General features: G+C 40.0%; 40 protein-coding genes (1 of these 40 only partly in view). 17 read left to right on the top strand and 23 right to left on the bottom strand.

The features are described 5' to 3' along the window. Positions 1-395: 395 nt before the first annotated feature. The 14 genes from ACXIUD_RS10825 to ACXIUD_RS10760 form a co-directional block, all read right to left on the bottom strand. A complete protein-coding gene (locus ACXIUD_RS10825) occupies positions 396-2,195 on the bottom strand; it encodes an acyl-CoA dehydrogenase family protein (RefSeq protein WP_458052654.1) in 1,800 nt (599 codons plus the stop codon). Between the two features lie 196 nt (positions 2,196-2,391). Then, on the bottom strand, positions 2,392-3,567 hold the full coding sequence (locus ACXIUD_RS10820) for a thiolase family protein (protein WP_458052653.1): 1,176 nt from the start codon (positions 3,565-3,567) through the stop codon (positions 2,392-2,394). A gap of 94 nt (positions 3,568-3,661) precedes the next feature. Continuing rightward, positions 3,662-4,033 (bottom strand): four helix bundle protein, encoded by a 372-nt coding sequence (locus ACXIUD_RS10815; RefSeq protein ID WP_458052652.1) that lies wholly within the window; start codon positions 4,031-4,033, stop codon positions 3,662-3,664. Between the two features lie 87 nt (positions 4,034-4,120). Then, complete coding sequence (locus ACXIUD_RS10810; RefSeq protein WP_458052651.1) at positions 4,121-6,526, bottom strand: 3-hydroxyacyl-CoA dehydrogenase NAD-binding domain-containing protein; 2,406 nt, start codon at positions 6,524-6,526, stop codon at positions 4,121-4,123. A 16-nt stretch (positions 6,527-6,542) separates the two neighbouring features. Then, entirely contained in the window at positions 6,543-7,019 is a 477-nt protein-coding gene (locus ACXIUD_RS10805; protein ID WP_458052650.1) for a MarR family winged helix-turn-helix transcriptional regulator, read from the bottom strand. 591 nt (positions 7,020-7,610) lie between these two features. Continuing rightward, complete coding sequence (locus tag ACXIUD_RS10800) at positions 7,611-9,368, bottom strand: AMP-dependent synthetase/ligase (protein ID WP_458052649.1); 1,758 nt, start codon at positions 9,366-9,368, stop codon at positions 7,611-7,613. 681 nt (positions 9,369-10,049) lie between these two features. Then, positions 10,050-11,717 (bottom strand): Ig-like domain-containing domain, encoded by a 1,668-nt coding sequence (locus ACXIUD_RS10795; protein WP_458052648.1) that lies wholly within the window; start codon positions 11,715-11,717, stop codon positions 10,050-10,052. A gap of 71 nt (positions 11,718-11,788) precedes the next feature. Further along, entirely contained in the window at positions 11,789-12,679 is an 891-nt protein-coding gene (locus ACXIUD_RS10790; RefSeq protein WP_458052647.1) for a class I SAM-dependent methyltransferase, read from the bottom strand. Further along, a complete protein-coding gene (gene mnmG, locus ACXIUD_RS10785) occupies positions 12,679-14,544 on the bottom strand; it encodes a tRNA uridine-5-carboxymethylaminomethyl(34) synthesis enzyme MnmG (protein ID WP_458052646.1) in 1,866 nt (621 codons plus the stop codon). The genes ACXIUD_RS10790 and mnmG overlap by 1 nt, the downstream gene beginning before the upstream one ends. Before the next feature lie 68 nt (positions 14,545-14,612). Beyond that, entirely contained in the window at positions 14,613-15,044 is a 432-nt protein-coding gene (ybeY, locus tag ACXIUD_RS10780; protein ID WP_458052645.1) for an rRNA maturation RNase YbeY, read from the bottom strand. Positions 15,045-15,048: 4 nt separating this feature from the next. Beyond that, complete coding sequence (locus tag ACXIUD_RS10775) at positions 15,049-15,447, bottom strand: ATP-binding protein (RefSeq protein ID WP_458052644.1); 399 nt, start codon at positions 15,445-15,447, stop codon at positions 15,049-15,051. 35 nt (positions 15,448-15,482) lie between these two features. Then, positions 15,483-16,244, bottom strand: a complete 762-nt coding sequence (locus ACXIUD_RS10770; RefSeq protein WP_458052643.1) for an exodeoxyribonuclease III — start codon at positions 16,242-16,244, stop codon at positions 15,483-15,485. 28 nt (positions 16,245-16,272) lie between these two features. Then, entirely contained in the window at positions 16,273-16,635 is a 363-nt protein-coding gene (locus ACXIUD_RS10765; RefSeq protein WP_458052642.1) for a hypothetical protein, read from the bottom strand. A 2-nt stretch (positions 16,636-16,637) separates the two neighbouring features. Beyond that, the gene (locus ACXIUD_RS10760; protein ID WP_458052641.1) at positions 16,638-16,988 is read right to left on the bottom strand and encodes a carboxymuconolactone decarboxylase family protein; all 351 of its coding nucleotides are present in this window, start codon (positions 16,986-16,988) and stop codon (positions 16,638-16,640) included. 79 nt (positions 16,989-17,067) lie between these two features. On the opposite strand from ACXIUD_RS10760, the gene ACXIUD_RS10755 reads away from it, so the two are divergent. Continuing rightward, positions 17,068-17,760 (top strand): ComF family protein, encoded by a 693-nt coding sequence (locus ACXIUD_RS10755; RefSeq protein ID WP_458052640.1) that lies wholly within the window; start codon positions 17,068-17,070, stop codon positions 17,758-17,760. Here ACXIUD_RS10755 and ACXIUD_RS10750 read toward each other — a convergent pair whose 3' ends face one another. The 5 genes from ACXIUD_RS10750 to ACXIUD_RS10730 all read right to left on the bottom strand — a co-directional run bounded on the left by ACXIUD_RS10750 (position 17,761) and on the right by ACXIUD_RS10730 (position 24,295). Continuing rightward, a complete protein-coding gene (locus tag ACXIUD_RS10750) occupies positions 17,761-18,561 on the bottom strand; it encodes a TPM domain-containing protein (RefSeq protein WP_458052639.1) in 801 nt (266 codons plus the stop codon). 7 nt (positions 18,562-18,568) lie between these two features. Beyond that, positions 18,569-19,003: a TPM domain-containing protein gene (locus ACXIUD_RS10745; RefSeq protein WP_458052638.1), complete on the bottom strand. Its 435-nt coding sequence runs from the start codon at positions 19,001-19,003 to the stop codon at positions 18,569-18,571. Between the two features lie 9 nt (positions 19,004-19,012). Then, positions 19,013-19,603, bottom strand: coding sequence for a LemA family protein (locus ACXIUD_RS10740; RefSeq protein WP_458052637.1), 591 nt, complete (start codon positions 19,601-19,603; stop codon positions 19,013-19,015). A gap of 63 nt (positions 19,604-19,666) precedes the next feature. Further along, positions 19,667-22,948 (bottom strand): ATP-binding protein, encoded by a 3,282-nt coding sequence (locus tag ACXIUD_RS10735; RefSeq protein ID WP_458052636.1) that lies wholly within the window; start codon positions 22,946-22,948, stop codon positions 19,667-19,669. A 99-nt stretch (positions 22,949-23,047) separates the two neighbouring features. Next, positions 23,048-24,295 carry an aspartyl protease family protein gene (locus ACXIUD_RS10730; RefSeq protein WP_458052635.1) on the bottom strand — a complete coding sequence of 416 codons (1,248 nt, stop codon included), beginning with the start codon at positions 24,293-24,295 and terminating at the stop codon, positions 23,048-23,050. Positions 24,296-24,494: 199 nt separating this feature from the next. On the opposite strand from ACXIUD_RS10730, the gene ACXIUD_RS10725 reads away from it, so the two are divergent. Next, positions 24,495-24,965, top strand: a complete 471-nt coding sequence (locus ACXIUD_RS10725; RefSeq protein WP_458052634.1) for a Fur family transcriptional regulator — start codon at positions 24,495-24,497, stop codon at positions 24,963-24,965. A 13-nt stretch (positions 24,966-24,978) separates the two neighbouring features. Here the strand turns inward: ACXIUD_RS10725 and ACXIUD_RS10720 are convergent, their stop codons facing one another. Continuing rightward, on the bottom strand, positions 24,979-25,422 hold the full coding sequence (locus tag ACXIUD_RS10720) for an SRPBCC family protein (protein ID WP_458052633.1): 444 nt from the start codon (positions 25,420-25,422) through the stop codon (positions 24,979-24,981). A gap of 9 nt (positions 25,423-25,431) precedes the next feature. Further along, positions 25,432-26,040, bottom strand: a complete 609-nt coding sequence (locus ACXIUD_RS10715; RefSeq protein ID WP_458052632.1) for a cytochrome c oxidase subunit 3 — start codon at positions 26,038-26,040, stop codon at positions 25,432-25,434. Positions 26,041-26,171: 131 nt separating this feature from the next. On the opposite strand from ACXIUD_RS10715, the gene mfd reads away from it, so the two are divergent. Beyond that, positions 26,172-29,522 carry a transcription-repair coupling factor gene (gene mfd / locus ACXIUD_RS10710; RefSeq protein ID WP_458052631.1) on the top strand — a complete coding sequence of 1,117 codons (3,351 nt, stop codon included), beginning with the start codon at positions 26,172-26,174 and terminating at the stop codon, positions 29,520-29,522. A gap of 172 nt (positions 29,523-29,694) precedes the next feature. Further along, positions 29,695-30,918 (top strand): gliding motility lipoprotein GldJ, encoded by a 1,224-nt coding sequence (gene gldJ / locus ACXIUD_RS10705; protein WP_458052630.1) that lies wholly within the window; start codon positions 29,695-29,697, stop codon positions 30,916-30,918. Positions 30,919-30,977: 59 nt separating this feature from the next. Here gldJ and recQ read toward each other — a convergent pair whose 3' ends face one another. Next, on the bottom strand, positions 30,978-33,110 hold the full coding sequence (gene recQ / locus ACXIUD_RS10700) for a DNA helicase RecQ (RefSeq protein WP_458052629.1): 2,133 nt from the start codon (positions 33,108-33,110) through the stop codon (positions 30,978-30,980). A 226-nt stretch (positions 33,111-33,336) separates the two neighbouring features. Between recQ and ACXIUD_RS10695 the strand changes: the two genes are divergently transcribed. The 11 genes from ACXIUD_RS10695 (at position 33,337) to ACXIUD_RS10645 (ending at position 50,724) form a co-directional block, all read left to right on the top strand. Beyond that, entirely contained in the window at positions 33,337-35,004 is a 1,668-nt protein-coding gene (locus tag ACXIUD_RS10695; protein ID WP_458052628.1) for a hypothetical protein, read from the top strand. Then, a complete protein-coding gene (locus ACXIUD_RS10690; RefSeq protein WP_458052627.1) occupies positions 35,001-35,624 on the top strand; it encodes a hypothetical protein in 624 nt (207 codons plus the stop codon). Before ACXIUD_RS10695 ends, ACXIUD_RS10690 begins: the two co-directional genes overlap by 4 nt. A gap of 423 nt (positions 35,625-36,047) precedes the next feature. Then, entirely contained in the window at positions 36,048-36,623 is a 576-nt protein-coding gene (locus tag ACXIUD_RS10685; RefSeq protein ID WP_458052626.1) for an RNA polymerase sigma factor, read from the top strand. Beyond that, the gene (locus ACXIUD_RS10680) at positions 36,616-37,356 is read left to right on the top strand and encodes a tetratricopeptide repeat protein (RefSeq protein ID WP_458052625.1); all 741 of its coding nucleotides are present in this window, start codon (positions 36,616-36,618) and stop codon (positions 37,354-37,356) included. Before ACXIUD_RS10685 ends, ACXIUD_RS10680 begins: the two co-directional genes overlap by 8 nt. Further along, entirely contained in the window at positions 37,353-40,562 is a 3,210-nt protein-coding gene (locus tag ACXIUD_RS10675; RefSeq protein WP_458052624.1) for a CHAT domain-containing protein, read from the top strand. The genes ACXIUD_RS10680 and ACXIUD_RS10675 overlap by 4 nt, the downstream gene beginning before the upstream one ends. A 76-nt stretch (positions 40,563-40,638) precedes the next feature. Next, positions 40,639-41,091 carry a hypothetical protein gene (locus ACXIUD_RS10670; protein ID WP_458052623.1) on the top strand — a complete coding sequence of 151 codons (453 nt, stop codon included), beginning with the start codon at positions 40,639-40,641 and terminating at the stop codon, positions 41,089-41,091. A gap of 166 nt (positions 41,092-41,257) precedes the next feature. Then, on the top strand, positions 41,258-43,804 hold the full coding sequence (locus tag ACXIUD_RS10665; RefSeq protein ID WP_458052622.1) for a hypothetical protein: 2,547 nt from the start codon (positions 41,258-41,260) through the stop codon (positions 43,802-43,804). A 109-nt stretch (positions 43,805-43,913) separates the two neighbouring features. Further along, positions 43,914-46,508 (top strand): hypothetical protein, encoded by a 2,595-nt coding sequence (locus tag ACXIUD_RS10660; RefSeq protein WP_458052621.1) that lies wholly within the window; start codon positions 43,914-43,916, stop codon positions 46,506-46,508. Positions 46,509-46,682: 174 nt separating this feature from the next. Beyond that, the gene (locus tag ACXIUD_RS10655; RefSeq protein WP_458052620.1) at positions 46,683-46,880 is read left to right on the top strand and encodes a CsbD family protein; all 198 of its coding nucleotides are present in this window, start codon (positions 46,683-46,685) and stop codon (positions 46,878-46,880) included. Between the two features lie 151 nt (positions 46,881-47,031). Beyond that, entirely contained in the window at positions 47,032-49,455 is a 2,424-nt protein-coding gene (locus ACXIUD_RS10650) for a prolyl oligopeptidase family serine peptidase (protein WP_458052619.1), read from the top strand. 354 nt (positions 49,456-49,809) lie between these two features. Next, on the top strand, positions 49,810-50,724 hold the full coding sequence (locus ACXIUD_RS10645) for a hypothetical protein (RefSeq protein ID WP_458052618.1): 915 nt from the start codon (positions 49,810-49,812) through the stop codon (positions 50,722-50,724). A 36-nt stretch (positions 50,725-50,760) separates the two neighbouring features. Here ACXIUD_RS10645 and ACXIUD_RS10640 read toward each other — a convergent pair whose 3' ends face one another. Continuing rightward, positions 50,761-51,768 carry an SMP-30/gluconolactonase/LRE family protein gene (locus tag ACXIUD_RS10640; RefSeq protein ID WP_458052617.1) on the bottom strand — a complete coding sequence of 336 codons (1,008 nt, stop codon included), beginning with the start codon at positions 51,766-51,768 and terminating at the stop codon, positions 50,761-50,763. Between the two features lie 100 nt (positions 51,769-51,868). On the opposite strand from ACXIUD_RS10640, the gene ACXIUD_RS10635 reads away from it, so the two are divergent. Further along, on the top strand, positions 51,869-56,668 hold the full coding sequence (locus ACXIUD_RS10635) for a RecQ family ATP-dependent DNA helicase (RefSeq protein WP_458052616.1): 4,800 nt from the start codon (positions 51,869-51,871) through the stop codon (positions 56,666-56,668). Between the two features lie 143 nt (positions 56,669-56,811). Next, positions 56,812-57,671, top strand: the beginning of a protein-coding gene (locus tag ACXIUD_RS10630) for an acyl-CoA dehydrogenase family protein (RefSeq protein ID WP_458052615.1). 1,465 nt of this gene lie beyond the right edge of the window; the window shows 860 of its 2,325 coding nt (coding positions 1-860); its start codon is at positions 56,812-56,814; the stop codon falls past the right edge of the window.

Genomic DNA, 57,671 nt, shown 5'->3' with positions numbered 1-57,671 from the left:
ATTAAAGCAAAAAAATTAAGACCAGGAAGTGATTAAGTTAAAATTATGCCATTGAAAACAACTAACGAAATAAATTCGATGCTTCCTTTGAATTGCTAAAAATAAACCAAAGCCCTAAAATTTCCAATCCAAATCCTACACTCCCTAAACAAAAAAGCCCCCGATCCCTCGGAGGCTTCCTTCATATCTGAAAGAAATCAGTTGCTTAGCTCATTGGTAAAAACCTTCGAGATCTGAAAGACCTCAAAGGATATTTTCTCTTTCTTTCCGCGCATTCAGCGCTTTCCGCGAGCCCTTCTTTGCGTCAGCAAACACATCTGTGTCAATCTGTGCAAATCACGTATTCAATCTGTGTTTACTAATCTTAGTGCCTTCGTGTCTTTGTGGCATTACCCTTAAGAAAACGGATACTTACCTTTTTCAATCATATAATCGGCAATCTGTCTTCTTAATTCTTTGACATTGACCAATTCAGCTTTGGTGAAGCGCTTTAAGCCCATCAACATCACCTTCTGCTCATCACCTTTGGTAAAGGCTGCAATCGCTTCTTTGGCAGCTGTCTGAATTTTTTCCACAGCTTCAAACAAGTACACCTGCGTCATGGCAATCTGCTGGGCACAAGCTTCCTCTCCTCTCATGGATACCAATTTCTCAGTTCTCAAGATAGCAGACTCAGCGGCATAGATTTCGATCATCACATCAGCCAAATTCATCATCACCTCTTGCTCAGATTCAATCTTGTCTGCCAAAGCCATAGCAGCCTTACCACCGACCATCAAGAATACTTTTTTCAATTTCTTGATCACCTCTTTCTCCGCTGCAAACAACTCAGATGTATCAACTGTATCAAAGCTAGGCACAGATGTCAATTCATTCGCTACAGCCATAGCCGGCTCAAACAGGGCTATTTCACCCTTCATAGCACGCTTCAACAACATACCCACCATCAACATACGGTTGATCTCGTTGGTACCTTCGTAAATTCTGGAAATACGCGCATCTCTGTACGCTCGCTCCATAGGCGCATCGGCAGAATAACCCATACCACCATAGACCTGCACACCCTGATCGACCACATAATCCAAGACTTCGGAACCATGAATTTTGGCAATTGCAGCTTCAATCGCAAATTGCTCCAATGCTTTCAATTTAGCCTCAGTATCGTCCATCCCTTCAGCTGCCAAAGCATTCATTCTATCTTCAATATCCTGACCTGCTCGGTAACACAGCGCTTCACATGCATATACACGTACAGCCATTTCAGCCAACTTCTGCTTAATCGCCCCAAAGGTATTGATCGCAACACCAAACTGCTTACGCTCAGAGGAATACTTAATTGCATAGGAAGCAACTGTTCTACAGCCACCCAATACACCTGCACCTAGCTTAATACGTCCGATATTCAGGATATTCACTGCAATCTTGAAACCGTTTTGACGGTCTGAAAGCATGTTTTCCACAGGAACTTTGCAATCGTTGAAGAATACTTGACGGGTAGAAGATCCTTTGATACCCATCTTTTTTTCTTCTTCATTCATGGTGATGCCACCAAAGCCTTTTTCCACAATAAATGCAGTCAGGTTTTTATCATCCTCAATCTTGGCGAAAACAATGAAGATATCCGCAAATCCTGCATTGGAGATCCACATCTTCTGTCCATTGATGATGTAATGCTTGCCATCTTCCGTCAAGACAGCCTTGGTCTTACCGCTATTCGCATCCGAACCTGCATCCGGCTCAGTCAAACAGTAACAAGCGGCCCATTCACCGGTAGCTAACTTTGGAAGGTACTTGGCTTTTTGCTCTTCATTACCATAATACAAGATTGGCAAGGTACCGATACCCGTATGCGCACCATAAGTTGTAGAGAAGGAACCTGCACCACCGATGATATCGGCAATCAGCATGGAAGTATTGAAACTCATACCCATACCACCAAATTCCTCTGGTACAGAAATTCCCAGTAATCCCAGTTCACCCGCTTTCTTAAAAATAGACGGTACCAATTCAGGATGCTTCATGCTATCGATCTCTTCCACCCGTGGGTGAATTTCCGTATCGATAAAATCCTGACAAGCCTGAGCCATCATTTTCTGCTCTTCATTGAATTCTTCAAAGATGAAGATATCCTGGGCTTCCGTTTCCTTCACCAGAAACTCACCCCCGTTGATTGATTGTTTTGTGATTGTTGACATATTGTTTTTAATTTTTAGATACTTTGTTTGTGAGAGGCGAGAAGCGAGAGACGAGATTTTAGACTCGATTCGAGTAAAGAAAATACGCTTTGTTTTTAAAGAAAACCTTCGAGGTCCGGAAGACCTCAAAGGATATATTCCTAAATTAATTATAAACGCGTCCCAACTCTCGCTTCTCGCTTCTAATCTCTCGCTTCTACTTTAACAGCTCAAATACTCCCGCTACGCCTTGTCCTCCTCCGACGCAGGCAGTCACCATGCCGTACTTCTTGTTTTGTCTGCGGAGTTCGTTGAAGAGTTGCACGGATAACTTGGCACCAGTACATCCCAGTGGGTGACCTAATGCCACGGCACCACCATTGACATTGACGATATCTGGATTCATATCCAAGGATTTCATCACCGCCAAACCCTGAGCCGCAAAGGCCTCATTCAATTCAATCAAATCGATTTTATCCAAGGTCAAACCTGCTTGCTTCAATGCCTTTGGCACTGCTTCCTTCGGACCAATACCCATGATGCGTGGCTCTACACCAGCTACTGAGTAGGACATCATACGTGCAATTGGCTCCAGATTCAATTCTTTCACCAAACGCTCAGACATGACTACCACAAAAGCAGCACCATCGGATGTTTGGGAAGAGTTACCCGCAGTCACCTGACCACCCATTTTAAAGGCTGGCTTCAAATTGGACAAAGCTTCAAATGAGGTACCCGCTCTTGGTCCTTCATCGGTATCCACCGTATATTTCCTCGTTTTTCTTTTTCCTTTTTCGTCCAAGTAGGTTTCTTCAACTTCTACCGGTACGATTTCATCCTTGAATTTACCAGCAGCGATTGCAGCCAAGGCTTTTTCATGACTTCGCACGGAAAACTGATCCGCCTGCTCACGGGTGATATCGTACTCCTTGGCCAATTCCTCTGCTGTCAAACCCATGCTCAAGTAATAATCCGGAGTTTGAGAGGCAATTTTCCAGTTAAGCACGGTCTTGTAGCCCATCATCGGCAACATGGACATGGACTCTGTACCACCGGCGATGATACAATCTGCCATGCCGGCCTTGATTTTTCCTACAGCCAAAGCGATCGCTTCCAAACCCGAACCACAATATCTATTGATGATAAAGCCAGGGTTGTCGATGCCTAAAGCCAAAAGGGAAATCATTCGTCCCATCTGCATGCCTTGTTCCGCTTCCGGAATGGCATTTCCGACGATCAAGTCGTCTACCATTTTCGCCTCTAATCCAGGGATGCTTGCTACTAAGTGTTTGATGACATCTGCTGCCAAGTCATCCGGGCGATAGAATCGAAAGCCTCCTTTTTTGGCCTTTCCCACCGCTGATCTATATCCGTTTATGATGTATGCTTCCATTTTTTGAGTTTCTGTTTTGATTTACTGATTTTTTGAGTTACTCGCTTTTTAAGAGAAGAAGCGAGATGCGAGAGACTAGAGGTTAGACTCGATCCTAGTAGGGATTTGATTCCACGTTAGATTTGAGACCGATAAGCATTTTTTGAATTTCATCTAGATCATGATTGATTGAATTAAATGAATCTTGATCCAAAAGACCTACTCTCCTTGCGATTATAGATTGGGTTTCTAATTCGAAACTTTCACCCAAACTAATATCGAGACAATTAGAAAATGCTTTGGAAGTATTTCGTGCAGTTCCTTCAGCTATGTTAGAGGGAATTGAAACACTCGATCTCCTCATTTGAGATGTCATTCCAAACTTTTCTTCAGAAGGAAACAAAGCAGTAGTTTCATAAACCTTGACAGCCAAATCAACAGCCTTATTCCAAACGTTCAGATTTTTAAAATTATGTCTCAATTTCATAACTGGTCAATTTTTTATAGTTCAACAGTCTTCAATCTCTCGTTTCTAATCTCTCGCTTCTCGCTTCTAAATTCTCGTCTCTCGCTTCTAGTTCCTCAACGGTTTTCCTTTAAACAAAATACTATGTATTCTCTCCAAAGTCTTTTTCTCACCGGTGAGGCTCAAGAAGGCTTCGCGTTCGAGATCGAGCAAGTATTGCTCGCTGACTTCGGTAGCGGAAGAAAGGTCACCACCAGACATTACCCAAGCCAACTTGCGGGCAATCTTGGCATCGTGCTGGGAAATGTAATTGCCGTACAACATGCCTGTAATACCTGCTTCGAACAAGGCTAAAGATGTTTTACCTAAGACTTTGATATTGGTCTGCTGGACAGGCTGCGTATAACCTGCCTCGTATAGGGCCAATACCTTGGCTTTGGCATCTGCCAACACACGTTTTCTATTCAAAGAGATGGAGTCCTTAGCCTGTAAATAGCCTAATCCTTTTGCCTCAGCAGCAGACATAGAAACTTTTGCAGTAGCAATGTTCATGAAGTACTCCTGCAAGCGGTTCAATTCAACATCACCACTTTTCACTTCATTGGAGAATCTCAAGGTCATCTCCTTGGTACCACCACCGGCTGGAATCAATCCAACACCAAATTCAACCAATCCCATATACAATTCTGCATGGGCTTGCACGGCATCTGCATGGAGAGACAATTCACAACCACCACCGAGGGCCATATTGTGAGGAGCTACCACCACAGGTACAGAAGAATAGCGGGCACGCATCATGGTGTTTTGGAAGCCTGCAATCATCAGGTTGATTTCATCAAATTCCTGATCTCCGGCAAACATGAACAACATGGCAAGGTTAGCACCAGCAGAGAAGTTTCCACCCTCATTCCCGATTACCAATCCTTTGTAGGATTTCTCAGCCATGGCAATCGCAGTATTGATTCCCTCGATCACTTCTTGACCGATGGAATTCATCTTGGTATGGAATTCCAAACCAATCACATCATCTCCCATATCATAAATGGTCGATCCTGCATTGCCCCACAATTTCTTATTCGCACCTTTCAAGGTATCCAACAAAATAAATTCATCTGTACCTGGAATTGCTTGGTAGGATTTGGATGGAATGTCGTAATACTTGCGAACACCACCCTCTACCTTGTAGAAAGACTCATGCCCTGCAGCCAACATCTCATGCACCCAAGCAGCCGCTTTTTCACCAGTAGCCTCCATTTTTTCTACTGTATCTTTCACTCCCAAGACATCCCATGTTTCGAAAGGACCTAATTCCCAACCGAAGCCTGCGGATACCGCTTGGTCGATTCTATATAATTCATCTGCGATTTCAGGAATACGATTGGAGCAGTATTTGAATAAATCGTAAAAAGAAGTTCTATAGAATTCCCCTGCTCTATCGTCAAAGTTTACTAGAAACTTGACGCGCTTTTTCAGATCATCTATTTCTTTCGAAGCTTCCAATGCCTTGAACTTTGGCTTTTCTACATCCTTGTATTCAAAAGTTTTCAGATCCAATTCCTTCAACTCCTTACTACCGTCTTTGTGACGGATCATTTTGAAATACCCTTGGCCTGTCTTATCGCCCCACCATTTATTGTCATACAATACCTTGACAATGTTTGGCAATAAAAATTTATCGCGAGACTCATCGTGAGTCAGTGTTTTATATAGGTTATTGGCCACATTGACCGTGGTATCCAAACCAACCACGTCCATGGTACGAAAAGTAGCTGACTTCGCACGACCAATGATGGTACCGGTCAATTTATCCACTTCAGATACACCCATACCCATTTTTTCAATAGCATGCATACCGGAGATGATGGCGTAAACACCAATTCTATTGGCAATAAATGCAGGAGTGTCTTTACATAAAACCGTTTCCTTGCCCAAGAACCGATCCCCATAATCCATTAAGAAATCAACAATTTCAGGGTTGGTCTTTGGACCGGGGATGATCTCTAAGAGACGTAAATACCTTGGAGGATTGAAAAAGTGTGTTCCAACAAAATGTGTCTGAAAATCTTCCGATCTTCCTTCACACATCAGGTGCATGGGAATTCCGGAAGTGTTGGAAGTAATCAATGTTCCTGGCTTGCGGTATTTTTCCACCTTATCAAACAAGGATTTTTTGATATCCAGTCTTTCGACTACGACTTCCATGATCCAGTCATAATCCTTGATTTTGGGAAGATCATCGTCAAAATTACCAGTTGTAATGCGTGAAATAGAAGCAGCATCGTATAAGGATGCAGGCTTGGATTTCAAGGTATTTTCCAAGGCAGTATTGACAGGTCTATTACGAACCTGCTTACTTTCCAAAGTCAATCCTTTTTTCTTCTCATCTTCGGTCGGTTCCGCTGGCACAATATCGAGCAAGAGTACCTGCACGCCAATATTGGCGAAATGACAGGCAATCCTCGATCCCATGACCCCTGAACCCAAAATGGCAACTTTCTTGATTGTTCTTTTCATACAATTTTTTGGTTTTTTAGAGTTCGTACAATTGGTCTTCGTACGTATCCGGGTTTACAGTTTCTGAATTTAGTTGTTCTATGACTTGATTAATTTTCTTGAAAACAGTGAAAAAGGTTTCCAACTCCTCTTCACTCACCAGTTCTCGCACTTGGAGATTGAAATCTTTGATCGTCCCTACGGAGATTTCTTTTTTGCGCTTGCCCTCGGCAGTGAGATAGATTCGAACACTGCGCTTATCTTGGGCATCTGCTTTTCTATAGATAAATCCTTTTTCCTCCATGCTTTTGAGCATACGAGTAAGGCTTCTTGCTTCCAATCCCATGAGAGGCGCAATTTTTGTCGCCGGCGTGCCCTCTTTAGAATTTATATTGATCAGTACAAAACCAATAGCTGTAGTGAAGTCTTCCAGTACCGCTTTTTGGTTGTACATCCGAGAGATCGCATGCCAAGCGCTCTTGATATGATAGTCTACTGTCTCTTCTCTCTTCATTGGCATAATAATTAGTACGCCCAATTTAAGAAAAAGATTGTATGCATGCATACTATTTTTAAAAAAAAGTTATGCATGCAGAGTAAATTTAAAAATTGAGATAACAGAGATTTTAAAAATTTTATTTCAAATATGGATGGTTTCTCGCAGATTTAGGAGATATATTCAGATTTAGCGCTGATTTTATGGAATAATATTTTGGAAAGTATTTTAGATTTTAGACGGTAGATTTTAAATTTAACTGTCGGAGATTTTCAATTCCCACAAACAAATCTACTATTGATCTAAGAAAAATCTGAATTTACCAGGAATGCGGTAAACCGTTGTAAGCATTGAGTCAACCCAGGAAGAAATTAGGAAAAATTAGGAATTGATAATGTGGAATTATGAATGAAACATTGCGGATGTGGCGGTAAACCGTTGCGCAGGCTGAGTGAAATTTTCTCGCTACTCTAAAAAATGTCGAATGGGAAAAAAAGAAAAATTATTTGTGTCATTCGTGCTATTCGTGGACAACCAAACCTTCGAGGTCCAAAGGACCTCAAAGATTATTTACCCTATTTTCAGCGGATTCATCGCCTTCTTCGAGAATCAAGAATACAATTCCTCGATTTCCTTTGCAAATTTTGTATGTACTACTTTTCGCTTCAATTTCATCGTAGGTGTCAATTCACCCGTCTCAATACCCCACTGAGTGTTTAATACCTTGAATCGCTTGACTTGCTCCCACTTACCGAAATACTTATTCAAGTTATCCATCTCCTTTTGGAATTTTTCGATAATTTCCGGCTTGGCCAACATCTCTGCATCGGTGGTGTAAGGAATATCCTTATGCTTACACCAATCAGCTAAACCTGTCAAACTAGGAACTATCAAAGCAGCAGGATAATTTTTATTTTCACCCACTACAATAATCTGTTCAATCAAAGGGGATTCTTTAAACTTATTCTCCATTGGCTGTGGAGCGATGTATTTACCTCCGGAAGTCTTGAACATCTCTTTCTTACGATCGGTGATTTTCAGGTAATGTTTTTCATGCAACTCACCTATATCTCCAGTATGAAACCATCCATCTGCATCAATTACTTCAGCTGTCAAATCCGGTTGTTTGTAATAACCTTGCATGACATTGGGACCTTTTACCAGTACCTCACCGTCCTCTGCAATTTTGACTTCTACATCTTTTACTATCTTGCCAACCATCCCAATACGGATATCCTGAAGATTGCAGACAGATGCAGAAACTACTGGAGAGGTTTCAGTCAAGCCATAACCTTCACAAACAGGTATCTGTGCTGACCAAAATACTCTAGCCAATCTCGCCTGCAGAGCAGATGCACCGGAATTAATCTGCATAATATTTCCACCTAAGGCTTCTCTCCATTTACTGAAGATGATTTTGTTGGCTAATTTTAATTGGAAATTATACCAAGCACCTTGATTTTTGGTTGGCTCATATTTCAAACCCAAATTCAATGCCCAGAAGAATAGAGACTTTTTAACACCAGTTAATTCATAGCCTTTGGAAACAATTTTATCATATACTTTTTCCAACAACCGTGGAACAGTATTGAAAATATGTGGCTGAATTTCTTTTAGATTATCCCCAATGGTTTCCATGCTTTCTGCATAGTAAATAGAGATTCCCATATACATGAAGCAAAAAGAACCTGTACGCTCATAAATATGGCAAAGGGGAAGGAAACTTAAGGCTTTACTAATTCCTTTTTCAGCTACAATCCTATCCTCAACAGCAAACAAATTATGAATGACATTTCCATGGGTCAACATAACTCCTTTGGGACGACCAGTGGTACCAGAAGTATAGATGATGGTAAACAAATCAGACATGCTGACTTTTTCTTTCTTTTCATCAAGCAAGGCCACATCACCCGACTCACCCTTAGCCATAAAATCTTCCCAATATTCACACCCATCTATTTTATCAAATGAGATAATTTGAATATCCATACCCTTGGAACCTTCCACAGCTTTGCCATAGATTTCGGCATCCCCAACAAAAGCTTTTTTTACACCTGCATGTTCAAAGATGTACTTATAGTCATCAGCTGATATAGTTGGATACATAGGAACAGATATCGCACCAATCTGCTGCAATGCAAGATCGATGAAGTTCCATTCAGGTCTGTTATTGGAAATGATCGCTACTTTATCATCTTTATCGATGCCTGTAGACAGAAATGCCAAACTTAAATTGTCGACAATTTCTTTGAGTTTTCTGGAAGAGTAAGTAACCCATTGCCCGTTTAATTTTTGAGCAAGTGCTACATCTTTATCGTATGTGGCAATCTGATGGGGAATTAAGTCAAATAGTCTATTGATTTGCATGGTTCTTTGGGTTTAATAGCCGTTGAAAATAAATAAAACCTTTTATGATTGCAACAAGGAAGCAAATACTTTACCCACATCGTATTAATAAGATCAGTTTAATTTTTTAAAAAGTTTTTATTGTCTCTATTATGCTGTGGATTTGTGGAGAAATAAATCGACTTTATTTCTTCACATAATTGTAGTACCTTTTTCAGCTCTTATCCACTTGTTATCCACTTAATTAATTTATGTAAAGCTTTGATTGATAGGACAGTTTTGTTTTAAGGTATTTTGTATGTGTGTAAGAGATTCTAGGTAACTGTCTATAACTCCCTGTGTGCGTAATTGTGGATTACTGTGTATGATTTGGTGGTTATCCCCTCTTTCTATTGTCCTTCTCTTTTATTGAATCTATGGTGGGGAAAAATGCTTACTTGTCCCCAAGATAAAAGCTGATTATCCACATCGTTTCACCTAGTTGTCTACAGAAATTTATGATTTTAGAAGGTAGATGTTAGATTTTGTTCTCGCAGAAGACACTGAACACACGAAATAAGTAAAAAAGGTTAGTTTAGTTTGTATATCTGTGGACGACTATCCTTTATAAAGTGGCAGTGCTTTTTAGACTGTTATACTATCAGTTAATCTTGAATTACTTAATCAACTAATCACTTTATCACTAATTACTAACTTTGCTTTTCACTCTCCTTCTTCCTCGATTTCTTCTGTTTTACCTTCATTTTCTTCACCCTCTTCCGAAACTTCCTCCTCTGTCTTTGTTACTTTACCTAGACCTACCTCTCTTGTGGGTTCTATAGGAAGGTCAAGTTCCCATCCTGCTTTAATCATGATTTCCAATGGTTTTTCTGGATCCGGGGATTTCATGTAATATACAGGTTCGGCTTGTCTACCTTCTAGGTAATTGGAAGTATCCCAACGTCTATTTTTATTTCTATCTATGATAGCTCTTATATTATAAGTACCTGCTTCTATTTGATTAAAAGTGGTCTTATTGGTTTCTTCCAAATAACGCTCATGTATGACCTCTCCTCTGGTACTCAAAATTTGAAGGATAATAGGTAATTCATCTGTTTTAACAGTAATGGTAAATCCGTCAGCCAATATATCAGGTTTTACTTTTCGGAAGTTAATGGTCAATTCCTTGTCATTGGTCATCCCATCAATATCAAAAAAGGTTGAATCCTTGGCTATTAAGCGGAAATTTTCTACTGCCATGGTGTCAACAGGTGTGTATCTGATCAGTAATTTTCTTCTAGTTAGGCTATCTTGAAATGACAGCATACTTGCATCTATTGGTATGACAGATGCTGAATCATATGCTAAATACAAGGAATCAAACTTTACCTGCAATAAGGGCTTGTTAAAGTTAAACTCTCCCTGCATAGTACGTATGAATGGTCTGTTGCCGGTTGTTACTTCTAACTTTTCCTTTGTCCGATCACTTTCTACAAATTTTGCGTAGAATGTCGTATCAATACTAAATCCAACTGAATCCTTTACTATTAATCGGATGGCTGTACTATCATTCGCATGCTTTTTAGAATAAAATCGTAGATTCTTTTCATTCAATCTATAATAGATATCTTGGTTTAAATCTGGATGCTCTACAATTAATTCAGCTGGGTTTTTACTGAGTACTACATCAAAATTTGATCCTGTACTGCTTGCTCGGTTGATTTTTAATTCGGATAAGTCAGCTAAACTTAAGTAAAACTGTGCTCCTGATATATCTTTATCCAAGACCAAGGTATCCAAGATAAATCCATAAGGTTCTGTTTTATCCTCTGCTTTCAATGTATTATTTCCATCAAACCAAGCATAGGTAAAATACTTACCGCCTTTAAGATTGGTGAATTGAAAGTTTCCTGAACTGTCTGTTTGGATCGTATAGTATGGAGGAGCTGTTAATACGTTGGTGGTATCTGTAACCTCATATAGGCCTACTAGTACGTCCTTAATATTTTTATCTTTTTGAGGAAAGATGTACTTGACATTACCGCTAAATCGTAAGCTGTCAATATCAGGACCTGTTGAGAAGACAAGTTTGAGATTTTCCGGTGTGTTTTTTTCTGTGATGTCCTGAATAGATTTCTGAAAGTTGAATACATAGGTTGTATTCTCTTCTAAGTCTTGATTGAGTTTAATGGTCACTGTTCTCTTATTAGCAACGACTTCCATCTCATCTTTGTCAATTCTTGGAGTAATCAGAATATTTTTGTTTGGATTGTCAACCGCAATAAATTCATTGAATACCAGTTCTATGATGCTTGGATTGACATTTCTACTTTCATTTTCTGGATTCATAGAAAGTAATACAGGTGGTTCTTCATCTTTGGGACCGCCCATAGGTGTACTTTGTTTTGCACATGACAAAACTATTAAAAACAATAAAACTGATAAAATTGAAACTATTAATCTCATTTTTTCTTTAAAATGAATAAAATGCTTGAGTAATTACCATTAGTTGTTTTTGCCCATTTATTGGAGCGATATCCATTGATAAAGCCATTCCAAAGGCTTTTGATAGCTGATTCACCTTTTATTTTTTCTGATAACATGGACACATAAAAGCTATCAAAAATCATAGGTTGTTGGGATACAAGTTCTAGATTGAATTCTTCGATAAAGGTTCCAAAACTTTCTTGATTGAAATGGTACAAATGCCTTGGAACATCCCAAGCAGCCCACTTATCTTGATAGTGTTTGGCATCCCAAGAGTCTCTATTAGGTACTCCAATTACCAAATAACCATTTTTCTTTAACAGGTTGATGATAGATTTAGTGTTTTTCCGAAGGTCATGAATATGTTCCAATACGTGAAAGAGGGTGATGCAATTATAGGAATTTGTTGGAAGTTTTTCCAATTTTTTATAAACAGTCAATCCTTTCTTTTTAGCAATCTTTCTCGCAGTTTTTCCAGGTTCCATTCCTGTTCCATTCCAACCTTTTTTTTCTGCTGCTTTTAGTAAGTATCCTGTTCCGCATCCAATATCCAATAATTCTCCTTTAGCTGGTACAAGTGAATTTAATAAAGCTACTTTTTTATGGATGGTATAAGTCCGTACAAGTTTGTAGAGGATATCTGTAATACTCTTTGTTTGATCCTGATGGGATATGTAGTTTTTGGATTGATAATACCTATCAGAATCTTCTTTGGAAGGTCTTGGATTGGTGAATATCAATTTACAGGATGCACATTCACAAAGGATAAAAGATTCCTGGGAAATGCTGTGGTCTTTTATTTCTTTATGATTAAGAAAAAGCCCACTCTTGCAAAGCGGGCATTTATTTAATCGTTCTAAACTCATTATCTACCTAAGTATACGGTCAAAATAGAAAGGTCTGCTGGAGATACTCCCGATATTCGGGATGCTTGTCCCAAGGTTTCGGGTTTGATTTTGTGCAATTTTTGTTTGCCTTCAGCAGATAGTGCAGGAATCTTCATATAGTCAAATTGTAATGGAATACGGAAGTTTTCCATGTTGTTCAATTTGTCGACCATTTGTTGTTCCTTTTCAATGTAGCTATCATATTTGATTTGTACTTCAGCTTGTTCGAGTACTTCTTTGGAGTATTTGCTTAAGTATGTATTCAGATCAGGATGTAAGCTTTTTAATTCCTGCATTCCAATTTGTGGACGCTTCAGAAGTTTCTCTGCTGTGATCTTTTCTTTCAGACTTGCTGATCCAATTTCTTCCAATCCAAGATTGACCTCATCTGGGGATACTCTTTTTTGTTGGAGATCGTTGATCAGTTTGGCGGTTTCTGATTTTTTGTGAAGCATTTTTTGATAACGAACTTCATCAGCTAAACCTATTTTATAACCATGTTCAGTTAATCTTAAATCCGCATTGTCTTGTCTCAATAGCAGCCTGAATTCTGCACGGGAAGTAAACATACGATAAGGCTCTTCAGTCCCTTTATTAATCAAGTCATCAATCAATACGCCTATGTAGGCATCTGATCTTTTGAGAATAAATGGTTCTTCTTCTTTTACTTTAAGTGCTGCATTGATACCAGCTATCAGTCCCTGAGATGCTGCTTCTTCATAACCCGTAGTTCCATTGATCTGACCTGCAAAGAATAGGTTTTCGATAAGTTGGGTTTCTAGGGTTAGTTTTAATTGTGTTGGCGGGAAGAAATCGTATTCAATAGCATATCCTGGCCTGAACATTTTAGCATTTTCAAAACCCGTTATTTGTCTAAGCGCTTTGTATTGTACATCTTCTGGAAGGGAGGTAGAAAAACCATTAACATAGATTTCTACGGTGTTCCATCCTTCAGGCTCCACAAATATTTGATGTCTTTCTCGCTCTGCAAAGCGGTTGATTTTATCTTCAATTGATGGACAATATCTTGGACCAAGTCCTTGAATTCTTCCATTAAACATAGGGGATCTATCAAATCCAGTCTCTAATGTTTCGTGTACTGTTTTATTGGTATAGGTTATCCAGCAATTATGTTGATGGGTTAATGGTTTGGTCTCATCAGAGTATGAAAATTTTTCAGGATTTTCATCTCCGTATTGGATTTCCATTTTGGAGTAATCCAAGCTTCTTCCATCTACACGTGGCGGAGTACCTGTTTTCATTCGACCTGCTTCGAAACCTAATTGTACCAATTGTTCGGTGATTCCTTTAGCAGCAGACTCTCCTGTCCTACCTCCTCCAAATTGTTTTTCACCTATATGTATCAATCCATTGAGGAATGTTCCATTGGTTAATACAACAGATTTACCTTCTATTTCTATTTCTATTCCTGTACGAACACCGGTAACTCTACCATCCTTGACTACTAAGCCTGCAATCATTTCTTGCCAGAAGTCCACATTAGGTGTTTGCTCTAGTGCCAATCTCCATTCTTCAGCAAATCTCATGCGGTCATTTTGACTACGAGGAGACCACATAGCAGGACCTTTGGATCGATTCAACATTCTAAATTGAATCATGGATTTATCCGATATGATACCCGACATTCCACCCAAAGCATCTATTTCACGCACGATCTGTCCTTTGGCAACCCCTCCCATAGCTGGGTTACAAGACATTTGTGCGATGGTATTCATATTCATGGTACACAGAAGTACCTTTGCTCCCATCTTTGCAGCGGCATGTGCAGCTTCACAACCTGCATGCCCTGCTCCAACTACAATCACATCATATTGTGGAAACATAGTTTCTATTTTGTTTGGTGTTCCACGTGGAACAGTTCGTTAATCTAATTTATTTGTATTCCACTGTTTCACGTGGAACATGTATCAAATAGTGCGATGGATTTTTCTTCCAAGCTTCGCATCAGTTGTTGCTCTTCTTGTTTTTTATCTTTGTATCCAAGTAAATGAAGCAGCCCATGACTCATGACTCGTTTCAATTCTGTCTCAAATGAAATGGATAATTTTTCAGCATTTTCACGAACACGATCTATACTGATAAAAATATCCCCTTCAATAAGTTTTTCTTCCTCCGAATTATCAAAGGTAATAATATCCGTGTAGGTATGATGATTTAGGTATTCTACGTTGATCGTGTAAAGATGCTCATCCGAACAAAAGATGTAATTCAACTCTCCTAATTTTTTTCCGTGAGTCCATGCAATTTCCTTCAACCATTTCTTATAAATGGCTTTGGGCTTTATATCAAACCGGATGTTCTCTTCAAAAAAGTGAACCGCCATTTTTTTACATGTAGAATGTTAAGAGTGCCTTGCTTCCCTTATCTTCAAATTTTACCTCATCGCATAAATGCTTGATGATATAGATTCCTCTACCACCTGATTTTTCTAAATTCTCTGGCGAGGTGGGATCTTCTAAATGATCATAATCAAATCCAGGTCCCTGATCCTTGATGATAAAGGTGACTTGCTCTTCATCAAATTGAAGTTCTAAATCGACCGTCTTATCCTTGTCCTTCTGATTGCCATGTAGAATTGCATTGGTTACGCATTCGGTTACAGAAATCATAATATTTCCATAGATATCTTCATCTATAGGAAACTGTTCCCGTGCGTTATCAATGAAACTTTCTACAATCTTAATATTGTCTATCAGAGAAGGGATTGAAATTTTAATAGATTTCATCAAGCTTAAATTAATTTTACTTAGATAATTTTTTCCTATTCTAACTCTATCATGATTGGACAATGATCCGAATGGTGCGCATCTGCAAGTATTTGCGCATCCTTTATTCGTTTCATCGCACCAGCAGTGGCCATGTGGTAGTCAATTCTCCATCCAAGGTTTTTAGCCCTTGAATTGGCTCTATAACTCCACCAAGTGTATTGATGTGGTTCCTCATTGAAACTACGGAATGTATCCACAAAACCATTCTCAGTAAACTTGTCCATCCATGCGCGTTCTTCTGGCAAAAAGCCTGATGAATTTTTGTTGGTGATTGGATTATGTATATCAATTGCCTTATGGCAAATGTTATAATCTCCACTGATGATCAAATTAGGAATATTTTTCTTTAAATCCTGCGTATACCCGTAGATGTCGTCTAAAAACTTGTATTTAAATTCTTGACGCATATCTCCAGTAGTACCTGAAGGAAAGTAAGCAGAGATGAAAGAGAAATCTTTAAAGTCTGCCCGTACGATTCTACCTTCATTATCGTATACATCCATATTCATACCATAAGTGACTGATTCAGGTTTGATCTTGGTTAAGATTGCAACCCCTGAGTATCCCTTTTTGACTGCTGGATGCCAGATGAGTTCATACCCCATGTCTTCAAAGATACTCCGATCAAATTGCTGAATTTCTGCCTTGATCTCCTGCAGGCCAATAACATCTGGTTCTACAGACTGTAACCAGTCAGCAAATCCTTTATTGAGTGCTGCACGAATACCATTGACATTGTAGGATACGATTTTCATGAATGAAAGTGCTATGATTGACTAATTTTTATTTGATTTCAATCTGGAATTCTTGTTCGAAATATTCCAATACCTGTATTTTCAACAATTTTTCTTGCTCTAGAATGTCAAAATGAGGTAATTTTTTGAGCAATTTCCAATGAGGCCAACCTTCTTGATCAATGTAATCCAACTCATAAAAACCCGCCAAGCTCAAAACCTTACATATTGCGATATGCATCAAATCCTGTTTTTCTTCCTTGGAAAAGTTTTTATTTCCTTGTCCTAATTCTTGTACACCAATCAGAAATAAAACCCCATTGAGATCTTTTGGTTTTTTCCCTATCAGGTCTTCCAAGCCCATCAACAATTTACTCCATCTTTTTTCAAGCTCTAAGTCTCTTTTCAGCATGCTTAGTTATCTCCTTCCTTTTCCAATAATTCCCAGTATTCCACCGCTCTTCTCAAATGAGGAATGACAATCGAACCACCGATGACGGTAGCAATGGAAAATACTTCAAAGATTTCTGTTTTGGTTAATCCTACCTCATGGCATTTTCCCAAGTGATACTTGATACAATCATCGCATCTCAACACCATGGAGCATGCTAATCCAATCATTTCCTTGGTTTTGACATCCACAGCTCCTGCTGCATAGGTATTGGTATCAAGGTTGAAAAAACGCTTGATTACTAAATTGTCAGAGTCCATGATTTTATCATTCATTTGGGCTCTGTAGCTGTTGAATTCTTCTATTAAATTCATTAATTTTTAGGTATCAATTATCTGTAGCAAATATAACAGGTATTTTCCTGTCAATCAGTCCTAACAAGCCTTTTTGAGAATGCGTTTCAACATCTTACAAGATTTTTTGTCTTTGGTCTTTCCTAGAACCTGCGCGGGTTGTAGCAGAAGTCTGTTTGAGTTTGAACATGTGCTCTGTAAACTCTGTGAAGCAGCGCTTCCCATTACCGATTATCACCTCCGTCCACAGAATAATGATTTGGTTATAAAAGTGACCGGATTGATGCCCGTATACCGCGTGATGTCCTATTTGAGGTTTACCAAAAAAGGAATGAGTCAACACTTATTGCATCAACTGAAATATAAAAATAAGCCAGAAATAGGACATACATTAGGTAAGCTCTATGGCCAATTATTGATGCATCACGGATTTCAAGGATCTTGGGATCAGATTACACCTGTACCATTACATGCCCACAAATTGAGAAGAAGGGGATATAATCAAAGTGAACAGTTTGCCAAAGGTCTATCAGAAAGCCTAGAAGTGCCGATGTACAACTCACTCATCCGCTCTGTCAATACCGAGACACAGACTAAAAAATCACGAATGCAGCGCTTGGACAATGTTGAAAATGTGTTTCAAGTTGTGGATCCAATTGAAAACCGCAGAATTTTACTCGTAGACGATGTCATGACTACCGGAGCTACTTTAGTAGCCTGCGCCAATAGTCTATTGCAGCAACAAGCGTCATCTGTGGATTTGGCAGTCATCGCAGCAGGTAAGATGGCTTAATTACCAGCTGCCTCCCGCACCGCCTCCTCCAAATGATCCACCACCAAATCCCCCAAAGGAACCGCCTCCGAAGCCACCTCCGAAAGAACCTCTCCCGGATGAGAAGTCTCCAAATTTTCCCTTATTGCCCCCTTTGAGCATATTGGCCAGCATAATGGTAGTAAACAGATCAATGTTGCCGCCTCTACCACCCATGTGGTTGTTGTTATCTTTTTTGTTTCGGGAAGCAAGTATGAAAATCAATAAAAAGAAAAATAAAAAGAACAAAATTGCTCCTCCCTCATTCGCTCCTGATACCACCTTGTCTGCTTGATATTCTCCACTTGCCAATTTGAAAATCATATCCGTGGCTTTATCCAAACCCACATAATATTGCTCCATGCGGAAATTAGGTACAATCAGCTGTTCTACGATTCGCTTGGCCAAGATATCAGGTACCACGCCTTCCATTCCATATCCAGTGGCTATAAATACTTTTCGGTCATCCATAGCTGCCAATATCAATACCCCATTGTCCTTGTCCTTGCGACCGATACCCCATTTATCGCCCAATTGGAAAGCATAATCACTGATATCGTAAGGTCCTACGGACTTGATCAATACAATACTTACCTGAGAAGAGGTACTGTCATTGTACGCAATCAGTTTTTGTTCCAATCTTGTTAACTCATTTGAATTCAGTGTATTACTGAAATCATTTACCAATCTTGGAGGGTTGGGAACAGGAGGGAAATCTCCTTGAGCGAAGAGATTCAATTGGAATAGAAATGCGAGTAAAAGGATAAAGATGGATCGGTGCATGGATGAATTAGCCAAATGAAATGTCATCAGACAATTCATTGGTGTCAGTTTCTTTGTCAAATGGAAAATGTGCTTGGAGTTGCTCTCCACAGCGTTGAATACCGGCTACCAAGCCTTGTGTGAACTTGCCTTGTTTGAATTCAGCGATCATCAACTCCTTGATACCTTCCCAAAAATCAGGAGGCACTACAGCATTGATTCCACAGTCACCCAATACGGCAAATTTATGATCTTCGACGGCTAAATAAAAGAGGACGGCATTTCGCTGTTGGGTTTGATGCATTTTAAGCAATTCAAAAACTTCCGCAGCCCGGTCCATCACATCATCTGTACAATGATTTTCTATATGTACCTGAATTTCACCTGATGTAACCCGCTCAGCTGCCTGAATGCTACCAACAATCAATCCTCTGTCCTCTTCTGAAAATAAACTCTTTGGCATGATGATTATTTAAAATTGAACTGTAGGCGCATTTTGTGCTCCCTCAGATGCTTCAAAAAAGCCTTTACGCTCAAAACCGTACCATCCTGCAAACATGTTATTGGGGAATGTCCGAAGGGTTGTATTGTAGGTTTGTACATTTTGGTTAAAGTTTCTCCTGGCAACGGCAATTCTGTTTTCAGTTCCTTCCAGTTGAGCTTGCAACTCAAGGAAATTTTGATTGGCTTTCAATTCAGGATAGCGTTCTACACTAACCAGTAATCGGCTTAGTGCTCCACTTAACTGGTCTTGTGCTTGTTGAAACTGAGCGATTTTTTCAGGGCTTAAGTCATCTGCCTGTAAGGTAATTCCAGTTGCTTTGGCTCTAGCTTCAATTACTCCTGTTAAGGTTTCCTGTTCGAAATCCGCATAGCCCCTAACGGTATTGACCAAATTAGGGATCAAATCTGCTCTTCGCTGATATTGAGTTTCGACTTCTGCCCACGTGCCATTCACAGTCTCTTCATTTTGAACAAACATATTGTATACCCCAACGGCCTTCGTGTATAAAAACAGACCTAAGATGGCAATGACTACTATAGGAATAAGTGCTTTTTTCATAGTTTATGGTTAATTTTAATGATTGCTTGTACGAATAATCTCCTGAAATGTTAGCATTTCGGATTAGTTGACTACAATTGTTGTGGTGGCAGGCTTCAGATTTCTTAGGAAAATTTGGAAAACGGTACCTTCACCCACTTTACTCTTGATTTTTAGGTTTCCATCATGAGCGCGGATTTGTTCTCTAACCAAATATAAACCAAGTCCTTTGCCTTCCACATGGGAATGAAAACGTTGGTAGAGACCAAAAATTCTGTCTCCATAGCGCTCTAGGTCAATTCCTATTCCATTATCTTTAAATTCTAAAACAACAAAGCCTTGTTGATCTTTATATGTTCGGATAAAGATTTCTGGAGTTCTGTCTGGGTGTTTATATTTTAACGCATTTGTGGTAAGATTGATGAGAAAGTTTTCTAAGTGAGCAAAGATGTAGCTGATACTTTCACACCCTTCAAAATCTCTTTCAATCAATGCCCCCGATTCCTTAATCTGATTAGCAAGCGAAGTAAAAATTCTATTTGTCAAGTCTTGGAAGTTCACCTCTTCAATTTTCGGGATTTTGTTTCGTTTGATAGAGACTACCTCAATCAAGTCTTTTAATGTATCATTGAGGATATCCGTTGATATTTTCAAATTGGAAATGACTTCTTCATTTTCTACATCTGCAGGATTTTTGGTATTGTATAATTCGAGTAAGGAGGAAATATTTACAATAGGAGCTCTTAAGTTATGAGAAATAATGTATGCAAATCGCTGTAGTTCTTCATTTTGTGATTTAAGATCACGTATCAATTGCTCTCGCTCTTCTTCGGCAATTTTTGTTTCTGTGATGTTTTGTGTCACCAGTAGGATACGGTCAATTTCGCCCAGTTTGTTGTAAAGGGGAACACCGCTTTTGAGGTAATATTGATCTCCGATAATCACTTCAAACATTACTGACTCGCCGTTCAATACCTTATCAAGCTGTTTGCGAACTTCATTAGAGATGTAAGTTTCATATTTCGAAAGGTGAGCAGTTCCTATCAAATGATTCGGATTGATACCCATATCATGATATTCTTTCCCTTCGGTATAGACATAGATCAGTTTTTTATCTAGTACTTCAATGATACCTTTCGGAAAGTTTTCAGCAATGTTACGAAACAGCTGTTCGGATTCAATGAGTCTATTTTCAAAATTCAACCTGTTCAATTCAGCACCAATTCTATCAGATAACACATTTAAAAACTCCCGTTTTCCTGCACCGAAGACTTTTTTATCTTGGTCAAACATTACTAAAAGACCTAGTTGTTTTCCTTCGGCGTCGTGAATGGGTGAAGCCATGTAGCTATTGATTTTTCCATACACCAGATTCTTATCTAAAGGGTATTTTTTATAGGCTTCATTAGTGATGATGAGCGGGTCACCTGACACAAGACATTCCTTGCAGGCAGTATTTTCCAACATGTAGTCAAAGGGTTCCTGTTTCACACCATTTTTATGGTAAGAAATGATACGAGCCATGTCTTTGGAGCTATCAATTTCAGCAATGAAGCAATCACTCATATGTAAATTTAAAGAGAAGAATGCTGTTAAAGAATCAAAGAATTCCTGTCCACTGAATTTAGAGGTTTTTTCAGTGAGTTTAGAAATGATGTTATGTACATATTCTTGTTCAGAAATATCTTCTAAGATTGCTTGGAAATTTTCTCCATTATCAATTGGTTTTGCTGTAGCCCTAAGATGAAATAGTTTATTGTTGAAATAACTTATGTAAGGACCCTCATAAAATCCAAAACCTTTATGAATACTATCCAAATATGCTTGTCTCACAGGGTTATCTCCGATTAGGTCAAACATATTTTTACCAATTAGGAGATTTTTATCTTTGACATCAATTTTTTCAATAAAACTTTTGTTGACATCCATGATAATGCCTTCCTTATTAAACCTAAAGACAGGAAGTGGGTTTTCATCAAAAAGTAAGCGATAGCGATTCATCAAAAGCTTTGCTTCTTCTTCCTTTTGTTTAGAAAGGGTCACATCCACAAAGATACCTGCCCAAATCGAGTCATCTTCATATTGTTTGAGACGATTCGATGCACCATAGATCCATTTAGTTTTTCCACTAGGAGTGATTATTCTAAAATAGCATTCAAAACTATGATCGTTTAGATAGGCGGACCGGTCATTTTCAAGTAAAATCTCAAGATCTTCCGGATGAACAAGCTTCATCAATGCTGCCTCTTGCTCAATGATGCTTGGACCATCTATCTCTGTTAATTGTTTGCAGCCTTCGCTGATAAATATAAATTGGTGCGATAGATCTTGAAATGTCTTCATCAGATAAACCATACCAGGAACCACTCCTGTCAATTGTTCCAAAACAGATTTGTTTTGCAAGAGGTCGTTTTCAATTTTTTTGAGAGTGGTAATATCAGAGATTGCTCCAAACTTCTTATTGTTAGTGGATGTAGAAAAAGTTTTGATATCATCCTTTATGAATATGTAATGGCCATCATTGTGTAAAAATCGGTAAACCATTTTGATCGAATGACTTTGACCCATTTCAAAAATGTGGTGATCATCTGGATGAATTAACTTCTTCCAGTCATTGATATGGATTACTCGTAAAAATCCTTCTTCATATCCCAAAAGTTCGTGGATAGGGCCTGTCCAGAAATACTTCTGGGAATCTTGATCAATTTCGTAATAACAGAAGTTATCTTTATCAGAATCAATACTCTGAGGCTCATTATTTTCCTTAGAATATTCGATTTTAATTAAGGAATGATTAGGGGATAGTTTGATTTTGGTGAGGTATAAGTGATTTGGAAAAAGCGTGAGGCAGGCATATTCATCATCTTTTTTAAACTTTTGTATAGCCTCTGCCTCTATAAATTCGAAGGAGCTGGATATAAATTGCTCCCAATCATCTGACGTTTCTACCTTTTCTTTATTAATGAAGGCATTGTATGCTTTCCTCTCCCTACCTTCAATAATCCATGCATATTTTATTTCAGAGGGAAAACGTAAAGGTGAGATCAGAGCATTGACCAAATAGGAACCATCTTCCATGGCTATTACATATCCTTCTATTTCTGTCAATTGGAAATGATTTTTTCCTATAAAAATTGGAACTGTAGGCTTATCACCATTGCCTAGTGCATCAAAAACTTTATAAAAAAAACTACCTTGAAAGGTAGGGAATAAAGTTTCTATAAAGTCAGTTTTATAAAATTTCTCGCCCTCCTCAGCATAACTTCTAGCTTCGGATGAAATGTATAACAGCTCAATTTCACCGTCCAGATGTTTCTTAAATGTAAGTAGAATATTCTTGGTAGAAGCTGTAACAATCGTTGACATAAGCTATACTGGAAAAGAATGCTGAGGTCGAACCCACCCTAGATTCACATCAAATATAGCAATTATCAAAAATATTATTCACAAAGGACAAAGTATCTGTCAAATTTGTCTTCTCAGTTTAAAACTGGTCATGATTTCTTCGTATTCCTTTAATTCATCGTCATAACGCTTTAAGCCTAAGGAAATCTCACGCCCTTCATCCGACCTAAATAATTTGATCAGATCGGAAAGCTCCCAAAAATCAACGGGGATTTTATTGATGCTGATAATTTCATCACCTTCCTTTATGCCAGCTAAAAAGCCTGGGGAACCATACCGAACACCCCCAATGTAAAAACGCTTTTCTTCTGTTGGAAGCATCTTGGGAGTGATTCCACTCATGTCATACTCAAATGGGTTGCCGAAGGTATTTCCTCTTTTGAAAAATATGCGGTCTCTTCTGTAATCAATGATCATCCGGGTACGACCCCATATTTCTGAACCAATGCTTCCATTTCGTCCACTTTCTTTGATGACATAGCTAAACTCGGTTTCCTCTGGATAGGAAGTTAAAATATCGGTAAAGCGAATGCTCGATAATTTCAATGATTTGACTCTGCCAACATAGCCTACCAAATCCCCACCAAGAGACCTACCTAATTCACTCTCCAAATATCTATGTGGCATCTGAAGCGACTTAGATGTTTCTAAATTGAGTAAGAGTCCATGATTGGCACCCAAATCAACCAAAAGTTTGGCATCTACCTCTTCTCCAAACAATTGCTTCACTTTTCCACGGATGTAAGGTTTAGAATTATCCATGGTGATTTCCAGCTTTTTATAGCCTAAGGGTCTCCATCGAACTCTTTTTGACTCATAAAAAGTAATCAAGGACCTATCATAATCAATTTTAACAGGGTTGTATTTGAAAAATTCATATCCAATTACTCCATATACAGGTATTCCCAATACCGCTTCTAACTCAAAAAAATCTTCATCAAGTACCAATAAAGTTTGTAAATGCCCTTCAATTGGCCCTAAATCCATAGGATTATTTGGAGAAACAGATGCTGTTAGCACCGCCTTACCATCTGCACCTACCAATTCAAGTTTTCTAGTGTAAAATAGACCCAATTCATCACCAATGCTTTTGCTGAATAAAATGTTGGTTTTTACACCTGTATCCAATAAAAAGTTTACCGGCTCCGAACCATTGACGGAGATAGGAATGATGATCAGATTACCAGACATGATGAAAGGAAGCTCTACTTTTTTTGCCTCTTCTTTCATAAAAAATCCAGGAACCTGACCTACAGCCTTTACTTGTATAATCAAGAAAATAAGAAGGCCTAGGGTTCGAATTTTCATATAGAGTGGTGATTATTAGCGTAATTTCATACTGAAAAGCTAGCGATATTCTTTTAAAAACGGAAGAAACAAAAGATTTGTTTATAGATTGAAATTGCATTTTTACCATCGGTCATTTTTTACTAATCTCAATAGTCAAAAACTATCAAACTTGATAAAGTCTAAAAAATCCTGCATCTTTATTTTTTAATCCTTACATATGGCCGAGAAATCTTTAGTAGAAAAAGCTAAAAAAATATTTGAAAACTATCTGTTGAGACAAGGAAGTAGAAAAACTCCTGAGCGTTTTTCTGTGATTGATGAGTTGTATGCCTTACCTCAAGATGAACATATCGATGTGGAAGGTCTCTTCCTGATGATGCGGAATAAAGGATATACCATCAGTAGAGCGACCATATACAATACACTTGATTTATTGGTAGAGTGTGGCTTGGCAGTCAAGCATCAATTTAAGGATAAAGTAGCCTTATATGAACAAGCCTTGACTTACAAACATCATGACCATCATGTATGTAATCAATGCAGAAAAATCCGTGAATTTTCGGATGAGCGCTTGAATGCAATCAAGGAAGCTATGGGTAAAGAGTTCATGTCAGGCATCACTTCACACTCCCTTGTGCTGTATGGGGATTGTCAGATTCCAGCATGTGAAAATTTAAAGCTTGCCTAATAGCAAGCTTTTTTTATGCCTTGGATTGAAATATTTTTCTGTAAATGGGCTTTCTGTAGAGAAATTGCAGGTAAAGTGCAGGATAAAGCAACAACGTCATCAAACCAAAAGGCCCCTTGTAGCTAATTTCATCCCGAATGATGCTTCCCGTACCATCCTTGATAATTCGGTGTTTGTGTTCCCACGCTTTTAGAAAAAAAGGCAACTCTACTCCCTTATCGATGAAGTAAAATTCTTGCTCGCTTGTGTCATCTGCTATAATATCACTCGTCCATCGTTGCTTGAAAAGAATAAAATTCAGCTCTAAGGAAACCACATCTCCAGTAGTAGAACCATCGAAACGGATGAGTTTTACGGGAGGAAAGGGAGGTGCCAATTTTTTGAACAAGCTTTCATTAAAGCCTTCTTTTACTGTAAGATAATCTTGATCAACGGTAGTTTCTATGACAATTTTCATACGTCTCTTTTAAAATACAAACACAAAAATCATGAATAAGGTAAGCCAGATAAAGTCCATAAAATGCCAATAGGTGGTGAATAACTCTATCCGCATACGTTCATAGGGATTTGTCAATAAAACCAAATTTTTGATCTCATCTTTTTCCACCCGGCTATATTGATACACCATTATCAAAGCAAATATCATGGCACCAATTAGGTGGAAAATATGGATTCCAGTTAATACATATAGAAAACTACCAGTAGGAAGGCCCCTAAAATCTACACCAGATATAGCCAATTCTTTCCAACCTATAAACTGCAAAGCTGTGAATATCAGTCCTAAAAAAAAGGTTATCAAAAGGCTGTTTTTAAGTTTTTGTACGCTATCTTCTTTATAATGCAATAGGAGTTTGCTGACAGTATACCCACTGATAAGCAAGATAAATGTACTGAGGATAAATGATTTGGGCATCTTGAACTTAGTGGCTTCTACCATGCTGGTGTCGGATGCCAAGAATGCTGTGGTCATGAATAAAAAAATCAATCCACTACCAAACATACCCAAGTACATGAGTGTCTGGTAAGGGTGCATTTTTTCTATTCGTTGAAACCAACCTTCTTTTGTTTCAGGCATATGGAATACTTCTTTTATGCATAAACATTTTAAAGGGAAGGAGGTTCAGGATTTACATCACATTATTCATCATAGAAGGTTTAAAAGAATCAATTTCCTACCTTTGGGCCTTCAAATCAACAACCGCTATCTTGGAAAAGTCAGCATTTCTCTCGCTTTACGAGAATGATCCTTTTATCCTAAGCTTATCACAAAGCATTCAAAGCAAGCAAGAAAAAAAATTTCAGCTAAAAGGACTGTCCGGTAGTCTGGACATGATTGTTTTTTTGTCCATCCGTAAGCAAGTCGGAGGCTTTCACCTCATAATAGCGCACGATAAGGAAGAGGCAGCTTATTTGACCAATGATTTACAGGAGTTGGTGGAAAATCAAGAAGTCCTTCTATTTCCCTCAAGCTATAAGCGTCCGTATCATTTTGATGAAATAGAAAATGCCAATATTTTGATGAGGGCAGAGATTCTCAATAAAATATTGGATAATCCGAGAGAAAGTACCATTGTAGTTACGTATGCGGAAGCCTTGTACGAAAAAGTAATCAACAAACGCTCCTTGAGAGATCATACCTTCACTGCGAAAGTCGGTGAGAAGGTGGATATTGCCTTTATATCCGAGTTGTTGATGACTTATGATTTTGAAAAAACAGACTTTGTTTATGAACCTGGACAGTTTTCCATACGTGGGGGAATTTTGGATGTATTTTCTTATGCCAATGAACTACCTTTTCGAATAGAGCTTTTTGGAAGAGAGATTGAAAGTATCCGCACTTTTGACCCTGAAACACAGCTTTCCATTGACCCTGTGGAGCATATCAGCATCATTCCCAATGTGCAGACCAGATTGTTACAAGAGCAAAGACAGTCATTTTTGGAGTTTCTGCCGGAACAGACCTGTGTGTGGATGAAGGATGTTTCCTTTACACTCGATACCATTGATGAAAACTTCCGAAAAGCGGAAAATCAGTTTTATCAGATTGTGAGCACTATCCAAAATGATAAACTTCTCCTCAAGCCTACTGACCTCTTTGATAACTCACAAAGTTTTGAGGCTAAAGCAAAGCAATTTGCGCTACTGGAATTTGGTCACAGATTTTATTGGAAAGATGCTATCAAGCAAGATTTTCAATCACAGCCTCAGCCATCCTTCAATAAAAATTTTGATTTACTGGTGGAAAATTTGGCTACCAATGAGAAAGAAGGGTGGGTTAATATCATTTGCTCCGAAAGTGAAAAGCAGCTGACCCATTTGGAGAATATTTTCCAGGAATTGGACCCTACTCTCCGCTATCAGACCCTACAAATGGGTATTAGGGAAGGCTTTGTGGATAAGAAACAGAAGATAGCCTGTTATACAGATCATCAGATTTTTGAGCGATTTCACCGCTACAAATCCAAAAACAAAACCAATAAATCTAAGGCCCTGACCTTAAGGGAGCTCAAAACCCTGCATCCAGGAGATTTTGTGGTGCATGTGGATTATGGTGTGGGAAGATTTGCGGGATTAGAAAAGGTAGATGTCAATGGAAAGCAACAGGAAGCCGTCCGTCTGATTTTCAGGGATGATGATTTGCTTTATGTGAATATTCACTCACTGCATAAGATTTCCAAGTATTCTGGACAAGAGGGGACTGTCCCATCTATGTCAAAGCTAGGCAGTCCTGAATGGGAAAATAAAAAGCGTAAAGTTAAGAGCCAGGTTAAGGACATAGCAAAGGAGTTGATAGCACTCTATGCCAAGCGAAGGACTGCGCCAGGTTACCAATTCCATCCAGATTCTGTCTTGCAAGTGGAGTTGGAAAGCTCGTTTGTTTTTGAAGACACCCCAGACCAAGCTTTGGCCACTAGCGATGTCAAGGCTGACATGGAAAAACCGCATCCTATGGACCGACTGGTCTGCGGAGATGTGGGCTTTGGTAAAACAGAGGTCGCTATCCGTGCAGCATTTAAAGCAGTCAATGACCGAAAGCAGGTAGCTGTTTTGGTTCCCACGACTATTTTGGCCATGCAGCATTACCGCACCTTTAGCGAGCGACTGGGAAATTTCCCTGTAAAAGTGGAATACATCAATCGCTTCCGTACAGCCAAAGAAATCAAAGAAATTACCAAACAAGTAGCTTCTGGAGAAATAGATATCCTCGTAGGGACACATCGTATTGTCAATAAAGATGTCAAATTCAAAGATCTTGGTCTTTTGATCATTGATGAGGAGCAAAAGTTTGGGGTGAAAGTAAAAGATCAGCTCAAGGAGATGAAGGTGAATGTGGATGTATTGACGTTGACAGCCACGCCAATTCCCCGAACCTTACATTTTTCTCTGATGGGCGCTCGGGATTTGTCCGTAATTGCTACGCCTCCTCCAAACAGGCAACCGGTTACAACAGAAATCCATGCATTTCAGGAAGAAGTCATCCGGGATGCCATAGCTTATGAACTTCGAAGAGGTGGACAAGTCTTTTTTGTCCATAATCGTGTCGGAGAAATTGATTCCATTGCCAATTTGATTCTCCGTTTGGTGCCTGATGCCCGAATTGCCGCTGCCCATGGGCAGATGGATGGAAAGCAATTGGAGAAAATTATGGTGAAGTTTATAGAAGGAGAATACGATATTCTAGTATCCACCAATATTATTGAGTCAGGGTTGGATATTCCCAATGCCAATACCATTATCATCAATCGGGCTCATATGTTTGGTTTGAGTGATTTGCATCAGATGCGTGGTCGTGTGGGTCGAAGCAATAAAAAAGCCTTCTGCTATTTGTTGACTGCACATCCTACACATTTGACGCCAGAGGCTAGAAAGCGCCTACAAACCTTGGAAGAGTTTTCTGATTTAGGAGATGGTTTTAAAGTCGCCATGCGGGACTTGGATATCCGTGGGGCCGGTAATTTATTAGGGGCCGAACAAAGTGGCTTTATTACGGATCTGGGCTTTGATATGTACCATAAAATATTGGATGAGGCTGTTCAGGAATTGAAAGAAAATGAGTTTGCAGCCCTGTTTGAGGTGGATTTGAAAGAAAAAGTTGAGGTCCTGGTTCAGGATTGCGTGATTGAAACTGACTTTGAATTATTGATTCCAGAGGAATATGTGAGTAATATTTCCGAGCGATTACAATTATATTCCAAATTGGATGGAATCAAGGAGGAAGAAGAGCTTCAAAAGTATCTCAATTCTATTAGAGATCGCTTTGGTCCAGTTCCGAGAGTGGTTGAAGATTTATTTGAAACAGTGCGATTGCGTTGGGAAGCTGAAAAGCTAGGTTTTGAGAAATTAGTCTTGAAAAATAATCAGATGAAGTGCTATTTTGTACCTTCCTCTAAAGAGAAGTATTATAAGTCTGCCACCTTCGGTACTATACTCAAAAATATACAAGGATATGCCAAGCGTTGCAAGATAAAAGAGGTCAAAACACGGTTAATACTTACTATTGAGGAGGTTAGGACAATCACTGCGGCTAAAAAGTGGCTTGAAAACTTAAAATCTTGAAAATTTTATGTGGCCTGATAATTGCTGTTTCATCGGATAAATTTGTAGTATTTGGTCAAAATCACCTCAAAAAGGCTTTTTCTCTGAGCTGGAGAAAAAAAATAATGTTTGAATCGGATATTATAGATTATATATTAGCGTTTATATTATGCACAAAAAACAGTAATTGACAATGGTTTTTGGAAAAAGAAATTGGGGATTGACCATGGCTTCCTTCTTATTGCTTGGAGGTCTTATTCTTTCGGCTTGTAACAAACAGCCTGGATATGGTCGTAGAACTGCCGCCAAGCCTGGTAAGACCAGTGCTTCTACAGGTGGAGCATTCAGCTTTGATGCGAATGATTCATCCAAATTTTTCGTAGCCAGATTCGCTGATCAAAAAATCGGACCAAGATTGAAGTACATCCAAGGTGGTAGAACAGTTTTAGGAACGCAAGAACAGGATATCATGGCTTTTCGTGACAATGTGGAGAGAACAGTTACCATTGCTTCCTTTTATATGGATGAAACAGAGGTGACCAACTTGGATTACCGAGAGTTTTTGTTTTACATGGCACGTAGCGTAAGTGCAGATTCTATTCAGAAATTGGAACCTCGTGATAGAGTTTGGGCAGGTGCGATGTCTTACAATGATGTCTATGATACGTATTACTTTAGATTTCCTGGGTTTAATTTCTACCCCGTAGCAGGTGTTTCTTGGAATCAGGCTAATACCTATTCTAAATGGAGAACTGAGTTTGTAGGAAATCTGCTTCGTGAGAAAAATAAAATTGACAGTACTTTAAGCAAAAAGCAGTTGATTGAAAGAGGTGTTGGTATTGCCGAGTATAGACTACCCAATGAGGCAGAGTGGGAATATGCTGCTAAGGCTATGATTGGTACTCAATACAATGACGAAAACCAAGAATTTGGAAGAATCTATCCTTGGGATGGACGTGGGTTAAGAAATCCATACAATATCAAGAGAAAAGGTCGTCAAGGTGATTTCTTGGTAAACTTTAAAAGAGGTAGAGGTGACTATGCTGGTATTGCAGGTTCCAAAACCAATGATGGAGAAATTCTGCCTACAAATGTATACGATATGCCTCCAAACGATTTTGGCTTGTACCACATGGCAGGTAACATGAATGAGTGGGTGAATGATGTGTACCGACCACTTTCATTCCAAGACTTTGACGATTTGAATCCCTTGAGAAAAGACGGAATTTTTGACAAACAAGAAACGTATGAAACAACCTTGATTACCGATGAGTATCGCGTTTATAAGGGAGGTTCATGGAGAGATATGGCTTATTGGATGGCGCCTGGTACACGTAGATTTATGCATCAGGATTCAGCAACTAACCACATTGGATTCCGTTGTGCGATGATTTCCATAGGAGGAAAAGGAAAATAAAAAAATAATCCATTTGAAATTACGATAGAAAAGGGGCCTAAAAAGCCCCTTTTTGCTTGTTAGCGCTCCCCAACCAAGGCAGCTTTTAATTGAAAATAGGAAAAGCGGTCTCCAAAATGTTCCTTTAGTGGTTTGAGGTAATGCGACCCTTGACGCCTATAAGCTAATCGAATGGTCAATAAGTCATCTTTACTCAAGATTTCTTCTACTTCCAATTTTCCAGCTTCTATCATGCGAATCAGATGATCTTCAATTGTGGTGTGGTTGAGATCACGTTCTTGGGCTATTTGATAGATTTTTTTGCCACTTTGAAATAATTTCAATGTGATGATTTCTGATCCAGATCCACTTGGGGCTTTGGGTTTGCTGCTATTGAGTTTGCGCTTGGGTTTCAGTTGGTGTTTACTGACATAATCCTGTATGATTTTCATAAACGAACTCCCATAATTGTTCGCCTTTATTTGTCCCACACCTGAAATTGTCAAGAATGAATCCTTATCTATGGGTAAGTAGGTGGCCATCTCTATCAAGCTGTTGTCGCCAAATATGGCATAAGGTGGAATATTGGCTTCTCGGGCTAGTTGTAATCGAAGAGATTTCAATTCATCCACTAATTCAATCTCGTGTACGGCATTTGTTGTTTTTCCACTGCTTAAACTTTCCTCCATTGGCAAAAGAATTTTTTCTTTTCCCTTGAGTTTCTCCCAAGCCATCTGGGTCAGTTTGAAGGTTGGGAATTGTGTTCCTGCCTCTGCAAGGTATCCATGCTGCACAAGTTTGTTTCCCAAGTTTTTCCAAAATTCTTCGGGACGGTCTTTTCCGATACCATAGACGGATAGTTCTTGATGCTGCACTTGTATTTTACTTGATTTGGAGCCACGCAGTACCAGTATGACATAGCCTAAACCATAGGATTCACCTAATCTGGCTACAGTAGATAAGAGCATTTGGGAAGGAATCGTCATGTCTTGTTGTTTCCCTTTTTGGAAGCAGACATCACAGTTTCCGCACTCTCCTGGATGATTTTCGTCAAAGTAGTTGAGTAAATATTTCCGGCGGCAGATATTGCTTTGACTGAAGGAATTCATCCGAAGCAGTTTTTCTTGCATCACTTCTACAAAGTCTTTGTTTTCCGCTTGCTCCAGCATCCGGTTGAGCGTCATGTAGTCTTGATAGGAATAAAATAGCAATGCTTCACTGGGGAGCCCATCTCTCCCAGCCCTACCTGTTTCTTGATAATAGCCTTCAATGTTTTGAGGCATGTTCATATGTACCACGAAACGAACGTTGGGCTTATCGATTCCCATACCGAATGCAATTGTTGCTACGATAATTTTGACTTCGTCTTTGATAAAAAGTTCTTGGTTTTTTTCACGGATGTCCCGTGCCAAGCCTGCATGATAGGGCAATGCAGATAAGCCTCTTGCTTGCAGTTCTTGGGCAGTTTCTTCTACGTTTTTTCTGGATAGGCAATAAATGATGCCCGAGTCTTTTTGGTGAAAGTCTAAAAACTCCATCAGCTTCCCCATGGCATCCTGTTTTGCTGTTACACGGTAGGTGATATTACTTCTATCAAAGGAAGAAATAAACCATTGGGGCATATGTAAACCCAGTTTATCTGCAATATCCGTGCGTGTGCGTTTATCGGCAGTGGCTGTCAAGGCAATGAAAGGCACTTGGGGAAATTGTCGACGGAGCTCACCAATCCGCAAATATTCCGGCCTGAAATCATGTCCCCATTGAGATACGCAGTGTGCTTCGTCCACTGCCACAAGCCCTAAGGTGATTTCTTTAAGGAAATCCATTAAAGGATAGGAGCCTCCAAATAGACGTTCCGGCGCAACATATAAAAGCTTGATTGCTGATTTTTTGATTTGCTCGGAGATGTGTCGCTGTTCAGAAATACTTTGTGATGAATTCAAGAAAGCTGCGGAAATACCATTTGCGTTCAACGAATCTACCTGATCTTTCATCAGGGAAATCAATGGTGAAATAACCAAGGTCAAGCCGTCAGATAACATGGCAGGCACTTGGTAGCAAATAGATTTTCCTCCTCCAGTTGGCATCAGTACGATGGTATCTTTTTTCTCTAGAATGGAAGTAATAATTGCTTCTTGATTACCTCTGAAATTTTGGTAACCAAAGTATTGCCTCAAAATTCCTTTCGCATGTTCTTGGGTAGGTAGTTCCATAGGCCAAAAGTTTTTGGTTTATCAAAGGTTAAAATTACGGAATCGATCCAAAAATTGGGCTTTAGTCGACTATTTAAGCATTTAAATGTTTGCTCAAGAAGAATTGCTTTAGGTTTATATCAAATTCCAATCATTTTTTGAAGGTCAAATTTCAAATTTCTCATATTCTTTTGATGACATCTGATTTTTCTGCCGATGATGGAGTAAAACCTAACCTCTTACTTGTATGAAAAAAAATATAATTGTTGGTCTTTTGCTGATGTTGGTAGGTGTGGGAATCCTTATGTATACTTTTCTGGGCTCTCATGTCCAGGGAAATCTGAAGATCAAAGTCGAAACAGCTCCTTATATCATGCCTGCAGCACATCAGGTGTATGCAAATGAAGAAGCTCTGAATGGCAAGTATTACCTTTTCAAAGTTTTGTTGACAAACGCAGGGGTCGGGACTTTGGAAGGTGTAAAGGTCCGTTACCGAGTACCAGGTTTCATCGATTGGACGGATTTGGAGACGATCGGTGAAATGATTCCCGGACAGACAGCCTCGGTAGTATGTTATCCTAAGTTTGATGAAAAAATTACGGAGAAAATGACAGAATCCATGGAGCGGGCTGAAATTCAAATAGACTGGGAAGGTGCGACTAGCAAGGATAAAGTAGAAGAGTCTTTTGCTTTCAAAATAGTAGACCGCAATACCTACATGTTTACATCAGTACCTCAATCAGAAATTGCTTCATGGGCTGATATATATGACAATGATGCTTTATTGGCATGTTTTGTTACACCGAATGATCCTATTGTAAAATATTATACGCAGACTGTTCAGGAGAAAATTTTGAAAGGAGATGCTGCCGGAGTAAGTAAAGACCCTAAAGATGCTGTTCGTTTTATGACAGGGATATACGAGGCTACTTTAATGTCTCATATGGTGTATAGCGGTACTAAAATGATTCCTGAAAACTTGAATGATTATTCCAAACTTTCTCAACATAACCGACTTCCTCGGGAAGTTATAACAGGGAATACGGGTTTGTGCCTAGAGCTTAGTTTGCTTTATGCGAGTATGATGTCAGCGGGAGGATTGGAGCCTGTTATCTATTTGGTTCCAGGACATGCCTATCCTGGTTTTCGGATGAACGGTCAGTATTATGCCATAGAAGCGACAGGTATTGGAGGTGAGGGATTAGGGAAAATATTTTCTGCCGAAGAAGCATTAGAACAAGGCATGAAGCAGTTAGAGGAGTTTTTTCAAAAAACTATGCAAGGAGATCCTCGGTACACCATTGTAGATATACATCAATTAAACATGGCCGGTGTGACACCAATGAGTTTGAAAGATGATGAGTTTTTGCGGCAAAAAGTGGATAAAATCGCTGATAATTTTTCTCCTCAGCAACAAATTAACGCTCCTCAGGCTCCTCAGCAGCGTCAATTAGCCTCTGCAAACACTAGCACTAATTCTACAGCACCTACTTATCCCACAGAAACCATCCGACCTGAATCTAGTAGTAGTTCGAGTAGTTTGATGGTCACGATTCCTAATGGTTGGAATCAATATGACCCCAGTATGTCGGGCTTGAGTAGCCTGATGAGCTACTATGCCTCACCAGATGGCTTGATATCTATTAGCAAATTTGTTTTGCCTGCCTCCAACTTGAGAGATGCCATGAACATACTGACTGCTCAGATAGGTAATCTCGGCGGGGTTGTCAATTATCAAAGTGATGCACAGGGTCAAATTTCTGGTGTGACCACTGATATGAATGGGAATTTTATGTGGTTTGCCAAATCACGAAGAACCAATGCTGGTTTTGAGATCATTACTGTTGGTTCACCTGAATATGCATTTGCCCAACAACAAAATACGCTTACATCAATCTTTAATTCTATCCGATGAAAACGAAGCAATCTCTCCTGATAATTTTATTCATGTTGAGCAGTTTACAGCTATTCGCTCAAACAGCTATCAATCAACATATCAATATGAAAGTAGATGAGCGCGGAAATGCTGCTATGCTCATTCAGCAAAAAATGACGGCGTCTCAATGGCAGCAGTGGTTGGCAACCGCAGGTACCAACCCCAATGCTTTGAAGCGGGAAATCCAAAAGGGCATGCCTGGTTTTTTCTTGGATGATTTTAAATTGGAAAGAAATGATATGGAGCGTTCTTTTGAACTCTCTCTTACTGCTTATGGTGTCACCAAAGTGGACAAACGAGGCCGAAGAATTTTGGAGACAGGGGAAAAAGATATCAACCTCACAAAAATCGGAGAAAAGCAATACATGTTTGTCAACAGTCCTATGGAGTTTGGAGGTCAGATACAGCAGACGACGGTAGTAGATTTTCCTCCATCTGCTCACACGATAGAAATAGATAAGGATGCTTATGGCAAAACGATTTTTACGTATCAAATTGAGGACCCTTCCAAAAGTTTGGATTGGCGCTACCTTTTTGGTGGATTGATGATGCTTGCAGGAGTTGCTTCCATGGTGTTTTTTAAATCCGAAGCCTCTTGAAAAAGATTAAAATAGGGTGACAATGTAAGTCAACAGCGTAGAACTCCGCTAAGTAATTCAGGAAACTATGGAAAAGGGGTCATAAGACTCAGCCATCCGACATTGGGTCAAGCATTTTGGCATGATGGGTTTTGGGTAGGGTCTCAGTCACTGACCATTTCTTTGCCTAACAACATCTGTGTCAGTGTAGTGATGAATTCAGGGTACGCAGAAAACTATAACCTATCACTTAATACCATCGCAGCTCAAATTTTTGAAACTATGGCTTCTACAACAATCACTTATCAGGACATTGATCAATTTTAAAATCCCTTGATGACATTTCCTGTTTTTTCCGATGAAAAAGAAAAACGGGAATGTAAAAGCATCTTATAGATTGGTCAAAATATCAATAGGTTGTATATTACTGCATCAAATAAAAAGATGCAGTCCTACACTTTTGAGAAATATAGCCAACAGGAAATCATCCAAGGGATCAAAAGTAATGATCCAACGATTCTGAGGGTGTTCTATACCAGTCAATACAAAAAAATAGAACACTATGTATTGGCAAATAAAGGCACATCAGATGATGCTAAGGATATCTATCAGGAAGCATTTGTAGTCCTATGGAAGAAGGTCAAATCGGATCAGTTTCAACCCGAAAATGGAACAGCCATAGCAGGGTTTCTATATCAGATTGCAAAGAATAAATGGCTTGATAAACTGAGAGCTAACAAAAACAATTCGATTGTAGAGATACATCCGAATCTAGCTATAGAAGACAGCCTAACTGATGATTTTCAAGAGGGACAGCATCAATGGATTGTTCATGAGTTTGAGAATTTGGGTCAAACCTGCAAAGAAGTATTGAAGCGCTTCTATTTTCTAAAGGAATCCATGGAACAGATAGCTTCAGTATTTAATTGGACCAGCGCAACCGCGCGCAATAATAAATATCGGTGCATACAGCAACTAAAGGAAAAGTGGAAAACTATCACCAATAAGCAACTTGAATAAGCAACATCACATATCACAAGAGCAGTTTGAGCAAATTGAAAATTATATCCTAGGTAAGTTAACTGAACAGGAAAAGGAATCATTTGAAATTGCTTTGCAGACTGACCCCAGCCTCCAGGACAAGGTTCAAGAGGTCAAAGGATTGATGGAGGCGCTAGAGGAGGCTGGATTGAGGGCTTCCATGGAAGAGTTTCATCAGGTGTTTGATACGGAGTTAGCGCTAGATAAGCCGGTAAAAAGATTGAATCCATGGTTTGGGGTGGCAGCGGCAGTAATCACACTGCTAATTTTAGCTGGAGTCTGGGTTTTAATTCCCACCTCAACAATTTATGAAGACCTATTTGAATCCTACTATGTAGAGGACCCTGGATTGATCACAGCCATGAGTTCTGAAAGCGATTACGAGTTTGATAGAGCCATGGTGGATTACAAGTCTGGAAATTTTAAGGATGCAGTGACCCGTTGGCAACAAATTCTTGAGTTAAAGCCTGAAAATGATACTTTGAACTATTTCTTAGGCGCTGCTCACTTAGCATTGAATGAAACGGGTACAGCGTTGGATTATTTTGAAAAGGTAAGTCAGTTACCGCAGGGAAGGTTTACAAATGACACTTTTTGGTATTTGGCTTTGGTTTATTTGAAGCAGGGAAAAGTGGAAGCTGCCAAAATGAGCTTGGAAAAAACAGAGCATCCTCAGAAAGGTCAATTACTTGAAACTTTGCAGGAAAAATGAAACGTTTGCTGCTCTTCATCTGTGCGATTGTTTGTATGGGCTATCAATCGGTTGATTCTGTAGATGTACAGATTGCAGCAATTCAGTCTCAGCTATCTGATAATAATGTGAGGCAGGCGCAGCTACTGTTTGATCAATACACGCAGGCTCTTAAAGCCAAAAAAGATTACCTCAATCTCTCTTATTTTATTCCTTACGCTGGCTATATCGCTGAAAAAAAAGGATCCTCTGTAGATGGACTTGAAGCAGCTGAGAGTTTGCTTCAACACATTGTGGATAACTCTTCCTCTTCGAGAGATCATAGACAAGCCCATCTTGAAATCCATACATATTTTATTGCTGTAGGTAAGACACAGGCAGCTTATGATGCAAATCTACGTGCATTGGAATATACCTATCAAATGCCAGATTACCGAGGAGAGGAATGGGGCTTGATTGAACGAAATTTGGGAGTAATTGCGACCTCTATGGGCTCTCCTGATAGAGCTAAAGAGCACACACTTCGAGCATGGCAGGCCTTCGAATCAGACCCTAGAACCTCGGAAGAAAGTAAATTCAACCTGCTCAACGATTTAGGCGTCCGCTATTGGTATGAAGCACAATGGGATTCAGCAGAATATTTTTGGTTGGAAGGAATCAAAATGCTGGAAACTATGAGTCCTACCCTTACTAATCAATACTACAGAAAAGCAATGATTCAAGGAAATTTAGCGGCTGTATATGATGTAAAAGGAAATCCTCAAGAAAGTATCAGAAGGGTTAATGATGCGTTGGACTTAAATAAATATTTTCTAGAACACGGCAAAGGTGACCCGAAATGGAATCGGGCTTTTTTAACTATGTTTTACAATTCTGCTAACCTTGCAGCCGTACACAAGAGTGTTGGAAACTATCAAAAGGCATTACAATTACACGAATATACCCTACGCGAAAAGCAAAAGCATTTTGAGCAAGGACATCCGGAAGTTGTGGAAACATTGATTCATGTCGGCCAGGCACATAATTTGCTCAAAAATTTTAATCAAGCGGAAAAATATTTATTAGAAGCCATTCAATGGTTGTCCAAGATGGAGGGAGGCTTTTACATCCAAGCAGCGGATGCGCACAGTTCCTTGGCAAGAGTATATGAGGGAAAACAAGCTATAGATCTTGCCAAAAAGCAGTATTTGTTGGCCAATGAATTCTACCAAAAGGGATTGAGCGATAAGGCCGATTATGTATATTTAGAGTTTTTAGGAAATGCAGCCCGATTTTTCTCTCTGCATGGTGAACCTGAGACGGCAAAGGCCCTAGCTCAAAAAGGGCTTTCCTACGTGCAAGGAATCAAAGGCCAAAACACAGTGGCAGGATTTTCTCAACTTGTGCAGACTGGTGAGGTGTATTTTAATCTCAAGGATTACCAAAAGGCAAAAGCCTTTGCGGATGAGAGTTTGGAAGTATTTCAAAGCTTAATCCAACAGACCAAAGGAAATTTGGACTCAGTCAGAGTGGAATTTGATAAGCCTTATGCTATTTTGATACAGGTGAAATCCTCCTACTACCTCAATCAGGTCAAAAGTGTTTCTTTTCTCCAAGCTAGTCTGGCTGAACTTTCCGAAGCACAAGCCTCTTTGGAACGAAGAAAAAATACACTCAATAATTCAGAAGATATTTCTGTCTTGCAAAGTCAAAGTCAGGAACTGTTAGCTTTCATCAAAAAACTTCAATTGGAGCTGTATGAAAAAACCGGCAATGAGGAATATTTAAATGCCTTGTTGGCGGTGCAAGAATCAGAAGTATATGCAAAAATTCGTGCTCAAGTGAATCAGGTTGGGCTCGTGGCATTTAAAGGTGTTCCAAAACAGGTATTTGATCAAGAAGCACGGCTGAAGGCTAGCTTGAGAGATGAATTGGAAGAGTCCAGGTCCTTGTCAGACTTTTTGAGGCTCTCATCGGAATGGGAGTCTTTTATACAACTTTTGAGGGAACGTTATCCCGATTATTATCAAGCACGCTATGCCAATGTGCGGCAGCAGGCAATTCAGGTGCCCGTAGACTTGCAAGCTATCCGTTATTTTTTTGTGGAGGATCAATTGTTTGCCATGGTATTAAGTCAAGGGTCAATGAACTTGTACCCCTTGGCATTTAAATCCTCTTTGATTGAACAACTGTCGGAGAACTGGAATGAAATGAAAGTAGTCTGTGCCTTTAGCCATGAGCTGTACAAACAGCTTTGGGAGCCATTTGCACATGAATTGACCCAAGAAAGAGTACTGATTATCCCAGATGGAATTTTATTCAATTTGAGTTTTGATATGCTTCTGACTGAAAAAACGGATGATTATCAAGATTTTGCAAAGAAAAGTTTATTGGCTAAACACGATATTTATTATAACTTCAGTCTTTTACTGAACCAGCAAAAAACCCAGCATCAAATAGCCTCCAATTACATTGCATTTGCTCCCGGTTTTGTAGACCATATGAAGGAGCGCTATCGTAGATTTTTAAAGGATACTACTCAAGTTGACAAGGCCTATCTTTCCTTGTTACCACAGCCTTTTACGCTGAGTCTTGCACAAAGTGCGAGTAAGACTTTGGGCGGTAAGCATTACGTCTTGGATGAATCTACTCCCTCCGTATTTAAGGAAAAAGCAGGGAATCATAAGATCATTCATATAGGCACACATGCTGAATCCAATAACCTGACCCCAGCATTTTCCCGACTGATCTTTGCCAAGTCTAATCAAGATGGTTTGATTTTGGAAGACAATTCTATCTACGCTTACGAAATTTACAATACTGATTTACGTGCTAAACTGGCTATTCTTACTGCTTGTGAGACAGGCAAGCCCGTATTTCAGCCTGGTGAAGGCATGATTTCCTTAAGTCATGCATTTACCTATGCAGGCAGTGAAAGCTTATTGACTAGTTTGTGGAAAATTGATGAAAAAGCCAGTAATCAGATTACTGAAATCTTCCTTCAGTATATCAAAGAAGGTTTACCCAAAGATCGAGCACTCCGTCTGGCCAAATTGCAATATCTTGAATCGGCCCATGGACGTACGCTTTCACCTCAATATTGGGCGGGTTTGATTTTGATCGGGGATCCTGAACCGATAGATGGGTTGGGAAATTATTCTACTTGGGTCTTTTGGATATTGGTGGGTGTGGGCTTTATGTTTTTTTCGATTTACTTTTTTTCCAAAAGATTGATATCGAAAAAATAATTCGAAAAACTCGATGACATCAGACTAATTTTTCAATGTATGGATAAATATCCACTTCATTTAATCTTTGTTCACTATGAAAAAATTCCAAAAGACCACCCTCTTTGTACTGTTTATGTTATTCATTGCTTGTCAAGAAACTGAAGAACCAGACAAGATTGATGAGCTTCAGTTTATTGTTGACTATAAGTTGGTGCAGCCAGCAGAGTTAATGTCTGACGGTTGGTACGTTTCCAATCCTTACTATGAAGCCACATTCCAACATCGAGAAAATGTGCAACAATATGAGTTTCGTAATATGAGAGAAGATGGAAGCAAATCAGATGTATTTGTAAGGAGACCAAATCAGCTTTTAATTGAAAACGATATCGTAAATCATAGAGTAATTATTGGGTCGCCTAATATTGGGATAGCTGTTTCAGAAGCTGTAAAAAATCAAATGTTGGCAGAGTTTCAAGCGCTTATTGATCGAGTTGCTGGACAATACCATAAACTTGAAGTCACAGTAATTCCCACCCCGACACCCTAATTGATACTAACATGTGGCTCACTTATTAAGTTAAATTTAGTCTGGCCAATTCACCGTTTTTTTCTCATCGTTATTTGTTGCTTCCATATAGATCGGTTTTTTTCATTTTTTTTTGATGACATTTTAATTAAAACCAGATGTAAGGATATATCCAACCCTTATCCTCATGAAACCAAAGATTTACCTCCTCCTGTTTTTCGCCTTTTTTCTGGCTGTCAACTCCTGTAAAGATGTAGAAGAGCCTGAAGTTCCGCCGATTGTGGAAGAACCGATTGACGATGATCAAGATCCTCAACCAGAGCCTGACCCTAGCATTCCCAGATTGTCTGTTTCGGTTAAACTTCCAGCAAACAGCACACTTGACCTTGGAAAAATGAGTTTGGTGACAGGCTTTACAGGGATGCCGGTCACCTCGGACGGTACTTCGGATGCAGTCATACCCAGCGGGATGACTCGGATAGCTTATCTGGTGGATGAAGCAGAGGAAGTGCTTTTGATGGGTTTTGTAAATTCCAGTCAAAAAGAAGTTTCAGCAGCGAGTACTGCCGAGGTGTTAGCCTATTTTTCCTCAGACCTTGTTTTTGGTCCTGCAGAACTGGATGAGAAAGTTTTCGGCAACTTTGATCAACTTCCAGGTTTTCCGGAGTTTTCCGAAGCGGTACAGGCAAGGATTTTACAGAGTCCAACATTATTAAAAGGTGCCCAACTTCAAGGAGACTTGGTGAAGTTTTACGAAGGATTGGGTCAGTTGGGAGATGAAATCGATATTCGTGCAAGACAGGTCAACGTTTCGCCAACGGGAGTTCAGAGCGGGATACAGATTTACGATATAGATTTTCAGAATATAGAAGTCAAGAACCGCTTTCGAAGGAGAACCCATGCATTTTTGTACAAGACTGCATTCAAGAATAAAGAGGGGAATGAGACTGTACTCTTACCAAGCATAGGAGGCGGAGAACAGGCCAAGAAAGAGTTTTCCATTGTTCCCACCTTGGCAGTACAGAGTTTTTTGGGAGTATTGACAGATTGGGTTTCGGGGAGTGGGATGGAGTTTGTGGAGACGGTTTCGGATCCTGTAAATATTCCATTGGCTGAAAATGAATCAGAGGCTACGTATCGGTTGAGAATCATTGGTCCTGGAATCATGGACTACCCCAATGGCCCGGTTAGGATGACCAATGCTGAAAAGTCAAAATGGAACCGTCTGATGTTGGAGACCTTTACGCTTGATTTTTTGTTGCCGGTCATGTCGGCAGCGATTGGCTATGAAACCAAAAAGGGAGAGAAACCATTCCGCCAGAATTTTGAAGGTTTTGTGAAGGCAGCAGAAGAACTTATTGCAGCAGAACCGGCAATAAGTGAATTTATTGAGAAGGGGGAGTTTAAGGTAGCCCTAAAAGAGTTTTTATGGACGATGTACGATTCTAAGAGGGGGGATTGGCAAGACTTGGTAAAAGCATTCATGTCAGGTGTAGCCAAAACACAAGATCCAGGTGCTTTTGTAGATTCTCCGACTCAGGTCAATGAAAAGACCAATCAGGCTTTGCGGTTGATGAATGTAGTCGATAATGTGATTTTGGCGACAGATGTGGCCCGCTTCACGTATCATATTGTTCGATCCAATTCATTGGAAGAGTTTAAGGTAGTCTCAAGACAGCATGATATCAAGCTATCACCCAATCAAGCCTCAGTAACTGTGTTTACCAACCAGGACTTTACCGTGGAGACAAAAACGGAGTTGGGAGACGGCCAGGCATTTCTCTACAAATGGTCCACCTCTGGAACTTACGGAAATATCAGAGACAACTTAGGAAATAATGGAAAATCATTTGAAAATGGTCAAAAGACGGTGACCTATCGAGCGGAGGGATCCAATATTCCTGATGGCGCAACTGAAACGATCACAGTGCAAGCTTTTGTAAAGCAAGGGCCAAACGAGACCAAGATCGGAGAAGCCACTGCGACAGTTTCGGTAAAACCTGCCCGACTAGAAATAAAGCCAGATGGGGTTACTTTAGTCGGTAAAGAAAAGCAAAAACTTGCCTTATATATTGAATGGGCAAATGGAGATGCATTTGAAAATGCCAGTAGTTTTGATTACAAATACGAATGGTCCACTCCCGGACGGTATGGGAAATTTGATGGGAGCATGACCAATGCCACGACCAGAAATCCGAGAATTATTTATCAAGCGTTGGATGAGGATGTAGAAAAAGCAGAAGAAAACCTGAAGGTTGATGTTTACATGAGAAGAAAGGATGGAGGTGAATGGTTCAAATACCATACTGCTGAAGGTAAAGTCAAAATCGAAAATGATGACAATTATAAAATCCTACAAATCCCTTTGACTGTATTCACATCCAAAAGTGCTACAAGTCAACATGGAGGAGGAAGCAACTTTCTTCATGCAAGTTTTCCGCAAGATGAAAACTATGAAAAATTCACTGCTAGATTTTATGGATATAAAAAATCCACAATTCCGGTTTCAGAAGGTAGAACTTTTTCATGGAAAGCAGAAAATGGTCCTCCAAATAGAATTAATTTGAATAGACAATTATCTGCGTCTTGGTACATTGATAAAATGCCTGATAATGTAATTGGTATATATTACCTTCATAACGGTGCAGCTTCTGCTGAAAACATGGTAAGGGGGGCGGCTGCGCTACAGGAATTTGGTGGCATGGTAGAAGTTAAAATCAAATTGAAGAAATAGGTGTGTATTTTCAGAATCATCCAAAACCCGAAGGAAAAATCCTTCGGGTTTTTTGATGACATTTTTTCAAATATTCGATGTGAATACATAACATCAACCCTTTACAAACATGAAACTGAAATCTACCCTGCTAATTTTCCTGATGGCATTTTTGGCGATGATTGCCTGCAAAGATGTGGAAGAACCCGGAACAACGCCTATTACAGAAAACCCGGACCCAGGCCCTCAACCGCAAAATCCAGTCAACCTGCCTACCTTGGAAATTACGGTACTCTTTCCGGAAGGGGTCAACCCCGACCTTAGCGGGTCAAAAGTCATAGGTGGATTGAAAGAATTTCCTTTAGTAGGGAACTCTTCCAAGGTTTTTGTTACCCAGGGAAAAAGCCAGCTGGCCTTTCTTCAGGACAAGGACGACAATATAATTTTACTGGGTTTTATCAGCGACAAAAACAAAACGCTAAGCATACAGTCTTCAGCAGAAGCCTTGGCCTTCATAGGCCTCGGTGGCTTTACCCTTCCTTCATCTGTTAAGGAAAAATACCCCGATGAGGCAGCAAGTCTTCCGGGAATGGATGAGTTCAAAAAGAAATTGGCTGAGCTTTATGTAAGCGATCACAAGCTATTTGAGACTGAAAGGTATCTGCCGTCTTTGGAAGACTTTGTAAAACCCTTCTATGAAAAGGGGGAGGAAATAGACATTAGAGCCAGACAGATCAATGTAAGCCCAACAGGGTACAAAAGCGGGATACAGGTTTTTGAAAATGATTTCCAGTCGGTAATGATCAGAAACCAATACCTGCGTGTGGCCTATGCTTATTTGTACAAGCTTTCTTTCAAGGACAAAGAAGGCACGAAAACAGAATTGATCAAATCCAACAGCTTCAATCCATCGCAGAGCCCCGCCATATTCAGTGAAAAGGCAATAGATGCAGCCAATAAATCCGGAGGGACCATGGGAGTACTGACAGATCACCTGGCAGGTAACGGTTTGGAAGTTTTCATGAAGGAGACCGGGCCTGTGTCCATTCCACTGGGAGCGAATGAATCCGAAGCTGAATATGCAGTGAGGATAGTAGGCCCTACTTTCAATAACTTTGAACAAAGTAGAATGACCACGACGGAGTTGGAAAAGTACAAGGAGCTCGCCTTGGAGACATTTTTCAAAGAAGCTTTGCTACCTGCAGTCACATTCATCATCAATAAAAACCTAAAGGTAGAAGGAGATGATGCTTGGCCTATGGACCTGATGAATTCAATAACGACAACATTCATAAAGGAATACCCTGAAATCCTGGCCAAAGTCGAGGAGGGAAAGTATAGGGATGCCTTGAAACAGACATTGGAAGAGTTGATCTTCAATCCGACAAAAGATGCGGTTGCAGGCCAGCTCAGTGGAAAATTGATGGATATGATTTATTCCAAATATGCCAAAGAACCTGAGTTTGGCAACTTTTATGACGACAGGGAACTACAGACCAAGAGGAACATTGCCAAGTTTCAGAAAGCCTTTGAACTGATAGAGGCCGCGCTGACAGCGTGGGACGCAGGAAGAATGATCGCCCATCTTACCAACGCCTTGCCCATAGAGCAGTTTTTGGTAACCGCACGGGAACATGACATTAAATTATTGCCCGAAGAAACATCCGTTACAGTTTTCACCAACAAACAATTTACCGTGGAGACCAAAACCGAACTCAGCGCCGGACAGGCTTTTCTTTATAAATGGTCCACTACCGGAACTTACGGAAATATCCGGGACAACTTGGGTAACAACGGGAAGTCATTCGAAAATGGGCAGAAGACAGTGACTTATAGAGCGGAGGGATCTAATATTCCCGATGGTGCAGTAGAATCCATCAAAGTGGAGGCTTTTGTGAAGCAAGGGCCAAATGAGACCAAGATCGGAGAAGCAACAGCCACAGTTTCGGTAAAACCTGCCCGATTAGAAATAAAGCCTGATGGGGTTACTTTAGTCGGTAAAGAAAAGCAAAAACTTGCCTTATATATTGAATGGGCAAATGGAGATGCATTTGAAAATGCCAGTAGTTTTGATTACAAATACGAATGGTCCACTCCTGGTCTTTATGGGAAGTTTGATGGTAGCATGACCAATGCTACGACCAGAAATCCGAGAATCATTTATCAAGCATTGGATGAGGATGTAGAAAAAGCAGAAGAAAACCTGAAGGTTGATGTTTACATGAGAAGAAAGGATGGAGGTGAATGGTTCAAATACCATACTGCTGAAGGTAAAGTCAAAATCGAAAATGATGACAATTATAAAATTATCCACATCCCCTTTACTCCAATCACCTATTTAAGAACCCCAAAACCCTATACAGCACAAGGAGGGTCTCAGGGAATCAGTGTGGGATATAGTGTATGGCATACAGCAGTGTTTGCAAAAGAGGACAATCATGAATCCTATACCGTTAAAACCTATGGGTTCAAAAGACAATTATCTTGGCTGTTTAGGACCTTTACTTGGAATGCAAATGGTACTCATGCTAACCTAATTGGGCAATATATCAATGGGTCTGATACTTGGGAAGGAACATTTCCTGAAGATCAGATTGGCGTATTTATAACAAGAGCGGTATTGGATTGTAATCAATGTGATTTCAGTGACAGGCTTGCACAAACTGTAGCCGATTACAACTCATACGGTGGAATGGCTGAAATCAAAATCAAGCTCAAAAAGTAAATGCTTTTCAATTCACATTGAACCCGAAGGATTTTCTTTCGGGTTTTTTGATGATAATTGAGCGAAAACCAAATGTAAGGATATATCTACCCTCACGAATATGAATCCTTGAGTTTGGAATGATCTTTGCACCTGTATAAGTGAAATTTATTTTAAACTTAAAACAAAATTGTTATGTCTTTAGAACTGAAAATCAAAGGGAATTGGAACGAAATGAAGGGAAAGTTAAAAGAAAAGTATGCGGACTTAACGGATGATGATTTGATGTACGCAGAAGGTCAGGAAGATCAACTCTTAGGGAAACTACAACAAAAAACAGGTGCAGCCAAGGAAGAGCTGTCCAAGTTTTTGTTTGGAAAAGAAGAGGAATAATTAGCATAAGCTTTCATAAATATTGTGTACAAGCCGGGTTTTGCCCGGCTTTTTCCATTTATATAGGGATGCCAAGCATCTAAATAAATGAGAATTTAGAATTTTTCAGATTGTTGTATATTGAGGGCTAAACAGATTTCTATCGTTTATCATGAAGAAAATTTACAGAATAGGACTTTCGATTGCATGTTTTTGCTTTCTATCCTTGGGAATTGCTGAGGCGCAGCAGTCTCTAACTTACCAAACGCCCCCTAAAGAAATTGCAGACTTAGTGAATGCATCCCCCACCCCCTCCGTGAGTTTTAGTAGATCGGGGGAATTTATGTTGTTGTTAGAGCGCTCGGGCAATCCCTCTATTGAAGAGCTAGCTCAACCTGAATTGCGTCTCGCAGGTATTCGAATCAATCCTGCAACCAATGGGCCAAGCAGATCGGGTTCTTTTGAAAATGTTATTATCAAAAATACCCGTTCTGGTGAGGAAAAGCGCATTAGTGGATTGCCTGAAAACCCTAGATTGGGATCATTTTCACTGTCTAATGATGAAAAATACATTGCTTTAACCAATACGACCAATACTGGAATTTCCTTGTGGCTGGTTGACCTTTCTACCATGGAGGCTAAACAGCTTACACAAGAAAATGTGAATGGTGTAGGAGGGATAGATATGTCTTGGACACCTGACAACAAGATTGTATACCGTGCGATCAATCCTAGAAGAGGAAACTATCCGAAAGCACCTTTGGCTCCGGTAGGTCCTACCATTCAAGAGACGAGTGGAAATGCAGCTCCTTCCCGAACCTATCAAGATCTATTGACCAATGCATACGATGAGGATGTATTTGAGTATTTTATGAATTCTCAATTGATGTTATTGGACTTGAATGGTGCTACCACTCCTTTGGCTAATGCGGGTTTGATTTCCAACATGAACCTTTCTCCTGACGGTCAGTATATCCGCATCAATTATGTAAAAAAGCCATTTTCTTATCTAGTCCCTGTAAGTGCATTTCCTTATGACGTAGAAATCTGGGATATCAAAGGCAACAAGGTGACTACCATTGCTGAAATTCCATTGGCAGAGGTGAGACCAACTGGTTTCGATGCTGTATCTACAGGAAAGAGAGCAATCAGTTGGAGAGCAGATAAGCCTGCAACCTTGGTATGGGTAGAAGCACAGGATGGTGGTGATGGACGTGTAAAGATGGAAGACCGTGAAATCGTGTACACGCTGGATGCACCCTTCAATGCAGAGCCTACCGTATTAGCTAAAATCGGGTATCGATTTGGTGGTATCTTTTGGTCAGATGATAATTTTGCTTTGCTGAGTGAGCGTTGGTCTGCAACCCGTCAACAGCGAATCAGTTTGATCAACCCATCTAAACCAGGTCAAAAAGGTTCTGTTATTATTGAGCGTTCCTCCGATGATATTTACAATGATCCGGGTAGCCCTGTGTTTACGACCAATGATTATGGTAGAAGTGTATTGTTAAGAAAAGGAGATGATGTATTCATGACTTCCGAGGGTGGTTCTCCGGAAGGAAGCATGCCTTACCTTTCTGCATACAATGTCAAAACCAAAACAGAAAGAATCTTATGGAGGTCTCAGGCGCCATTTTATGAGCGTGTTACAAAGGTATTGAATGCTGATGCAACTGAATTTATTACATTGAAAGAAAGTACAGATATTCAACCGAACTACTGGTTGGTCAATACCAGAAGAAGAATTGCACCAAGACAAATCACAGAATTTGCCCATCCGTTTGAATCGATCAAAGGGATCAACAAGCAATTGGTAAAATATAAGAGAAATGATGGCTTGGATCTTTCTGCAATAGTATACACGCCAGAAGGATATGATGCTGCAAAAGATGGTCCTTTGCCGGTGGTGATGTGGGCTTATCCACGTGAGTACAAATCAGCGGCAGTTGCTGCCCAGGTAAGAGGCTCTCAATATACCTTTACCCGATTAAATTGGGGTTCACCGATTTATTGGGTGACTCAGGGTTATGCGATTATGGACCAAACCGAAATGCCAATTGTAGGCGAAGGGGATGACGAGCCCAATGATTTCTTCTTAGAGCAATTGGTGGCTAATGCTGAAGCTGCAATTGATTACATTGTAAGCACGGGTATTGGAGATAGAAATAGAATTGCAGTGGGAGGACACTCTTACGGTGCATTCATGACAGCTAATTTACTTTCCCATTCGAATTTATTCGCAGCTGGGATTGCTCGAAGTGGTGCTTATAACCGAACCCTGACTCCATTTGGATTCCAATATGAGCAGCGTACCATTTGGGAAGCTCCGGAGGTGTATAGCAACATGTCTCCATTTATGCATGCAAATAAAGTGAAAACTCCAATTTTATTGATTCATGGAGAGGCAGATAATAACTCAGGAACCTTCCCAATCCAATCTGAGCGTTACTACAATGCTTTGAAAGGACATGGAGCGACAACCCGTTTGGTGTTTTTACCGCATGAAAGCCATGGGTATGCTGCCAAAGAATCTATTTTGCATACCCTATGGGAGCAGCATGAGTGGTTGGAGAAATATGTGAAGAATAGACAATAAGAGATTAGATGCGAGAAGCGAGAGTTTAGACTTTTTTGATATATGTAAAATCCTAAGGATATCGCTTGATTTGGGAATCCATGTAATCAAGAAAAAGAGTATAGAGTCGAGTCGCTTGAAATTAGACCTTTGGGGTGCTGAGCCCTGAAGGTCTTTTTTATTGTTCAAAAAATAAAAAACCACCGATTGATTCAATCGGCGGTTAGTTTCGTTCACCCTTATGCAATTTTTTAACCGTAGGCTAAACCTTTTGGGTAATTGTAACATGGTATCCACGGGCCTTTGATTGTAATTTTAGCTTTTTAGTTGGTTTACTTGCAAATGTATTATAGCTTTACTAAAAACTTAAACAGTATGCGGTTTTCAAAATATGTATTGGGATTTTTAGGCGTCTTTTTGTTCGGATGCATGGACCGTCAGGATGATTCTTTGCCTCTCAATCAATTTAATCTTACCGTTGACGGTGTAACGGTTAGGCTTCCTGAAAGCGCAATAGTCGCCAATGAAAACTGTGAAAGTATATTTTTGAGTTTGGATTACCTCGATAAGGATAGAAAAGAATACAAGTTACGGTTAAACTTGACCAAGGAAGGTTATTTAAAGGAAGTATATTTCATAGGGAATGATTATTCGTTAAACAGTTCAAATCCAAAAATGTACTGGCCGCAAACCTTCAGCCCGGCTTCAACATTTGAGATTAAAAACTTTTCATACAATCCTCAACTAGGCACACTGGTTTTTGGATTCGAAGGAAGGCTTTTTGAAGAGTTTAATAATGCTGATTCCATTGAGCTAAATGCTGATATTTCTATAGAAAATCTTTCTACAATTCCTTGTAGTTTTGTTCCTAATCGAATGTATGTTCGCACAGATGATTTTTATTTTGTAAACATTAAAAATCATTGGAGCCAAAATGATAGTAAGGTACAGCATCATTGGTTCCATTCAAATAATGGTTACCGCATTTTATTTAGAACTGCAGATAATATTTGGGATTATCCTATCGGTCGAATTACATTTTCCGATACCGATTTGTTGGATAAAGTTGCCTTACGAAAGTTTATTGGACCCTTTAGGGCAGATCAACGACCATTTGAAATAGAAGAAGAATGGCTCGAGTTTCAAACAAGCGGGACTTTCACAATTGATCGGAAGTTTTTGCTGAATGAAAGACAGGTAATTGAAGGAAGTATAGACTTCATAGCCATGAATCATGAAGGTGAAGTTATCCACAAAATTGAAGGTATGAGATTTCGTCTTGCCCGCTAGAGAATTTACATGCATAATCCCTATATCATAAATCTCTCACTTCAAGTGAAGCTTTAAGATGTAACTATGGGCTGTTAGATAGATGGCTTTTTCGTCTGTGGATAAGTCGCAATTAGAAGTAGCCTCTCCTGTCCTCAACCTTGCCAAAACAGTCCCATCTGCATCAAAAACCCATGCACCTCCAGGACCTGTGGCGAAAATCACTCCAGAACTGTGAACTTTCAGTCCATCAGGAAGTCCCTTGAAATCTGGTTTGCCTACATACTCACTTGCATCAAAAAATACGCTTCTATTGTGGATAAGTCCATCATCACTTACGTCGTAGCGATACCAAACCGCATGCTTAGGGTCCGAGTTAGCCACATACAGAACCTTCCCATCAGGACTAAAAGCTAGACCATTAGGTCTTGAAATGCTGTCCAAAAGAATTAATTCCCCAGATTTTTTGAAGCAATAGATTCCATGAAAGTTTAATTCTTTGTTGGGGTCAACTTCACCCAATTCCAGCCCATAAGGTGGGTCCGTGAAATATAAGTTTCCATCCTTGCCGTACACAGCATCATTGGGGCTATTAAGTCTCTTGTCATCAAAGTTATCCACAAGCGTTTCGAAGATGGGCTGTGGTGTTTGGATTGGACCGACCATGCGGGCCATCCTCCTATCCCCATGTTGACAAAGCACCAACTTTCCTTCAGGGTCAAGAAGCAGTCCATTGGAGCCAGTCTCCCCTCCTCTTACATCCGAACCTGTATAACCGGATGGATTCAGGTAGAGGCTTAATGCTCCCTTGTTGTCTATTTTGAAAATGGAGTTTTGGGGAATGTCGGAAAAAATCAGCGCTTGCTCACTTTCCATCCAAAGTGGACCTTCCGTCCAAGAGAAGCCTTCAGCGAGAATTTCAAATCTAGCTGTGCTGTCTACCAGTGCCAATGTACGATCATCGAAGATCTCAATAAAGGCATTTTCCTTTATTTGTTTTGGTGAAGTGGTGCAACCCACCATCAAAAGTGGAAGAACGATGATAAAAGGGATAATTCTGTGCATGTTCTGCTACTGTTTTCAACGAATTTAAATATTATTGTATAGAATCAGTCATCAACCGTTCATTTGATTGGTGATGGATAGGTATATTTTATTGTAATTGATGAATTCCCAAGCTCGGCACATTTGTTTTTTGGATATTGAAGTAGATCCACAAAGTGGAAAACTCTTAGACTTTGGTGCTATCCATGGAGATGGAAGTGCTTTTCATGGAAGTAATATCCACAAGTTCCAGGAGTTTGTAGGAAATCCAACCTTTGTCTGTGGACACAACATCCTAACACATGACCTTCCGTATCTTCAAAAAAAGGGTTTACATTTTACCCACGTAATCGATACACTCTACCTTTCTCCCTTACTTTTCCCACGCAAGCCCTATCACAAGCTTGTCAAGGACGACAAGCTTCAATCCGATAGTTTGAGTAATCCACTGAACGATGCCATCAAAGCGAAAGATTTATTCCACGATGAGGAAGGCGCTTTCCTGGCTTTAGATCCTGTGATGCAGACGATATTTTATGGGTTACTTCACCAAACGACTGCTTTCCGAGGATTTTTTCAATACATGGGATTCCACCTGTTGAACCAACCTTTGGAGGAACTTATCCACACTCATTTTCATGGGAAAATTTGCTCCCATGCTGCTATTGAGCACTTTACTCAGGATAAACCAATTGCCTTGGCCTATGCACTGGCCTTGATTCATGCCAACGATCGCCACAGCATCACCCCTCCTTGGGTACTTCAACAGTATCCGGATACTGATCGCCTGATGACCTTATTGAAGGGTAGGCCTTGTTTGCAAGGATGTCCCCATTGTGCCCAAGAGTTTGATATCCATGCAGGGCTCAAACGTGTGTTTGGTTTTGAGAAGTTTAGAACTTATGGTGAAGAACCTCTCCAAGAACAAGCTGTGCAAGCAGCTGTGAATGGAAAATCACTACTATGCATTTTCCCAACAGGTGGAGGAAAATCCATCACCTTTCAATTACCGGCTTTGATGGCAGGGGAACGGGAAAAAGCATTGACCCTTGTGATTTCACCCTTGCAATCCCTGATGAAAGATCAGGTGGATAACTTGGAGAAAATTGGCATCACCGAAGCGGTGACCATCAATGGACTACTCGACCCCATCGAACGTGCCAAATCATTTGAGCGGGTGGAAGAAGGTGCTGCCTCCTTGCTCTACATTTCTCCTGAATCACTCCGCTCCAAAAGCATTGAAAAAATACTGCTGGGAAGAAAAATCAATCGGGTAGTTATCGATGAGGCGCATTGCTTTTCTTCTTGGGGACAGGATTTTAGAATCGATTACTTGTACATAGCAGACTTTATTAAACGCTTGCAGGCGCTAAAGAATCTTGCGGAACCCATTCCTGTTTCCTGCTTCACGGCTACTGCCAAGCAAAAGGTCATAGAAGATATCCGAACATATTTTCGGGAGAAACTTGGCTTGCATTTGGAGCTTTTTCAATCGGGTGTTTCCCGTACCAACCTTCACTTTGAAGTGGTCGAGCGCAGCAAAGAGGAGGACAAGTATGGTGCTTTGCGTGATTTGTTGGAAGCCAAAGCCTGTCCAAGTATTGTGTATGTGTCTCGAACGCGCAAGGCCTTTGAACTATCCAAACGACTCAGTGCGGATGGCTTCCCAGCCAAAGCCTATCACGGCAAGATGGACAAAATGGAGAAAAGCCAAAATCAGGATGCTTTCATTGCCGGGGAAGTGAATATCATGGTAGCTACTTCTGCCTTTGGCATGGGTGTGGATAAAAAAGATGTTGGCTTGGTCGTCCATTATGAAATTTCAGATTCCTTGGAAAATTATGTTCAAGAAGCAGGGCGTGCAGGTCGGGATGAATCCATTGAAGCGGAATGTTTTGTGCTCTTTGATGAGGAGGATTTGAGCAAACACTTTATCCTGCTCAATCAGACCAAAATCACCCTCAAGGAAATTCAGCAAGTATGGAAAGCAGTTAAAAGCCTCACCAAATACCGCAGTCAGGTTTCCAATTCGGCCTTGGAAATTGCCCGACAAGCTGGTTGGGATGATTCTATTCGCGAAATAGAAACACGGGTGACCACGGCGATTGCAGCTTTGGAAGATGCGGGTTATCTCAAGAGAGGCCAAAATATGCCCAGAATTTTTGCCAGCAGCATTCAGGTTACCAATGCTCAGGATGCTATTGAACGCATTGAAAATTCCCCAAGGTTTTCTGTCCAACAAAAAGTTCAGGCAGTTAGAATCATCAAAAAGCTTTTTTCTTCTAAAAGCAGGCAAAAGAATGCTGCCGATGAGGCAGAAGCACGGATTGATTACATCGCAGATCATCTAGCCATGGTCAAAGAGGAGGTGATTGCGATCATTCACCTGTTGCGGGAAGAAGGAATTCTGGCAGACTCCAAAGACCTGCAAGCATTTGTGCGAAGGTCTGAATCCATGCAAAAGCCTATGGAACAGGTTGAAAGCCTTGCCTTGTTGGAAAATTTTATACTCAAACAACTGCAAACACAACCCAAGGATTTTCAAATCAAGAGTTTGAATGAAGCGTCCGCTTTGGAGGGCTTCAAGCAAATCACCCCTGCCAAAATTCGTTCGATTATCAACTATTGGGCGATCAAAAACTGGGTCCATAAAAAATATGCTGCCAATTCCAATAATCATGTATCACTGAAAGCCAATCAGCCGCTCGAGGACTTAAAAGAAAAATTTCATAAAAGACATGAGCTTGCCCGCTTCATAGTGGAATACCTCTTCCAAAAATCTGCTCAATCTCTACCTGATTTGCCCTTGTTTTCGGCCGAAGCTCCGGTAGATTTTTCAGTCTTGGAGTTGAAAGAGGCCTATGAGTCTGGTTCGGGACTTTTTCAACGTACTTGCAGTGCTGCGGAAGTAGAAGATGCTTTGTTTTACCTTTCCAGAATGGATGTGTTGAAAATTGAAGGTGGCTTTTTGGTCCTCTATAACCGGCTGACTATTGAGCGCATCAACAATGATAATAAGGTGCGCTACAAGCAAGAGGATTATCAGAAGTTGGAGCGATTTTATGAAAACAAGGTGCAGCAAATCCATATTGTTGGTGAATATGCCAAAAAGATGATTTCAGATTACAAGGACGCCTTGCAGTTTGTGGAGGATTACTTCCAAATGAACTATGGGGCATTTTTGAACAAGTACTTCAAAGGCAATCGCCAAAAAGAAATCAGCCGTAACATCACTCCCGCTAAGTTTAGGCAGCTTTTTGGTGAACTCTCACCCGCTCAATTGAAGATTATCAATGACCAGGATTCTAGGTACATCGTGGTTGCTGCTGGACCTGGTAGTGGAAAGACACGGATTTTGGTCCATAAGTTAGCGGCCTTGCTCTTGATGGAGGATGTAAAGCATGAGCAGTTATTGATGCTGACCTTTTCGAGGGCTGCAGCCACGGAGTTTAAAAAGCGTTTGATAGAGTTGATTGGCAATGCTGCGCTTTTTGTGGATATCATGACCTTTCATAGCTACAGTTTCAACCTCCTTGGCAAAGTTGGGAATTTGGAAAAGGCGGATGATGTGATTGCACAGGCTACGCAGATGATCAAAGACAATAAAGTGGAACCTAAGGATATCACCCGCACCGTGTTGGTGATTGATGAGGCACAGGACATTAGTGCGGAGGAGTTTGCGTTGATTGAGGCATTGATGGAGCAAAATGAAGACATGCGCGTCATTGCTGTGGGAGACGATGATCAGAATATCTATGAGTTTAGAGGCTCGAGTTCGGAATATTTGCAACGCTTCATTTCCGAAAAGAAGGCCATCAAGTATGAACTGGTGGAAAATTATAGAAGTCGGGCAAACTTGGTAACGTTTAGCAATCAATGGGCAGATACCATCACCCCACGGTTAAAAAGCATGCCTATTATACCGCATGACCCATCCATGGGAACTCTACGTTTGCATCAGCACCAAGGGAAACATTTGATGCATGCTTTGGTGGAGGAGATTGCCAAAGGAGAACTCAAAGGCAGTACAGGTCTTCTTTGCCGTACAAATGAGGAGGCATTGGCTTTGATGAGTAAGCTTTTACAAAAAAATGTTCCCGCCAAATTGATCCAAAGCAATGATCAGTTTCATTTGTTGCAGCTGTTTGAGCTCCGCTTTTTTATGAATTCACTCTCATTGGCACCCGGTCAGTTTACAATTCCGGAGGATAAATGGAAGCGATCCCGCATGCAGTTGGAAAATGCTTTTGGCAAAAGCTCCCAATGGGAATTGGTCCAACGGCTATTGAATGATTTTGAAATTATCTATCCCAAAACAAGATACCGGAGCGATTTGGAGGAGTTTATCCGTGAATCCAAGGTGGAGGATTTTGCAGGCCATGAACTGCGAACAGTGGTAGTGTCGACGATTCACAAGGCCAAAGGAAAGGAGTTTGATCAAGTGTATATGCTGCTGGCACAGACAGATTGTAGCCATGATCAGGATCGCCGTTTGCTCTATGTGGGGATGACTCGAGCAAAAAACCTGCTTTCCATTCATCACAGGGGAGCATATTTGGAAGCCATTACTGCTCCAAAAATGAAGAAAGTGATTCAAGCTCCTGTAGAGGAAGATTCCAACATGCTTGTTTTACAATTGGGTTTGAAAGATATCAACTTAGGATTTTGTGCATTTAAGCAAAAAGCCATTCATCAATTACGAACAGGGGATGTGTTGAAGGTGGATGGAATGGACTTTATGAATCAACAGGGTCAGGCTGTTCTTCGTTTTTCGCAGGCTTTCCAGCAGGTGTTGAAGGGTTTTGAAGAAAAGGGTTTTACTATTCAGGAGGCAACAGTCAATTGGTTGGTTTACTGGTACAATCCTGAGACTGAAAAAGACGTATTGGTGGTCTTGCCGGAGTTGGTGTTAACTAATTAGAGTTAATTTTTTTTGGTAAAATTTAAGCTCCCTTTCTTGGAAAATATTCTCATTTCAGGCAACTTACTTTATCGATGGCCTAAACTTTTATCCAACCTCCGATAGATTTTTTCAGTATATAATAAACAACCCACTTTAACCACATGATACATTCAGCTATTCTCCAAGATAATCCCAAACTGGCTATTTTTTTACCGATTTACTATACCCTTTGGGCAGATAGTGTGTTGACAACGACCGAAATTACGGAGGTAGAAGCACTTATCCACAGGCAAGACTGGCTGAGTGTGGCCGAAAAAGACTGGCTTTTGGAGCAATTTAATCCAGTGAATCCGCCAAAACCAAAGGTATTGAAATCACTTCGAAAAGAAATCAGGTCTTTGGAAATAAACCATGATACCTTGACAGGCATTGGAATTTCATTGGCAAATAAATTACAGTCAGATATAAGTTATCCACAAACGGTTATAGATGATTTTGAAAAGACAGAGTTGGCTCTGGGTCTTTTAGGAAAAGAAGCAGGCTTTGCATTTAAATCAGGTCATCAGACGATTTCCAGTGAACATCATTCGGAACAAAATTTTAATGTCTCCGAGTTGATAAAGATGTTGGATGGTACACAGGGGGATTTGATTTCAAAAGTAAAAAAGGTCATAGCTGACCCTGCATTTGCGTATAGGGAGTTTGAAAGCCTACAAGATCAGCGAGAGCAAACACTTCTTTGGTGTCAGGAGCTTGCCAAACAGGGTTTTGGCGCTTGGGCATTTCCGAAGTTTGCGGATGGAAAGGATGATATGGAGGGGTATTTTGCCATTATGGAAACGCTCTCCTACCATGATTTGAGCATGGTGATCAAATTTGGGGTGCAGTTTGGCTTGTGGGGAATGAGTATTTTCTTTTTGGGCACTGAAAAGCACCATCGAAAGTATCTGAAAGATGTGGGAAGTCTCAAACTACCAGGTTGCTTTGCCATGACAGAGACTGGTCACGGTTCGAATGTGAG

The organism is Mongoliitalea sp., assembly GCF_054166905.1.
This window is presented reverse-complemented; position numbering and strand designations above follow the sequence as displayed.

Coding starts and splice junctions, on each gene's coding strand:
- ACXIUD_RS10750 (WP_458052639.1), bottom strand. CDS start 18,561: ATGCACCGATCCATCTTTATCCTTTTACTCGCATTTCTATTCCAATTG.
- ACXIUD_RS10640 (WP_458052617.1), bottom strand. CDS start 51,768: ATGCACAGAATTATCCCTTTTATCATCGTTCTTCCACTTTTGATGGTG.
- ACXIUD_RS10725 (WP_458052634.1), top strand. CDS start 24,495: ATGGCCGAGAAATCTTTAGTAGAAAAAGCTAAAAAAATATTTGAAAAC.
- gldJ (WP_458052630.1), top strand. CDS start 29,695: ATGGTTTTTGGAAAAAGAAATTGGGGATTGACCATGGCTTCCTTCTTA.
- ACXIUD_RS10730 (WP_458052635.1), bottom strand. CDS start 24,295: ATGAAAATTCGAACCCTAGGCCTTCTTATTTTCTTGATTATACAAGTA.
- ACXIUD_RS10795 (WP_458052648.1), bottom strand. CDS start 11,717: ATGGGCGGTCCCAAAGATGAAGAACCACCTGTATTACTTTCTATGAAT.
- ACXIUD_RS10820 (WP_458052653.1), bottom strand. CDS start 3,567: ATGGAAGCATACATCATAAACGGATATAGATCAGCGGTGGGAAAGGCC.
- ACXIUD_RS10660 (WP_458052621.1), top strand. CDS start 43,914: ATGAAACTGAAATCTACCCTGCTAATTTTCCTGATGGCATTTTTGGCG.
- ACXIUD_RS10635 (WP_458052616.1), top strand. CDS start 51,869: ATGAATTCCCAAGCTCGGCACATTTGTTTTTTGGATATTGAAGTAGAT.
- ACXIUD_RS10740 (WP_458052637.1), bottom strand. CDS start 19,603: ATGAAAAAAGCACTTATTCCTATAGTAGTCATTGCCATCTTAGGTCTG.
- ACXIUD_RS10765 (WP_458052642.1), bottom strand. CDS start 16,635: ATGCTGAAAAGAGACTTAGAGCTTGAAAAAAGATGGAGTAAATTGTTG.
- ACXIUD_RS10770 (WP_458052643.1), bottom strand. CDS start 16,244: ATGAAAATCGTATCCTACAATGTCAATGGTATTCGTGCAGCACTCAAT.
- ACXIUD_RS10760 (WP_458052641.1), bottom strand. CDS start 16,988: ATGAATTTAATAGAAGAATTCAACAGCTACAGAGCCCAAATGAATGAT.
- ybeY (WP_458052645.1), bottom strand. CDS start 15,044: ATGGCGGTTCACTTTTTTGAAGAGAACATCCGGTTTGATATAAAGCCC.
- ACXIUD_RS10675 (WP_458052624.1), top strand. CDS start 37,353: ATGAAACGTTTGCTGCTCTTCATCTGTGCGATTGTTTGTATGGGCTAT.
- ACXIUD_RS10790 (WP_458052647.1), bottom strand. CDS start 12,679: ATGAGTTTAGAACGATTAAATAAATGCCCGCTTTGCAAGAGTGGGCTT.
- ACXIUD_RS10755 (WP_458052640.1), top strand. CDS start 17,068: ATGCGTTTCAACATCTTACAAGATTTTTTGTCTTTGGTCTTTCCTAGA.
- ACXIUD_RS10645 (WP_458052618.1), top strand. CDS start 49,810: ATGCGGTTTTCAAAATATGTATTGGGATTTTTAGGCGTCTTTTTGTTC.
- ACXIUD_RS10690 (WP_458052627.1), top strand. CDS start 35,001: ATGAAAACGAAGCAATCTCTCCTGATAATTTTATTCATGTTGAGCAGT.
- ACXIUD_RS10775 (WP_458052644.1), bottom strand. CDS start 15,447: ATGAAATCTATTAAAATTTCAATCCCTTCTCTGATAGACAATATTAAG.
- ACXIUD_RS10685 (WP_458052626.1), top strand. CDS start 36,048: ATGCAGTCCTACACTTTTGAGAAATATAGCCAACAGGAAATCATCCAA.
- ACXIUD_RS10655 (WP_458052620.1), top strand. CDS start 46,683: ATGTCTTTAGAACTGAAAATCAAAGGGAATTGGAACGAAATGAAGGGA.
- ACXIUD_RS10815 (WP_458052652.1), bottom strand. CDS start 4,033: ATGAAATTGAGACATAATTTTAAAAATCTGAACGTTTGGAATAAGGCT.
- ACXIUD_RS10800 (WP_458052649.1), bottom strand. CDS start 9,368: ATGCAAATCAATAGACTATTTGACTTAATTCCCCATCAGATTGCCACA.
- ACXIUD_RS10715 (WP_458052632.1), bottom strand. CDS start 26,040: ATGCCTGAAACAAAAGAAGGTTGGTTTCAACGAATAGAAAAAATGCAC.
- ACXIUD_RS10650 (WP_458052619.1), top strand. CDS start 47,032: ATGAAGAAAATTTACAGAATAGGACTTTCGATTGCATGTTTTTGCTTT.
- ACXIUD_RS10720 (WP_458052633.1), bottom strand. CDS start 25,422: ATGAAAATTGTCATAGAAACTACCGTTGATCAAGATTATCTTACAGTA.
- ACXIUD_RS10825 (WP_458052654.1), bottom strand. CDS start 2,195: ATGTCAACAATCACAAAACAATCAATCAACGGGGGTGAGTTTCTGGTG.
- ACXIUD_RS10805 (WP_458052650.1), bottom strand. CDS start 7,019: ATGAAGAGAGAAGAGACAGTAGACTATCATATCAAGAGCGCTTGGCAT.
- ACXIUD_RS10665 (WP_458052622.1), top strand. CDS start 41,258: ATGAAACCAAAGATTTACCTCCTCCTGTTTTTCGCCTTTTTTCTGGCT.
- recQ (WP_458052629.1), bottom strand. CDS start 33,110: ATGGAACTACCTACCCAAGAACATGCGAAAGGAATTTTGAGGCAATAC.
- mnmG (WP_458052646.1), bottom strand. CDS start 14,544: ATGTTTCCACAATATGATGTGATTGTAGTTGGAGCAGGGCATGCAGGT.
- ACXIUD_RS10670 (WP_458052623.1), top strand. CDS start 40,639: ATGAAAAAATTCCAAAAGACCACCCTCTTTGTACTGTTTATGTTATTC.
- ACXIUD_RS10695 (WP_458052628.1), top strand. CDS start 33,337: ATGAAAAAAAATATAATTGTTGGTCTTTTGCTGATGTTGGTAGGTGTG.
- ACXIUD_RS10745 (WP_458052638.1), bottom strand. CDS start 19,003: ATGCCAAAGAGTTTATTTTCAGAAGAGGACAGAGGATTGATTGTTGGT.
- ACXIUD_RS10735 (WP_458052636.1), bottom strand. CDS start 22,948: ATGTCAACGATTGTTACAGCTTCTACCAAGAATATTCTACTTACATTT.
- ACXIUD_RS10810 (WP_458052651.1), bottom strand. CDS start 6,526: ATGAAAAGAACAATCAAGAAAGTTGCCATTTTGGGTTCAGGGGTCATG.